Source organism: Streptosporangium sp. NPDC002544, from assembly GCF_040295965.1.
Classification (GTDB): Bacteria; Actinomycetota; Actinomycetes; order Streptosporangiales; family Streptosporangiaceae; genus Streptosporangium.
The window spans coordinates 55731-112467 of record NZ_JBEOWJ010000030.1 but is presented as its reverse complement, the minus strand read 5'-3'; the positions used below and the strand labels follow the sequence as shown (position 1 = coordinate 112467).

General features: G+C 69.7%; 51 protein-coding genes and 5 pseudogenes (2 of these 56 only partly in view). 21 read left to right on the top strand and 35 right to left on the bottom strand.

The genetic code is table 11. From position 1 onward, the window contains the following. Positions 1-92, top strand: the end of a protein-coding gene (locus ABT061_RS35605) for a zinc ribbon domain-containing protein (protein ID WP_350926367.1). The gene continues 373 nt to the left of window position 1, outside the view; only the last 92 of its 465 coding nucleotides appear in the window; its start codon lies off the left edge, out of view; it ends in the stop codon at positions 90-92. Between the two features lie 136 nt (positions 93-228). Here ABT061_RS35605 and ABT061_RS35600 read toward each other — a convergent pair whose 3' ends face one another. The 3 genes and pseudogenes from ABT061_RS35600 to ABT061_RS35590 form a co-directional block, all read right to left on the bottom strand. Further along, the gene (locus ABT061_RS35600) at positions 229-972 is read right to left on the bottom strand and encodes a S1 family peptidase (protein ID WP_350926365.1); all 744 of its coding nucleotides are present in this window, start codon (positions 970-972) and stop codon (positions 229-231) included. Positions 973-1164: 192 nt separating this feature from the next. Further along, the gene (locus ABT061_RS35595; RefSeq protein WP_350926363.1) at positions 1165-1413 is read right to left on the bottom strand and encodes a transposase family protein; all 249 of its coding nucleotides are present in this window, start codon (positions 1411-1413) and stop codon (positions 1165-1167) included. Continuing rightward, positions 1413-1541 (bottom strand): annotated as a pseudogene (locus ABT061_RS35590) (IS5/IS1182 family transposase); the annotation flags it as partial. The pseudogene ABT061_RS35590 and the gene ABT061_RS35595, both read right to left, overlap by 1 nt. Positions 1542-1857: 316 nt before the next feature. Between ABT061_RS35590 and ABT061_RS35585 the strand changes: the two are divergent. Continuing rightward, complete coding sequence (locus ABT061_RS35585) at positions 1858-2070, top strand: hypothetical protein (RefSeq protein ID WP_350926361.1); 213 nt, start codon at positions 1858-1860, stop codon at positions 2068-2070. A 44-nt stretch (positions 2071-2114) separates the two neighbouring features. On the opposite strand, the gene ABT061_RS35580 is transcribed toward ABT061_RS35585, so the two are convergent. From ABT061_RS35580 to ABT061_RS35530, 11 genes are all read right to left on the bottom strand, one after another. Beyond that, the gene (locus tag ABT061_RS35580; RefSeq protein ID WP_350926359.1) at positions 2115-2918 is read right to left on the bottom strand and encodes an SDR family NAD(P)-dependent oxidoreductase; all 804 of its coding nucleotides are present in this window, start codon (positions 2916-2918) and stop codon (positions 2115-2117) included. Between the two features lie 24 nt (positions 2919-2942). Beyond that, positions 2943-3887, bottom strand: a complete 945-nt coding sequence (locus ABT061_RS35575; RefSeq protein ID WP_350926357.1) for a carbohydrate ABC transporter permease — start codon at positions 3885-3887, stop codon at positions 2943-2945. Beyond that, complete coding sequence (locus ABT061_RS35570) at positions 3871-4749, bottom strand: carbohydrate ABC transporter permease (protein ID WP_350926355.1); 879 nt, start codon at positions 4747-4749, stop codon at positions 3871-3873. The genes ABT061_RS35575 and ABT061_RS35570 overlap by 17 nt, the downstream gene beginning before the upstream one ends. Positions 4750-4826: 77 nt before the next feature. Then, positions 4827-6185 carry an ABC transporter substrate-binding protein gene (locus ABT061_RS35565; protein WP_350926354.1) on the bottom strand — a complete coding sequence of 453 codons (1359 nt, stop codon included), beginning with the start codon at positions 6183-6185 and terminating at the stop codon, positions 4827-4829. 46 nt (positions 6186-6231) lie between these two features. Then, positions 6232-7242, bottom strand: a complete 1011-nt coding sequence (locus ABT061_RS35560) for a dihydrodipicolinate synthase family protein (protein WP_350926352.1) — start codon at positions 7240-7242, stop codon at positions 6232-6234. 118 nt (positions 7243-7360) lie between these two features. Beyond that, complete coding sequence (locus ABT061_RS35555; RefSeq protein WP_350926350.1) at positions 7361-8104, bottom strand: amidohydrolase family protein; 744 nt, start codon at positions 8102-8104, stop codon at positions 7361-7363. Then, positions 8094-8981: an amidohydrolase family protein gene (locus tag ABT061_RS35550; protein WP_350926348.1), complete on the bottom strand. Its 888-nt coding sequence runs from the start codon at positions 8979-8981 to the stop codon at positions 8094-8096. Before ABT061_RS35550 ends, ABT061_RS35555 begins: the two co-directional genes overlap by 11 nt. Further along, positions 8978-10084 carry a mandelate racemase/muconate lactonizing enzyme family protein gene (locus tag ABT061_RS35545; protein ID WP_350926346.1) on the bottom strand — a complete coding sequence of 369 codons (1107 nt, stop codon included), beginning with the start codon at positions 10082-10084 and terminating at the stop codon, positions 8978-8980. Before ABT061_RS35545 ends, ABT061_RS35550 begins: the two co-directional genes overlap by 4 nt. Continuing rightward, complete coding sequence (locus ABT061_RS35540) at positions 10081-10839, bottom strand: amidohydrolase family protein (RefSeq protein WP_350926344.1); 759 nt, start codon at positions 10837-10839, stop codon at positions 10081-10083. Before ABT061_RS35540 ends, ABT061_RS35545 begins: the two co-directional genes overlap by 4 nt. Then, positions 10836-11570, bottom strand: a complete 735-nt coding sequence (locus ABT061_RS35535; protein WP_350926342.1) for a creatininase family protein — start codon at positions 11568-11570, stop codon at positions 10836-10838. The genes ABT061_RS35540 and ABT061_RS35535 overlap by 4 nt, the downstream gene beginning before the upstream one ends. 47 nt (positions 11571-11617) lie before the next feature. Beyond that, positions 11618-12439, bottom strand: coding sequence for an IclR family transcriptional regulator (locus ABT061_RS35530; protein ID WP_350926340.1), 822 nt, complete (start codon positions 12437-12439; stop codon positions 11618-11620). 130 nt (positions 12440-12569) lie between these two features. On the opposite strand from ABT061_RS35530, the gene ABT061_RS35525 reads away from it, so the two are divergent. The 6 genes from ABT061_RS35525 to ABT061_RS35500 all read left to right on the top strand — a co-directional run bounded on the left by ABT061_RS35525 (position 12570) and on the right by ABT061_RS35500 (position 20725). Next, positions 12570-13223 carry a bifunctional 4-hydroxy-2-oxoglutarate aldolase/2-dehydro-3-deoxy-phosphogluconate aldolase gene (locus tag ABT061_RS35525; protein ID WP_350926338.1) on the top strand — a complete coding sequence of 218 codons (654 nt, stop codon included), beginning with the start codon at positions 12570-12572 and terminating at the stop codon, positions 13221-13223. Beyond that, positions 13216-14163: a sugar kinase gene (locus ABT061_RS35520; RefSeq protein WP_350926336.1), complete on the top strand. Its 948-nt coding sequence runs from the start codon at positions 13216-13218 to the stop codon at positions 14161-14163. The genes ABT061_RS35525 and ABT061_RS35520 overlap by 8 nt, the downstream gene beginning before the upstream one ends. A 354-nt stretch (positions 14164-14517) precedes the next feature. Further along, a complete protein-coding gene (locus ABT061_RS35515) occupies positions 14518-16980 on the top strand; it encodes a hypothetical protein (protein WP_350926334.1) in 2463 nt (820 codons plus the stop codon). Next, a complete protein-coding gene (locus ABT061_RS35510; RefSeq protein ID WP_350926332.1) occupies positions 16980-18863 on the top strand; it encodes an FG-GAP repeat domain-containing protein in 1884 nt (627 codons plus the stop codon). The genes ABT061_RS35515 and ABT061_RS35510 overlap by 1 nt, the downstream gene beginning before the upstream one ends. A 102-nt stretch (positions 18864-18965) precedes the next feature. Beyond that, positions 18966-19370 (top strand): RidA family protein, encoded by a 405-nt coding sequence (locus ABT061_RS35505; RefSeq protein ID WP_350926329.1) that lies wholly within the window; start codon positions 18966-18968, stop codon positions 19368-19370. A 524-nt stretch (positions 19371-19894) separates the two neighbouring features. Next, positions 19895-20725, top strand: a complete 831-nt coding sequence (locus ABT061_RS35500) for an HPP family protein (RefSeq protein ID WP_350926327.1) — start codon at positions 19895-19897, stop codon at positions 20723-20725. 319 nt (positions 20726-21044) lie between these two features. On the opposite strand, the gene ABT061_RS35495 is transcribed toward ABT061_RS35500, so the two are convergent. Beyond that, on the bottom strand, positions 21045-22889 hold the full coding sequence (locus tag ABT061_RS35495) for an FAD-binding oxidoreductase (RefSeq protein ID WP_350926325.1): 1845 nt from the start codon (positions 22887-22889) through the stop codon (positions 21045-21047). A gap of 1 nt (position 22890) precedes the next feature. After that, positions 22891-24481 (bottom strand): annotated as a pseudogene (locus tag ABT061_RS48440) (MFS transporter). A 179-nt stretch (positions 24482-24660) separates the two neighbouring features. Between ABT061_RS48440 and ABT061_RS35480 the strand changes: the two are divergent. Continuing rightward, positions 24661-25119, top strand: coding sequence for a MarR family winged helix-turn-helix transcriptional regulator (locus tag ABT061_RS35480; protein WP_350926324.1), 459 nt, complete (start codon positions 24661-24663; stop codon positions 25117-25119). A gap of 158 nt (positions 25120-25277) precedes the next feature. Here the strand turns inward: ABT061_RS35480 and ABT061_RS35475 are convergent, their stop codons facing one another. From ABT061_RS35475 to ligA, 4 genes and pseudogenes are all read right to left on the bottom strand, one after another. Beyond that, a complete protein-coding gene (locus ABT061_RS35475; RefSeq protein ID WP_350926427.1) occupies positions 25278-25499 on the bottom strand; it encodes a helix-turn-helix domain-containing protein in 222 nt (73 codons plus the stop codon). Further along, positions 25476-25640: pseudogene (locus ABT061_RS35470) on the bottom strand (recombinase family protein); the annotation flags it as partial. The pseudogene ABT061_RS35470 and the gene ABT061_RS35475, both read right to left, overlap by 24 nt. A 25-nt stretch (positions 25641-25665) precedes the next feature. Beyond that, positions 25666-25776 (bottom strand): annotated as a pseudogene (locus ABT061_RS35465) (recombinase family protein); the annotation flags it as partial. A gap of 296 nt (positions 25777-26072) precedes the next feature. Beyond that, complete coding sequence (gene ligA, locus ABT061_RS35460; RefSeq protein ID WP_350926322.1) at positions 26073-28175, bottom strand: NAD-dependent DNA ligase LigA; 2103 nt, start codon at positions 28173-28175, stop codon at positions 26073-26075. A 666-nt stretch (positions 28176-28841) separates the two neighbouring features. Here ligA and ABT061_RS35450 point away from each other — a divergent pair. Beyond that, positions 28842-29312 carry a hypothetical protein gene (locus tag ABT061_RS35450; RefSeq protein WP_350926320.1) on the top strand — a complete coding sequence of 157 codons (471 nt, stop codon included), beginning with the start codon at positions 28842-28844 and terminating at the stop codon, positions 29310-29312. A 305-nt stretch (positions 29313-29617) separates the two neighbouring features. On the opposite strand, the gene ABT061_RS35445 is transcribed toward ABT061_RS35450, so the two are convergent. Beyond that, positions 29618-30958 carry a hypothetical protein gene (locus ABT061_RS35445; protein WP_350926318.1) on the bottom strand — a complete coding sequence of 447 codons (1341 nt, stop codon included), beginning with the start codon at positions 30956-30958 and terminating at the stop codon, positions 29618-29620. 196 nt (positions 30959-31154) lie between these two features. Here ABT061_RS35445 and ABT061_RS35440 point away from each other — a divergent pair, with 196 nt between their 5' ends. The 3 genes from ABT061_RS35440 (at position 31155) to ABT061_RS35430 (ending at position 32443) form a co-directional block, all read left to right on the top strand. After that, positions 31155-31901 carry a helix-hairpin-helix domain-containing protein gene (locus ABT061_RS35440; RefSeq protein ID WP_350926316.1) on the top strand — a complete coding sequence of 249 codons (747 nt, stop codon included), beginning with the start codon at positions 31155-31157 and terminating at the stop codon, positions 31899-31901. Next, positions 31874-32107 (top strand): BRCT domain-containing protein, encoded by a 234-nt coding sequence (locus ABT061_RS35435; protein WP_350926314.1) that lies wholly within the window; start codon positions 31874-31876, stop codon positions 32105-32107. The genes ABT061_RS35440 and ABT061_RS35435 overlap by 28 nt, the downstream gene beginning before the upstream one ends. A 129-nt stretch (positions 32108-32236) precedes the next feature. Next, positions 32237-32443 carry a hypothetical protein gene (locus ABT061_RS35430; protein ID WP_350926312.1) on the top strand — a complete coding sequence of 69 codons (207 nt, stop codon included), beginning with the start codon at positions 32237-32239 and terminating at the stop codon, positions 32441-32443. 56 nt (positions 32444-32499) lie between these two features. Here the strand turns inward: ABT061_RS35430 and ABT061_RS35425 are convergent, their stop codons facing one another. Both ABT061_RS35425 and ABT061_RS35420 read right to left on the bottom strand, forming a co-directional pair. Continuing rightward, entirely contained in the window at positions 32500-33396 is an 897-nt protein-coding gene (locus ABT061_RS35425) for an alpha/beta hydrolase (RefSeq protein WP_350926310.1), read from the bottom strand. 167 nt (positions 33397-33563) lie between these two features. Further along, entirely contained in the window at positions 33564-33995 is a 432-nt protein-coding gene (locus ABT061_RS35420) for a nitroreductase family deazaflavin-dependent oxidoreductase (protein WP_350926308.1), read from the bottom strand. Positions 33996-34400: 405 nt separating this feature from the next. Between ABT061_RS35420 and ABT061_RS35415 the strand changes: the two genes are divergently transcribed. Next, entirely contained in the window at positions 34401-35231 is an 831-nt protein-coding gene (locus ABT061_RS35415; protein ID WP_350926306.1) for a PhzF family phenazine biosynthesis protein, read from the top strand. A gap of 104 nt (positions 35232-35335) precedes the next feature. Here the strand turns inward: ABT061_RS35415 and ABT061_RS35410 are convergent, their stop codons facing one another. Then, a complete protein-coding gene (locus ABT061_RS35410) occupies positions 35336-35818 on the bottom strand; it encodes an NUDIX domain-containing protein (RefSeq protein ID WP_350926304.1) in 483 nt (160 codons plus the stop codon). Between the two features lie 263 nt (positions 35819-36081). Between ABT061_RS35410 and cpt the strand changes: the two genes are divergently transcribed. After that, positions 36082-36603, top strand: a complete 522-nt coding sequence (gene cpt / locus ABT061_RS35405; protein WP_350926302.1) for a chloramphenicol phosphotransferase CPT — start codon at positions 36082-36084, stop codon at positions 36601-36603. Between the two features lie 19 nt (positions 36604-36622). Here cpt and ABT061_RS35400 read toward each other — a convergent pair. From ABT061_RS35400 to ABT061_RS35370, 7 genes and pseudogenes are all read right to left on the bottom strand, one after another. Further along, positions 36623-36859, bottom strand: a pseudogene (locus tag ABT061_RS35400) (helix-turn-helix domain-containing protein); the annotation flags it as partial. An 11-nt stretch (positions 36860-36870) separates the two neighbouring features. Then, positions 36871-37050: a hypothetical protein gene (locus ABT061_RS35395; protein WP_350926300.1), complete on the bottom strand. Its 180-nt coding sequence runs from the start codon at positions 37048-37050 to the stop codon at positions 36871-36873. A gap of 275 nt (positions 37051-37325) precedes the next feature. Beyond that, the gene (locus ABT061_RS35390) at positions 37326-38765 is read right to left on the bottom strand and encodes an amidohydrolase family protein (protein ID WP_350926298.1); all 1440 of its coding nucleotides are present in this window, start codon (positions 38763-38765) and stop codon (positions 37326-37328) included. Next, entirely contained in the window at positions 38762-39997 is a 1236-nt protein-coding gene (locus ABT061_RS35385; protein ID WP_350926296.1) for a CoA transferase, read from the bottom strand. The genes ABT061_RS35390 and ABT061_RS35385 overlap by 4 nt, the downstream gene beginning before the upstream one ends. 189 nt (positions 39998-40186) lie before the next feature. After that, entirely contained in the window at positions 40187-41200 is a 1014-nt protein-coding gene (locus ABT061_RS35380) for a zinc-dependent alcohol dehydrogenase (RefSeq protein WP_350926294.1), read from the bottom strand. A 45-nt stretch (positions 41201-41245) separates the two neighbouring features. Continuing rightward, positions 41246-41413 carry a hypothetical protein gene (locus ABT061_RS35375; RefSeq protein ID WP_350926292.1) on the bottom strand — a complete coding sequence of 56 codons (168 nt, stop codon included), beginning with the start codon at positions 41411-41413 and terminating at the stop codon, positions 41246-41248. A gap of 54 nt (positions 41414-41467) precedes the next feature. Then, entirely contained in the window at positions 41468-42319 is an 852-nt protein-coding gene (locus tag ABT061_RS35370; RefSeq protein ID WP_350926290.1) for an oxidoreductase, read from the bottom strand. A gap of 82 nt (positions 42320-42401) precedes the next feature. On the opposite strand from ABT061_RS35370, the gene ABT061_RS35365 reads away from it, so the two are divergent. Continuing rightward, positions 42402-43043, top strand: a complete 642-nt coding sequence (locus tag ABT061_RS35365; protein ID WP_350926288.1) for a DNA-binding response regulator — start codon at positions 42402-42404, stop codon at positions 43041-43043. A 184-nt stretch (positions 43044-43227) separates the two neighbouring features. Here the strand turns inward: ABT061_RS35365 and ABT061_RS35360 are convergent, their stop codons facing one another. Next, the gene (locus ABT061_RS35360; RefSeq protein ID WP_350926286.1) at positions 43228-44718 is read right to left on the bottom strand and encodes a rhamnulokinase; all 1491 of its coding nucleotides are present in this window, start codon (positions 44716-44718) and stop codon (positions 43228-43230) included. Between the two features lie 461 nt (positions 44719-45179). On the opposite strand from ABT061_RS35360, the gene ABT061_RS35355 reads away from it, so the two are divergent. From ABT061_RS35355 to ABT061_RS35340, 4 genes are all read left to right on the top strand, one after another. Further along, the gene (locus ABT061_RS35355) at positions 45180-45497 is read left to right on the top strand and encodes an L-rhamnose mutarotase (RefSeq protein WP_350926284.1); all 318 of its coding nucleotides are present in this window, start codon (positions 45180-45182) and stop codon (positions 45495-45497) included. Between the two features lie 981 nt (positions 45498-46478). Then, the gene (locus ABT061_RS35350; protein ID WP_350926282.1) at positions 46479-49238 is read left to right on the top strand and encodes a helix-turn-helix transcriptional regulator; all 2760 of its coding nucleotides are present in this window, start codon (positions 46479-46481) and stop codon (positions 49236-49238) included. Between the two features lie 163 nt (positions 49239-49401). After that, the gene (locus tag ABT061_RS35345; RefSeq protein WP_350926280.1) at positions 49402-49542 is read left to right on the top strand and encodes a hypothetical protein; all 141 of its coding nucleotides are present in this window, start codon (positions 49402-49404) and stop codon (positions 49540-49542) included. Positions 49543-49755: 213 nt separating this feature from the next. Next, entirely contained in the window at positions 49756-51159 is a 1404-nt protein-coding gene (locus ABT061_RS35340) for a hypothetical protein (RefSeq protein WP_350926278.1), read from the top strand. A 201-nt stretch (positions 51160-51360) separates the two neighbouring features. Here the strand turns inward: ABT061_RS35340 and ABT061_RS35335 are convergent, their stop codons facing one another. From ABT061_RS35335 to ABT061_RS35325, 3 genes are all read right to left on the bottom strand, one after another. Beyond that, a complete protein-coding gene (locus tag ABT061_RS35335) occupies positions 51361-52059 on the bottom strand; it encodes a neutral zinc metallopeptidase (RefSeq protein WP_350926276.1) in 699 nt (232 codons plus the stop codon). Between the two features lie 275 nt (positions 52060-52334). Next, positions 52335-53348 (bottom strand): LacI family DNA-binding transcriptional regulator, encoded by a 1014-nt coding sequence (locus ABT061_RS35330; RefSeq protein WP_350926274.1) that lies wholly within the window; start codon positions 53346-53348, stop codon positions 52335-52337. A gap of 511 nt (positions 53349-53859) precedes the next feature. Continuing rightward, a complete protein-coding gene (locus tag ABT061_RS35325) occupies positions 53860-54942 on the bottom strand; it encodes a cellulose binding domain-containing protein (RefSeq protein ID WP_350926272.1) in 1083 nt (360 codons plus the stop codon). A gap of 395 nt (positions 54943-55337) precedes the next feature. On the opposite strand from ABT061_RS35325, the gene ABT061_RS35320 reads away from it, so the two are divergent. Continuing rightward, on the top strand, positions 55338-56737 hold the 5' portion of the coding sequence (locus ABT061_RS35320) for an ABC transporter substrate-binding protein (protein WP_350926270.1). The gene runs 415 nt beyond the window's last position; 1400 of the gene's 1815 nt are visible here — the first part of the coding sequence; the start codon lies at positions 55338-55340; its stop codon lies beyond the right edge, outside the window.

Here is a 56737-nt window from a genome sequence, read left to right as displayed (position 1 = left end):
TTTCGTGCGGACTCGTCGGCCCGGTGGATTACTTCGCGGCGATCAATATCGGTCGCCGGGCAGTGCGTCACGCCGCCGACGACGCGGCCTGAACCGTACCTGCCAGGTACGGCGAGAAGCTGACAATGTCGGAGTCACACCGCCGTCATCCTGCGTCATGTGACTCACCGTCACCACCGATTTCACGCCAGAGCTGTTTACCGGTCAGGCCCGGTCCGCCTCACCCGTTCAGGGAAGCGTGACGAACTTTCCGAGGAAAGCCCGGGCCGAAGGGGTGTCCAGGCGGTAGTTGTAGTTGGTCTCCCTGCACGCCTCGTCGTCTCCGCTGATCGTCGTGGCCACGAGCAGGTCCGAGGTGGACCCTCCCAGGAAGTTCGGGCCGCCCGAGTCGCCGAAACAGGTTCCGCCGTCGCCTTTGGAGGGGTTCGGTGACAGTTCAAGCCATCTGCGGGTGAGGTTCTCAAAGGAGATGGATGTCTGGTTGCGGGTGTCGGTGTAGGTCAGCCGCATCCCGTGCTTCCCCTTGGTCGAGGCCAGGGCGCCGTACCCGACCGGGGTGAATCGCGTCGCCTTCAGGTCGCTGCCGGCTTCGAGGCGGTTGAGCAGACCCTCGGTGGGCAGCCTGGCGGGCTTGATGTCCGGGACGGCCGTGTCGAAGACGACGACGGCCAGGTCATGAAGGGCGGACTCGTCTTTGTATCGCGAGTCGAGGACGTAGCGGCCGGTGTAGACCTTGTCCCCGGGCCGGTAGTGGCTGGAGAACGAGACCCGAGCGGTCTTCTGCCCCGGTTCCGCGCAGTGGGCGGCGGTGAGGAAGACGGTCGGCGAGATGAGCGTGCCGGTGCAGTAGGACCACGTGCCATCGTCGTTCGGTTTGTCGTCGATGACGGCTCCCACCTGCGGGTGGGCTGTCAAGTCGGGCGAGCCGTTCGTGATGGCCCACGCGGGGGACATGGCGGTCGCGATCAGCATGACAGGAATCATGACAAAAGGTATAAAACGCACAGGGGAACTGTAGCCACTCGAAGGTTATACTTGACACAAAGCGCGAAGAGATCTACTCGGCGCTTGCCGAGCCGCCGTCGGCGGAGCCGTCCCGGTGCTGCTGGACGGGGGTGTCCGGCGCGGCCTGGGTGATCTTTCCGATACGCCAGGGATCGAGGCTCACCCGGCGTAGGGCCTTGAATGTGACGGTGAGCAGGGCGTTCGCCCGTTCGCCCGTTCGCCGACTCCTCGCAGGCCGCGGAGCAGCTTGTTGTAGGTGTGCTGGTCATGGTCGAGTTTGGGCCGGCCGGCCTTCTTCTTGATCGGAACGCGGATGACGTCGGCGGCCCTTTCATAGCCCGGGTCGGCCAGGGATGGCAGGCCGGTTTGGACGGCGGCGAGAGTGGTGACGACGTCCAGACATTCCACAGGTCGGGGGCATGTGCAGCGAGGATGTCAATGCCCTCGTGCAGGTAGCGGTAGGCGGTCATGCCGCCGATTCCGTGATCGGTCGCGAGTTGCGTGATCCGGGTGTTGTCGGTGAACCATCGCAGGAGGGCGCACCTGAATGATCACAATGGTGGTCGTCTGTCGTGGTTGTGGCTCTATCTCCATAGATTCACATGTGCGCGAACCGCTCAATTTTACGATCTATGGCTGGAGTATCAGACACTCCCAAACCGCCTTGACCAGCAGTGGAACACCCCGCATTACCTCACTCAAGGGCGTGAATGTTTACCTCACGTTCGGTCGGGCGCGTATTTTTACGTGGTTGAGCCGCTCCTTTAGGTTGACAGTGGGGGAAGTGCTCAACCGGGCACCTGAAACAGAGAAGAGGGCCCAACAATGAGAACACAATGGGCAGCAAAGGGAATGGCCGCGGTCGCCATTGCGGCGACCGGCCTGTTCTTCGTAACCGCGCCGTCCTACGCGAGCACCGTCACGGCAGGCGACCTCGAAGAACGGGGATACAAATGCAACCGTGCCGGATCGGGTGGCTGGCTGTGCGTGAAGCTCGGCGACCGGTGGCTCTGCCCGAACCGTCAGGTCCCCTGCATCGACCTGCCCGACATCGCCCGCCTGTAGCGTGGTCCGGTCAGGTTCCTCCTCGTGAACGAGGCGTTCTCGTGTTATCCGGCGTCGACGACGGCCGCGCCGATGTCCACGGCCATGGCCCGGCTTCCGGCCAGGAGACCGCCGTCCACGGGCAGGTCGATCCCGTTGATCCACGATGCGCGGTCGCCCGCCAGGAACGCGACGGCCTCGGCGACGTCGTCCACGGTGCCGACCCGTCCCATCGGATACCACGAGGCAGCCTTGTCCAGGGCGTGCGGATCGGTCGCGAGCCGCTCCTCCCAGATCGGGGTGGCGATCGTGCCCGGCGACACCGAGTTGACGCGCACGCCGTACGGTCCGTACTGGGCGGCCAGGCCGCGGGTGAGGTTGAGCAGCCCGGCCTTGGCCGCGCTGTAGGTGTCGTTGCCGAAGTAGCGATGGCCGTTGACCGAGGCCACGTTGACCACGGCTCCCCGCCGGGCCTCGCGCATGCCGGGCAGGACCGCCTGGCACAGGCGGATCGCCCCGCCGAGGACGACGTCCACGTCGACCGACCAGACCGGTTCGGGCACGGACTCGAACCCGAGGTTGCTGCAGACGGCGGCGTTGTTGACCAGGACGTCCACCGGGCCGTGGCGCGAGGTGATCGAGCCGATCGCCGAGCGGACGGACTTCTCCGAGCGCACGTCGAGGTGGACCGGCTCGGCGCCCTCGATGGTGTCCGCGATCGCGCGCGCCGCGTCCAGGTCGACGTCGGTGACGATCACCGTGGCGCCGCCGGTGTGCAGGACCCGCGCGATCGCCGCCCCGATCCCCCCGCCGGCGCCGGTGATCAGCGCGCGGCGCGGTGAAGTCGTGTCCCGAGGACCAGATGACATGGATCTTCCTTTCTCCGCTGTGGCTCAGCCCTTGAGCGCGCCGGCCGTCAGCCCCTTGGTGATCTGCTTCTGCAGTACGGCGAATCCCAACAGTACGGGGGTGACCGTGATCATCATCCCGGCGAACAGGGTGGCCCAGTTGGTGCCGTAGTCGGCGGCCTGGCCCAGCTGGAACAGCCCGAGCGGCAGGGGCATCTTCTCCGGCGAGTGGATCAGCAGCAAGGCGTAGAAGAACTCGTTCCAGTTCTGCAGGAAGCTGATGATGGCGACCGACGCCAGTCCGGGCCCCATGAGGGGGAGGATCACCGAGATGAACGTGCGGGCCGGGCCGGCCCCGTCCATCGCCGCCGCCTCCTCCAGGTCGTACGGCAGGGTCTTCATGAAGCCGACCAGGACGAAGACGTTGAACGGCAGGTTGTAAGTGGCGTAGACGAGAATGAGCCCGAGCCGGCTGTCGAGGAGACCGAGATCCTGCATGATCAGGTAGAGCGGCGCGAAGGTGACCATCCACGGGATCATCAGCCCGAGCAGGAACGTGCTGAGCACCACGCCGCTGAACCTGAAGGTGATCCGGGCCAGCGGGTAGGCGGCGAACACGGCCAGCACGACGCCGATCGCGGTGGAGGCGACGCTGATGACCACGCTGTTGCCGAAGAACAGGCCGATGTTGGCCTGGTTCCAGGCGTTGACGTAGTTGTCCCAGCGCCAGGCGTCGGCGATCTGCCAGGGGGGTGAGGAGATGAACTCGCGGTTGGTCTTCATCGACACGTTGAAGACCCAGGCATAGGCACTGATCGAGGACAGCGCGACCCCGCCGAGCAGCAGGTAGAAGAAGAGGTGGTGCGGGCGGAAAGGGGCGCGGGGCCGGGATGGGCCACCCCTGCGCCTCGGGGTGGGGACGGGTGGGTGGGGCGTGGCCGCGGGGCCGGCCGGGGTGGGGCGCTCGGTCAGATCAGTACTGGAGGTCATCGCGCTTCATCACCTTGTTGAGGAGCTTGGCCACCGTCAGCATGACCACCACGAGTACGACGCCGATGGCCGCGGCATAGCCGAAGTCGGCCCGGTCGAAGGCGACGCGGTACATCAGGGTGCCGACGGTGTCGGTCGAGCCGAAGGGACCGCCTCCGGTCATGATGTAGACGAAGGCGAACGTCTGCAGGCTCTGAACCACCCACAAGATGGCGAGCATGCGCATGAGGTCGAGCATCATCGGCAGCATGATGCTCCAGAACACCCGCCACTCGCCCGCCCCGTCGATGCGCGCGGCCTGCAGGACGTCGGTGGGCAGTCGTTCGAAGCCGGCGCACAGCAGGACGATCCAGATGCCGATGCCGTGCCACACGGACACGAACGTCACGGCGGCCAGCGCGGTGGAGGGGTCGCCGAGCCAGATCTTGGCCAGGGCGCCCAGTCCCATGGACTCCAGTGTGGGGTTGATCAGGCCGAGGGTGGGGTGGTAGAGGAACTTCCACATCAGTGAGACGACGGCGACCGACAGGACCACCGGGGCGAACACCACGAACCTGAAGAAGCGCTCGCCGTGGATTCGCTGTGACAGGGCCCAGGCGATCGCCATGGCGGGCGGGAACAACATGCCGCTGCCGATGAGGGTGAGCAGGAACGTGTTCTTGAGCGAGTTGAAGAAGGCGGGATCACCTGTCAGCAGGCGATACTGGTCGATCCCGACGAATCGCATCGTCCCCGTGCGGGAGAACTCGTTCAGCGACAGGTCCACCGTTTTGATCAACGGGTAGAGGAAGAAGACCCCCAGTAGCGCGAGCGCGGGTATCAGAAAGGGGATGATGATGCGTCGCTGGGCCGCCTTGAGCATGTGACCTCCGGGGTTCACATCCGCCGCGGGCTCCGCCGCGGGAGCGGAGCCCGGGAGGCGGGTTCGGTTGACGGGGTTCAGTTGCCGTGGACCCGGCGCAGTCCCTTGTCGAGGTTGTCGAGAGCCTGCTGGGCGTCCTGCTTACCGAAGAGCAGCTTGGCGATCTCGGGATAGACGATGTCCTTGGCCTTGGACTCCATCAGGCCGTAGTAGCTCGCCTGGAGCCGGTCGGCCTTGGCCACGACGTCGGAGATGCCCGGCAGGCCGGGAGGGCTCGCCACCCCCTTGACCCCGGAGACCTCGCCGATCTCGTTGGCCCTGCGGGTCTGGGTCTCCACGCTGGTGACCCGGCGGATCCACTCCAGTGAGAGCGGGATGTTCTCGCTCTTCGCGGATACCGACATCAGCTGGGCGGCGGCGAGCATGCTCGCCTGGTCGCCGGTCCCGCCGGCCACGGTCGGGAACTGCAGGACGCCCAGCTCGAAGTCCTTGGGGATCACGTCGGCCATCTCGCTGACGAGCCAGCTGCCCATGAGGATCATGCCGGCCTTGCCCTGGAAGAACTGGGCCTGGGCGGCGGTGAAGTCGGTGCCCTCGAACCCCTTGAGGAAACCCTTCCTGTCACGCAGGTCCTGGAGCATCTGCAGTCCCTTGAGGAATCCCGGGTCGTCGGTGATGTTCCCTTTGCCCTCGGTGAGGATGTCGTGGGCCTTGTCATAGCCGACGGTGCGCAGCCAGATGTTGTCGCTCCACATGCCCATATAGGGCTCGAACAGGCCGGTGACCGCGATCGGGTCCACGCCGGCGGCCTTGAGCCCGTCAGCGGCCTTGGTCAGGTCGTCCCAGGTGGCGGGCGGGGTGATGTTGTGCTTTTTGAAGAGCCCCGCGTTGTAGAACAGCACCTGCAGGGACAGCTCGGAGGGGACGCCGTAGATCTTCTTGCTCGTCGGGTGCTCCATGAACTGCATGACCGCCGGGCTGAACTGGTCCAGCCAGGGCTTGCCGGTGGTTGTGTCGACCTGGTCCAGGTAGGGCTTGAGGTCGAGCAGGGCGCCGCTGTCGGCCCACTCCAGCAGCGCCGGGTTGGTGCCGTCGAACATCGTGTAATCGACGTCCAGCCCGTCGCCCGCGCGCCACCTCTGCTCCAAGGCCGGGCGCGCCTTGGTGTTGGCGAAGGTCGGCTTCAGGTCGGCGCCGGCATGGTCCTTCTCGATCCCGGCGGCGATGTCCTCCAGAAACTTCAGGGAGGGGGTGCCGACGGCCGGGAGTACGCCGACCTCGATCGAGCCGCCCTTGATGTCCTGCTGCCAGCTCTTGGCGTCGGGAGCCTGCTGGGTGGCCTGGTTCGCGCCGGTCGCGCCGCCTGTGCCGCACGCGGTCAGAACCAGGCAGGGAACAACGATAAAACCGACCAGTACCTTACGTGCTACTTTCACCGCGAAACCTCCATTCCTAGTGATATCTGGTTTAGTGTCGTTGTTTCTAGATTTCTGTCTCATTTGCTGGGTCTCGTCCGGATAGATCGGGCAGCAGGTCCGCGAACTCCTGGAGAAAGACCTCGATCCGGCGCAGTTCCTCGGTGTCGAGCAGGTGGGCGGGCCCGCGGCAGTGGGCGCTGTCGATGAGGCCCCGGCGGAACGAGATCTGCTTCTCGGCGGCGATGATGAGTTCGGTGTCGAGCATCCAGTACGAGATGTAGGGCAGCAGTCGCCGGTGCAGGTCCTCGCCGCCGGCCTCGTCGCCCGAGGTGAGCCGACGCCAGATCTCGACGTAGATCTCGGTGAACGAGCATCCGGGCTGGCTGCCCACCGCGCCGCGCCGCCAGGCGTCGGGGAGTTGCACTCCGGCGTAGCCCTCAAGCGAGGTCACCGGCGGGTCGAGGGCGGCCAGTTCGCCGATGAGCCGCCCGGGTGGGTTGGACTCCACTTTGATCAGCCGGAGGTTCGGGTGAGTGCGCACCAGGGCGGCGATGGTGGCCGCGTCCAGGCTGGTTCCCGTCTCGTTCGGGGCGTACTGCAGCACCACCGGGGTCGGGGCGACCGCGTCCAGGACCGCCGTCACGTGCTCGATCTGGGAGCGGCGTGAGGGGCTGAGGAAGTGCGGTGCCAGCAGGTTGATCAGGTCGGCCCCGGCGGCCACGACCTCGCGGGCCCGTGCCACGGCCATCCGGGTGGTGTGGTCCTGCACCGCGACGATCGCGGCGAGGTCATCCCGGTGGGCGGTTCGCCGCAGCAGGAGCGCGGTCAGCTCGCGGCGCTCGTCCTCGGTGAGCTTGTAGTACTCCGAGGCGAACCCGGGAAACATCACGCTCGTCACGCCGGTACTCAGGACGTGATCGACGACCCGGCCGAATCCCTCGAAGTCGACGTCTCCGGCGTGGGTGAACGGAACCGCGAGAACGGGCGAGATCCCCCGAACCAGGTCCGAGGCGTCGCCGTGGCCGTGGCCGTTGAGGGAGGCCGCCGCGGGAGAGGCACTCGTCTGGATGTTCATTCGCCCTCCTACCTTGATGGGACTTAGTATTCGAAATACCGAAAACATTTTCTTAAATAGGAACGATAGACGCCCAAGTCCTCCCACGACAAGGGGTCGTGGGAGGAAGAGGCGGATGTCAGCCGAGAGAGGGGCCCAGAAGGCGCATGATGGTGCCGCCGAGTACGTCGCGTCGCGCGTCGCCGTCGATCGGCCAGTCCAGCACCCGGCCCAGCTCGGAGCGCGGCACCGCGTAGGGCGCGTCGGTGGAGAAGACCAGCCGCGACGGGCCGATCTCCGGATCCCGGCCCAGCTCGACCAGGACGGTGTCCCACGGCGCGTAGCTGGTGTCGCCGTAGAGGTTCGGCGCGTAGCGCAGCGCCGGTGCCGCGTCGATCCAGAAGTCGGTGGCGCCGCTGCGGCCCATCACGAAAGGCGTCTCCGGCCGGCGTCTGGCCAGGCTGGCCAGGGGCAGTGGCAGCGCGCTCGGGGGAGTGCCGGTGCGGACGTAGACGGGCCACCCCGCCTCGGCCGCGAAGTCCAGCAGCGGATCGAGGAGCCCGTCGAGAAGGTCGAATCCCTGAAGCACGCTGTCCACGTTGAGGGCGCGGGCCCCGGCGTCCCTGGCACGTTCCAGCTCGTCGACGGCAGCTGGTCCACGCCACGGATTGGCGACCGCGTACGGGATCAGCCGCCCCCCCGACGCGGCCGCCGCCGCGGCGACATGCTCGTTGCCGGCCCGGTTGTCGTAGGCGATGCAGCGTTCGTCCGGTGCCACCAGGGCCACGTCGATGCCCAGTGAGTCCATCGTCGCGATCAGCTGATCGGCCTCCAGACCGGCCTCACGTCCCTGCCCCAGCCGTACATGCGCGTCAACGATCAACGGGTTCTCCCACGGTCAGGCCGAGGGCGGAGAGCGCGTCGGCGTGGATGATCTGCTCGATGAGTTCGGCCGGCACGCGCGGCAGCGCGGTACCCTCCAGGATCCTGTTGACGCCGCGCAGCCCCGCCATCGCCTCGCCGGTGTTGGCGATCGGGTAGTCCGAACCGAGCAGGAGCTTGTGCGTGCACCCCCATTCGACCGCGGCCAGCAGCGACTCGTAACAGACCCACGGCCGCAGGTAGATCGAGGAGACGTCGGCGTAGACATGGGGGTGCTTGCGGATCGTCGCCACGGTCTCCTTACCCCAGGGATGGCCCATGTGGGCCATGACGATGCGCAGCTCGGGGAAGCGCAGCGCGACCTCGTCGGTCACCAGCGGGTAGGTGTAGCGCAGCGGCGCCGCGCGGATCGGCGACGCCCCCTGATGGAAGAGGATGGGCAGCGCGTTCCGCTCGCAGTAGGCGTAGAACGCCAGCGCGGGCTCCCCGAGCGGATCGAAGTTCTGGTAGTTCGGGCCGAGCTTGACGCCGACGAGCCCCATCTCACGACATCGCTCGGCCTCCTCCAGGCAGTCGGCGGACGTGGGGTCGACGGACATGAACCCGATGCGGCGGGCGGGATCGTTGGCCACGAACTCCGCGGTCGCGTCGTTGGTACGTTCCGGAGCGTGCGGTATACCGGTCGCGGCGGCCGGGTCGGCCACCGCGATGTTGAACACGATCGCGACGTCCGCCGCGGACATGGCGCTGTCGAAGTCGGCCCAGCTGTTCGTGGTGACGACGGGACGATCGGTGCGCCAGGAGGTGAAGACGCACACCTCCTCGGCCGGCACCGTGTCGCGGTGGGTGGGAGTATGGGCATGAACATCGACGATCATCGAAATTCCTTCATCAGGTCCGCTCGTGGCCGGACCCCCAGTCCGGGGGAGTCGCCGAGCCTGACGCGACGGCCGTCGCTGTCCAGCGGCTCGGCGAGGATGTCCTCGGTGTAGTAGTGCGCGCCGATGATGTCGGAGGGGAACTCCCGCGACAACACCGGCAGCGCGCAGGCGACATGGAGTTGCGCGGCGGCACCGATCCCCAGCTCGCCGTTGGAGCCGATGAGCGTGTCGACCCCGAAGGAGGAGGCGAGCAGGCCCATCGCCACGGCGCGCCCGGGCCCGCCGCTCTTGCCCACGTAGAGGCTGACGCAGTCGGCGGCCTCCGCCCGCACCAGCGCGGTCAGGTCGGCCAGGCCGAAGACGGACTCGTCGGCGATCACCGGCAGGCCAAGGTTCCGCAGCTGCCGCATGCCGTCCAGATCGGCCGGCGCGACCGGTTGCTCGACGAACGCGACACCCTGTTCGGCCAGCGCGGGGATCGCCCGGACCGCCTGGCTGCGCGTCCATCCTCCGTTGGCGTCGGCCCCCAGGAAGGCCGCGGGACCGGCGAGCTCCCGGGCCCGGGACACCCGGGCGACGTCACCGGTGACGCCGAGCCCGACCTTGACCTTGAACGCCTGGAATCCGGCCCCGGTCGCCGCACGGAAGACCGAGTCCAGCGCCGTGGCGTCACCGGACAGGGAGAGCTTGATCGGGACCTCGTCGCGGTACGGGCCGCCGAGCGCCACGGCGAGCGGGACGTCGAGAGTCCGGGCGAACGCGTCCCACAGCGCGATGGACACGCCCGCCTTGGTAAACGGGTTGCCCGCGAGCAGTCGGTCCATCAGGAGCTCCAGGCCGCCGACCGGCGCGAGCGGCCGGCCCACCAGGGCGGGGGCCAGGATCTCGCGGATGAAGTGGGCGGCGCTGACGCCGTCCTCGCCGCTCCACAGCGGTGTCGCGCTGACCTCGCCGTACCCTTCGACGCCGGTGCTGGTCACCACGCGAACCAGCAGGAAGTCCGAACGGGCGTGGGTTCCCCTGGCGCCGGTGACGACCAGGCCCGGGTGTACCTGGAGGCTGATCGCCGCAGTGTGGACCGCGACGACGGTCGGTCTCACCGCCCCGCCAGCAGTGCGCGGGGGTTGTCGACCAGCATCGCCCGGCGCTGCTCGTCGGTGATCCCCCACCCGTCGATCTCGGCCACCCGGGCCACCGCGTAGTCCTGGCTCTTGCGATCCGACAGCCCGGCGTCGGTGCCGAACAGGACCTTGTGGGAGGGCGCCCGGGAGAGGATCTCGCGCGCCGCGTAGGGCGGCGTGCCGCAGATGCAGATGTAGAGGTTGGGGGTCTCGATGGTGAGGGCGAGCGACTCCCGCCAGGTGTCGTGCAGCCCGGCGTGCCCCAGGACGACCGGCAGGGAGGGGTGCCGCCGGGCCAGGGCCGCGATCTGACCTCCGGTGGAGTAGGGCGGTGTCCCGTCATGGCTGAGCAGGATGCCGCCGCTCTGGGCGAGGACGTCACAGATCGGGTCGAGCGCCGACTCGTGCATGCTGAAGCCCTGCAGCCACGGATGCAGCTTGAGGCCGCGCAGCCCGAGCTCGTTGAGCATTCGGTCGACCTCTCCGGGGGCGTCCGCGCGACGCGGGTGCACGGTCCCGAAGCCGGCGAGCCGCTGCGGGTACTCCCCGACGAAGGCGGCGAGGTCGTCGTTGCTCTCGGGAGTGGCGTCGAAGAGGCCATCGTGGCTGAGGACCACCGCCTGGTCGATGCCGGCCGAGTCCATGAAGGCGACGAACTCGTCCGCGCCGAACGTGACGCCGCCCAGCCAGCTGGTGGTGCGCCAGGTGGGGGTGTGGGTGTGGAAGTCGATCACAGGACGCCCGCCAGCTCGACCAGGCGGTCCGCCGCCCGGCCGACGAGGTCTTCCAGCCGCCGTTTACCCTCGTCGGCCTGGGCCAGTTCGGGCCGGTCGGTGAAGCCGTCGATCCGGCGCCACACGGTACCGGAGTGCAGGTCCACTCCCTGGACGGTCACGACCTCGGGCACCTGGGGCCGGGGGACGCGCGGGCCGACCAGGTCGGGCCGGAGGGCCAGGACCATCGAGGTCTCGAACTCCCCGGCATGTCCCGGCACCGGCGGCTCGCCTTCGGTGTCGGCGAGCCGCCAGTAGTCCAGGTGCGCGACGGACAGGTCGAACCGGGTCGAGCCCGCGGCGGCCGCGGCGTGGCAGACCCCGACGTTGCCGCCGTGCCCGTTGAGCAGGACCACCCGCCGCCCGCCCTGCGCCGCGATCGAGCGCAACAGGTCGCAGATCACGGCCAGCAGCGTCTCCGGTGACAGGGAGAGCGTCCCGCCGTAGGGCAGGTGGTGATCCGAGGCACCCCAGTCGATCGCGGGGGCGACGATCAACGGCCTGTCGCTACGACCGGCCGCCGCCGTCGCCGCACCGTCGGCGACCGCGGCGGCGATGAGGGCGTCCGTCGAGGTCGGCAGGTGCGGCCCGTGTTGCTCGGTCGCACCGACCGGGATGATGACGACGGCCTCGGGCAGGTGCCGCCTTAGCCGGTCACGATCTGTTTCGGACCATCGCAGAGCTATCGACACATCAAACATCCTTCGATATATCGTATTTATTTCCGATACATCGAATCTTAGGAGCCGACGAACTCGGATGGCAATGACCCGCTCCGACATCCGAGCCGCCGGGAGATCACGATGCCGAGATGGACGACGCCCGCCGCGGCGGCGTCGCGCCGGTCGCCGACGAAGTCACGGGCGAAACCGGTCACCCCGACTGCCCCGGTGATCCGGCCCTCGGCATCGAAGAACGGCGCCGCCAGGCAGGAGATCTCGGCCTGCTCCTCCTCCTCCTCGATGGCGTAGCCGTCGGCGCGCACCCTCTCCAGCAGTTCCATGAACGCCTTCGAGCTGGACTCCCGGGCCCGCGGTCCCTGCCCGGCCGCCAGTCGCGGCAGCAGGACGGCGAGTTCGTCGGCGGGCAGGTGGGCCGCGATGGCCCGGCCCAGCGCGGTCAGGTCGAAGGGTGCGACCTTGCCCGGATAGGTGTCGAACTGGATGAAACCCGGGGTCGCGGCCTTGGCCACGTAGACCACCGATGCGCCGTCCAGGACCCCGATGTGGACGGGCATCCCCAGCTCCTCGGCGAGCGCGCGCATCTCGGCGGTCGCGATCTGCGACAGGTCGACCTTGCGCACCAGCTGGCTGGCCAGACTGTAGAGCCGCAGCGTGGGACGCCAGAAGTGACTGCGCCCGACCACCCGGCGGGTGGCGTACCCGCGATGCTCCAGGGTGTAGACGATGCTCGCGCAGGTCGCCAGCGGGATACGGGTCACCTTGGCCAGCGCCGTCAGCGTGAGATCCTCGTCGGCCGTCACCAGCTGCTCAAGAACGGTCAGCGTGCGGTCCACACCCGGAGACGCCGGGCGCTCCGCCCCGCTGCCACCATCAGACATCGATCGGTCCTACCTTTCGGCTCGTCGTTCCCGTGCTTCACGGCGCCGGCGTCGGTGGCTGCCCTTCGGAACGGGGTTCGATATTCTGGCATTCCGATAATAGTTTCATTATATCGAAAGTATGGGATTCATGGGCGCCGAACACACGAACCCGGGACCAGCCGTTTCCGGTGTCGTAGCCATCATCCGCCTGCGTGAGGGTGAACCCGACGACGCCATCGCGACCGCCCTGCTGGATGGCGGGGTGGACGTCATGGAGGTGACCCTGCCCACCCCCGGGGCCCTCGCCGCCATCCGCCGCTGGAACACGCACCCCGATATTCTCGTCGGGGCCGGAACCGTGCGCACCGCCTGCGACGCCGACGCCGCGATCGCCGCGGGCGCCCGCTTCCTGGTCACCCCCACCACCATGCCGGACGTCCTGGCCGTCGCCCACGCCGCCGGCATACCGGTGGCGTGCGGTGCGCTCACCCCGACCGAGATCGACCTGGCCTGGCGGCACGGCGCCGCCGCGGTCAAGGTCTTCCCCGTCTCCGCCCTCGGTGGCGTCGGCTACCTGCGGGCCGTGCGCGAACCGCTCGACGACGTTCCCCTGCTGCCGACCGGCGGGGTGAGGCTGGAAGACCTCGTCCCCTATGCCCGGATGGGGTGTGTCGGTGTCGGCGTCGGCGGCGCGCTCGTCTCGGCGGACCTCGTTGCGGACCGCCGTTGGGGGACGATGACCGAACGCGCAGGCGCCTTCGCCGCGGCGTGGCACGAAGGGCTGGTACGACGAGATGCCTGACGTCCTGACACTCGGCGAGGTCATGGCCTGCCTGCGGGCCGACGGCCAGGTCCGGCTCGGGGGAACCGCCCGCATCAGCGTCGCCGGCGCCGAGGCCAACGTCGCCATCGGCCTGACCCGGCTCGGGCACGACGTCGTGTTCGTCGGCGCCGTCGGACCCGACCAGCTCGGTGAACTCGTACGGCGCACCCTGCGCGCCGAGGGGGTCGGCATCGCCACGATCCGGACCGACCCGGCGCAGACCGGCATCGTGGTCTTCGAGCAGCGCGTCGCCGGGCTGACGCGGGTGGACTACCACCGGCACGGCTCGGCCGGCGCGAGACTCTCCGTCTCCGACGTGGAAGAGGCGTTCGCGGCGATCCCGGCCCCACCGCGAATCCTGCACATCACCGGGGTGACCCCGGCCCTCGGTGAGGGCCCGGAGCGGGCCGTGCGCGCCGCGGTGCGCCTGGCCAGGGCCGCCGGTGCGAGAGTCTGCCTGGACGTCAACCACCGCAACCGGCTCTGGTCCGAGACCCTGGCCCGCCAGGTGCTGACCGAACTGGCCGCCGAGGCCGACATCGTCATCGCCTCCGACGACGAGCTCACGCTCGCCACGGCCGGCGACGACGAGGCGAGCAGGGTGCGGACGCTGCTCGCCGGGGGAGTGGCCGAGGTCGTCGTCAAGCGCGGGCCGGCCGGCGCCACGGTGTTCACCACCGACCAGACGCTCACCCTTCCGGCCAGGCCCGTCACCGCCGTCGATGTGATCGGCGCCGGTGACGCCTTCGTCGCCGGGTACCTCTCCGGGCTGCTGGACGGCCTGCCACCGGCCGGCCGGTTGGCGCGGGCGATCACCACGGGAGCCTTCGCGGTCGCCGCCCACGGCGACTGGGAGGGAGCGCCGACCCGCGCGGAGCTGTCCATGCTCGACCTGCCGGACGGCACGGCGGTCCGATGAGGGTACGCCACACGGCGTAAAGCACGCCGTGGCGCCCGGCGGTCGCGGGCAGGCGGGCCCACAGCACCGGCGAGCCCGGACTCCGGCGGCGTGGCGCGCCTCAAGCCCGCCGGGGAGTGCCGCCGGATCCTGACACCGCCAAGTGCGAGTTTCATGCCGTTCGTCTGACAAATCCCACCACGGGCGAATTGCCACTTCCCGTGATGCACCCCCTTGCCTTTCCTGGATGCCGGTGTCACAGTTTCCAATTATCGATACTCCGAATATGTCTTCGGAATATCGAAAAATCCTTCCCCCTCTGTCGTCACGTCCGGCACCGACGCTGTGCGAGTGCTGTTCGAGGAGGCTGTCCAAGTGAAAGAACCATCCAGGCGCCGCATGCTCCTGATGACCGGTGGAGCCGTCGCCGGCGGAGCGCTGGCCGCCACCACCCCCCTGGCCGGGCAGTCGAGCGCGTACGCCGACACATTCGTGCCGACGCCACTGGCGGCGTCCGATCCCGAACCCAACATCGAACGCTCCAAGCACTGGTGGCTCCCGCAGCGCAACGTGTGGACGCCCATCGGCTGGAAGGGCCACCTCTTCCGGTTCAACGTCGTCTACAACGGCGCGCTCATCTGCGACCCCAGCTGGGTCTTGGCGGCCAAGCCCAACACCCAGCCCTGGCACGGGAAGAACTTTCAGACGACCGTCGTCATGCCCATGCGCGGCGGCGGCTTCCGCGACTTCCCGTCGACCGTGCGCGAGGTCTGGGACGACGACCTCGGCTACGGGCAGCAGGGCTGGGAGGAGGACAGCGACGCCCCCGTCCTGTGGACCGAGCACCGCCGCCAGGAGGGCCTGGTCGTCAAGCAGTCGGTGTTCGCGCACGTCCCGGGCGAGCAGATCGTCCAGACGGCGACCGAGCCGATGTACTCCTGGACCCGCTTCGAGGTCGTCCACGTCGACCCGGTCAGCGCGGTCAAGGACTTCGTGTTCCAGCTCTGGCTCAGCGGGTCGTACATGAAGCCCGCGGGGCCGTACCAGGACGAGGACGGCGTGCCGCTCACCGTTTTCCCCGAGACGGCGCCGATCCTCACCGGCCTGACGATGGGGCGGGTGTGGAACCCGACCGGCAAGCCCATCACGGTGCCCATCACCGACTCCGAGGGCAACGTCAAGGTCATGGTGACCACCGCCGACAAGGGCTCGATCGCCATGACCGAGAACGCCAAGGTCAAGGGCGTCTACGACCTGAGGCTCGGCCTCCCGGCGACCGTCGGGGCCTACGTCGACGTGCTCATCCCGATGATTCCGCAGCCGCTCGCCGACGCCAAGGCCGAGGCCGCGTTCGGCCGCGACGGGGCACTCGCCAAATGCCAGGCGTTCTGGAAGGAGAGCGCGCCGACGATCGCCGTGATCGAAACCCCGGAAAACTACATCAACCAGGTCATGCGCCGTGGTCCGCAGCTCGCTCAGGTGGTCGCGGAGAAGAGCCCCGACACCGGGCTGTTCACCTTCCTGTCCGGCTCATACGCCTACGACGTGCTGTGGAGCACGCCGACCTCCATGGTCAGCCACATGTTCATGGACCGGCTCGGTTATCACGACGTCGTCGAGAACCACATCGAGATCTACAAGGCCACCCAGGGGACGCGGACCCCGCCCGGTGCGGTCTTCGCCGGCGGATCGTACCCGGGGTACCTGTCGACCCCCAAGACGTTGCAGGCCGTCGACTGGATCAGCGACCATGGCGCGATCCTGGAGATCCTGTCGGTGCACGCGCTGCTGACCGACCGTCCGGCGTTCATCACCAAGTGGACCGACGTCATCGTCAAAGCCTGCGAATACATCGTCCAGGCCTGCGCGCTCACCAACCACGGCGGCGTCAAGGGCCTGATGCCCCCCGGCTACTCCACCGACGAAGGCGTCGAGACCCAGGGCTTCATCAGCCAGTGCTTCACCTACAAGGGACTCGCCTCCGCCGTCGAATTCCTGCAGCGGATCAAGCACCCCCGCGCCGGCGAGTTCGCCACCTTCGCCGACACCTTCCGCGCGACGTTCGTCCAGGCCGTCCGCGACCTCGCCGGCCGGTCGGCGAAATGGACCGACGACAAGGGCAGGCAGTGGCCGGTCTTCCGGCCACAGTTCGCGGGCGAGGGGGTCTGGGACGCCTTCACCATGCTCGACACCGGCGCGCTGATGTCGGTGTGGGCCGGGCTGATGCCGGCCTCCGACCCGATGATGACGTCGTTCGTCGAGTTCTTCCGGGTGGGCCCCAACACCAAGCTGTTCGACCCGGTGCACCACAACGCGCTCGACCGCGCCATCCTCGACCACGAGCAGTCCTCGGCCGAGCCCTGCTACAGCTGGAACATGTTCCACACCTGGCAGCTGGGGGACCGGGCGCACTTCCTTGAAGGGTTGTACGGCCTGCTCACCGGGGGCCTCTCCCAGGACACCTACGTCTCCAGCGAGCACCGCAACGCGATCTACGGCAACCTTTTCTCGCACCCCATCATCACCTGGTCGCTCATTCACTCGGTCATCGACGACAGCCTTGTCCGGAACCAGCTGCAACTGCTGCGGCTCTGCCCGCTGGAGTGGCTGTCGGACAAGAAGCAGACCCGCTTCGAAAAGATCCCCACCAAGTTCGGCCCGGTCACGCTGCGCTTCAAGGTGGAGGGCCAGCACGACGACACCCTCAAGGTGGACTACCACGGCGACTGGCACCACAAACCGGGGCGCGTGGTGATCGAGACACCACCCCTGCCCGGGTTGAAGTGGATCATTGCGAACGGACGTAGGTACCGTGCCGGACGAAGGATTGAACTCTGATGACGACGTCGATTCGCACGACCGCGGTCGCCGCGGCCCTCGCCCTCGCGATCCTCACCGTCGCCCCGGCCGCGCACGCGGCACCCGGCGACGACCGCAAGCGGCCTGCCCCCGGCCCCACCGAGCCCTACCACTCCGGCAAATCCGGTAAGCCCAGCAAGCCTGGCAAAACCAAGAAGTGGGATGTCAGCGGCATTCGCGCCAGAACTCTGGCCGCGGCCCCCGAGCCGACCGCCCGCTCGGGCCCGTCCCGCACCGCCGCGACCCCGTCGCCGGCGGCGAACGACGTCACCGGCGACGGCCGGGCCGACCTGGTCGCCCAACTGTCCGGCCCCGACGCCGGAGCGCTGCGCGTCTACACCGGCAACGGGGCCACCACCTCCAATCCGTGGGAGACGACCTACACCGCGACGCCGCCGCAGTGGGAGTTCGCCGACACCCTGATCGTCGCCGACGTCACCGGCGACAACCGCGCCGACGTCGTCGTGCGCGACCCTTCGGCGAACAACGGCACGCTGTACATCTACCCCAACGACGGCTCCGGCTCGGCGAACCCGTGGCCCAGCCGTTTCGCCGCCGGCACCGGATGGAACATCGTCGACCGGATCCTCGTCGGCGACGTCACCGGTGACGGCAAACCCGATCTGCTGGCGCGCAACCCCACCGAAAGCAGCGGAACCCTCTACGTTTACCCGAACAACGGCTCGGTCACCTCCAACCCATGGACCCAGTCTCCGATCTGGTCGGGCAACGGGTGGAACCTCGCCCAGATGATGATGCTCGACGACGTCACCGGCGACGGCAAACCCGAAATCGTCGCCCGCGACACCACCGGAGCCCTCCTGGTCTACCCGCACAACGGGTCGACCGCGTCGAACTTCTGGACCTCGATCGTGTACGGGAGCACCGGCGGCTGGAGCAGCGCCGACCGGCTGTCCATGGACGACGTCACCGGCGACGGGCATCCGGACGTGATCTCGCGGGACCCCTCCGGCGCCCTGTGGATTCACCCCTGGCAGAGCGCCACGGCGGGCTCGATGTGGTCGCCGACGACCCGCTTCGCCGCGGGCACCGGCTTCGAGTACGCGCTCGACGTCGTGACCGGCGACGTGACCGGCGACGGCAAGCCCGACCTGGTCGCCCATGTCGCCCGCAGTGGCGACCTCTGGCTCCTGCCGAACACCAAGGCGGCCACCGGCAATCCCTGGCCCGACAGGGTCAGTGCCGGCACCGACTGGGGCTTCGCCTCGCAGATCCTCCTCGCAGACGTCAACGGCGACCGCCTTCAGGACGTGCTCGCGGTCGACAAACGCCTGTCCAACGGCACCCTGTGGATCTACCTCAACAACGGGTCCACGACCGGCCTGCGCTGGACCAACCGCTACTTCGGCGGAACCGGCTGGAACATCTTCAACCACCTGATGGCCGGGGACGTCACCGGTGACGGACGTGCCGACCTCGTCGGACGCGACAACACCGGCGACATGTACGCCTACCCCGGCAACGGATCCACCACCGCCTTCCCGTGGACGCCGCGCGCGTGGGTCGGCAGCAACTGGCAGACGGCCACCCGGCTCGCCCTGGGTGACGTGGACCGCGACGGCATCGCCGATCTCGTCGACCTGGAGAACGACGGGTCCCTGTGGGTCTTCCCGACCGGCGCGTCAACCGATCCGATCGTGGTGCCGGGCAACTGGACCGGAACGCGGTCGCTCGGCCTGGGCCACGTGACCGGGGGCTCCGGGCCGGACCTGGTGGTCGGCGACGCCTCCGGCGGACTGTCGATCTACGCCAACAACGGCGCCACCTCGGGCAACCGCTGGTCCAGCACCCCCAGATCGGGCGGCACCGGTTTCCAGGGCGCGCTCTCCCTGGTGCTTTAGGGACCCGTGATACGACGCTTGCCGGGAAAACCGGTCCGGTCACCCGGCGGCGATACCAGGTCGACCTTCGGAGCCGGCACCGGCCATCGAGAGGAATCAGGCATGACAGATCATATGAAGGTGGGTATCCACACCGACCAGGCTCCGCCCCCGCGAGGCGCCTACTCCCAGGCGGTCGTCGTCGGAGATCTCGTCCACACCGCGGGCTTCGGGCCGGTCGACCCGGTGACCCGGACGATCGTCGGTGACGACGTCGCCGAGCAGACCCGCCAGACGCTGCGCAACGTCGCGGCCGCGCTGCAGGCCGCGGGCTCGGACCTGCAGGACGTCGTCAAGGTGACCGCGCACCTGGCCGACATCGACAACGACTGGGACGGCTTCGACACGGCCTACCGCGAGTTCTTCGACGAACCGCGCCCGGCCCGCACGACCGCCGGATCCAGCCTCGGCGGAATCCTCGTGGAGATCGACGTCGTCGCGGTCAAGGGCAGCCGCCGACGGTCCTGATCCTCACGACGCGCGCGCCGAGCCGGCCTCGGGGCCATCGGCGCGCGCGGTGAGAAGGGCCAGGCGGACACGCTCGACTCGGTCCAGCGTGTCCGGCCAGGTCCGCGACCCTCGAAGTCTCCGCACACCACCTCGGCCTCGTCCGTCGGACACGCGGCCCATGGATCGCGGGTCACGGCCCGCCGGTCACCGCCGCCGTCGTGGGACAGACGGCCGTCGGGCGCTCACCTCCGCCGGCGAGTCGTCCCGGCCACCCGGGTCCATCGTCCAGGCCGGGGCCGTCATGCCGAAGGACGCCGCGACCTGAGGGGAGACTCCCCAGCCCGGGTACGGCGCCCGAAAGCACCTGATCTGGACCGGACCTCTGGCCGACAGCGGGGACGTCCTGGCCGTGCGCCTCGTCGACCAGTGCCGTATCAGGCAACGTTCGCCCGGTGGGCAGGCGCTTGCGCTGACCTCCAAGTAAGGCACAAGTACCTTCTGCGATCTTTGGCGACCGATGCCGAGATCGTAGGAGATTTTCCATGGGGGTTCGCAACTTCTTCCCGGCCGGCCGGATGCGCAGGTGGACGACACCGTTCCCGCCGCAGGCGTCCGGACCGGAAGAGGTCCTGGCGACCGCGCGGCTCGATCCGCAGGCCGTCGGGGACCCGAAGGAGATCTCGCGGGAAGAGAGGGGCCACCTGAAGGGGCCCATCGAGGCCACACCGGATCCGGAGAACCGGGGGGAGCCGTCGCGGCCCTGGCGGACCGCCCATGTGGCGTACCCGGTTGCCTTCGGCAAGGACGACGAGAAGGCGATCTTCGTCTCGCCGACGAGCGGGAAAGCCGGGATGTCCGACGAGATCATCGCGACGGACGCCTGGCGGGGCCTCAGGAGCCGCGCACCCGCCCGGCCGAAGATGGCGGCCATCGCCGTCTTCACCGCGGGCGCCACGATCGCCCTGGTCACCCTGGTCGCGTTCGGCACCGTGCTGGACCAGGTCTGGCTGATACCCCCGCTCGTCGCCAGCGCCGCCCTGGTCTTCGGCGCGCCGACCCTGCCGCTGGCGCAGCCGCGAAGCGTGATCGGCGGTCAGCTGCTGGCGGCGCTCACCGGATTCGCCGTACTGGCCGTCGCCGGCTCTTCCGTCTGGGCCGCCGCCGTCGCCGGCGGTCTGGCCCTCGGGGTCACGGCCCTGACTCGTACGCCGCACTCGCCCGCCGCCGCCACCGCGACGGTCGTGGTCGCCCAGCAGCAGCCCCTGGTGCCGTTCCTGCCGATACTCGTCGCCGCGACCGTCGTCCTGGTGCTCGTCGGCATGCTCATCGGACGCAGCGGGGTGACACCGCGCTACCCCACCTACTGGTGGTGACGACCACCGGCTCTGCCGTTTCGCCCAGGAGGCCACGGTGACCGGTTGCCATGCCCTGTGCTCGCGTTCACTCCGTCGGGACGCGACAGACAGCAGCAGCACGGCAGCCGCACCGCCCTTGCTCATGATGTCTCCCAGTGTCTTTCGGTGGTGGAGGTTGTTGTTGCGGTGAGTGTCAGCGCGGGGTCAGTTCCGAGCTCGGCGATCAGCGGGACGGTCTCAAGACGTGTGGGCGTCCGGGCCCGTCGCCGTCCGGGTCCGTTTAGCCCACACGTGTTGACATTCCGCCTGCGCCCGGCGAGTTGGCGACTTGGCTCGATCAATCGACGCTGACGTCTTCGTCGAGGAGAAGGCCGATTGACCTCATGTCCTGCGCCGTGCTCGATCGGGTGTGCTCCCCGTTACTGAGCGGCGGGATGGTGTGGTTGATGCGGAAAAGGTGGTTCGGGTCGTAGGTCGCCTTCAGCGCGGCCAGACGCCGGTAGGCCGCCTCGGTGTAGGCCCGCCTGACCCGCTCGGGAGCCGAGTCGTGGTCGAACAGGAACCCCGGAAGCATGGCGCCGGTGTCCCACCGCCGGAGCCGCTCCAACACCTCGTCGGATGTCTTGCGCACCGCGTCGGCCTGCCCGGCCGGAGCCGGCATCCGCAGCCACAGGTGGAAGGCCGCGCCCTGGGTGCTGACCGCGTGCGGCCGTCCGGGCGTCCGGTTCAGCGCCCCGCCCAGGTGACGCAGTTCGATGCCGGGGAACGGGCCCCCGGGCGCCGCCGGGTCGATGAAGGAGACCAGCTCCTTCACGGCCTCGTCATCCAGTTCGTGCAGCAACGCGCCGCGCAGGTGCGTTGAGACCGGGTGCTTGGGGTCCTGGTAGATCTCGGTGATCTCCGTGTACGGCATGGCGCGGCAGGTGTCCTTCTCCGGGCCGAGCGCGCGCAACGGCTTTACTAGCCGCGCGCCCTGCTCCTCGTCCCCCATGTGGACCACCCGGACCTGCACGAACGAACGGCCGCGGAGCTCCTCAGGCAGTTGCGGCAGGTTAGGGAAGCGCAGCAGCGACACCGAGGACGACATCTCCTCCGGCTGGTCCTTGGCCCAGGCCAGGTAGGAGCCGAGCACGTGGGCGGCGTGCCCGGGGTTCTCGCCCGGGTAGTAGAGCTCACCGCCGTAGACGGTGCGCAGTGGCAGCAACTCGATCTCGGCCGCGACCACGACGCCGAAGTTGCTCTTGCCACCCCGCGCCGCCCAGAACAGGTCGGGCTCCTGGCCGGGTGAGACGGTGCGGAGCAGGCCGTCGGCGGTGACGATGTCGAGCGAGCGGACGTGATCGGCGGCGAAGCCGTAGGTGCGGCAGGCCAGCGGGAGCCCGCCGCCGGTCAGGTAGCCCATCACCCCGACCTGGCTGGAGGAGCCGCACAGCGGCACGAGGCCGTGCTCGGCCGTCGCGGTGAGCACCTCGCCCCACTGCAGCCCGGCTCCGATCCTCGCGGTGCCGGCGCGCGGGTCCACCGACAACTCGCGCAGCTCACCGGTGTTGATGAACACGGCTCCGTCCGCGGGCACGGACTTGCCGTGCCCGGTCGACTGCACCGCGACCGGGAGCCCCGCCTCGGCCGCGAACCGGACGGCGGCGGCCACGTCGTCGGCGTCGGCGGCGACCACGACCACCGCGGGCCGGTGCTCGACCGTCAGCAGCCAGCCGGTGCAGGCCTCCTCGAAGCCTTCGTCGCCGGGGTAGAGCGTGCGCCCTCGAATCGGCGCGCCCAGGCTCACCACGTCGTGCCAGGCCGCCCGCCCGCCGGTGAGGCGGTCGGCGGTGAACGTCGCCGACATGGCGGTGTGCGCCGGTACGCCGTCGGGGGTGTAGACGCTGACGGTGCCGATCCCGCGAAATACGGCCCCATCCAGGTGAGCCTCGACGTGGATCTGCACGCGACCTGAATGATCGGAGGCCGGAGTGGCGACCTCGGTGAGCTCGTAGGAGAAGAGACCAGGCCGGCCCGCGCGCCAGACCCCGGTGCCGACGCTGACGGGAGTGCGCAGCGCGACCGTGCCGTCGGGCGCGAACGAGAGGGTGAAGGAATCGGTCTCGTCGTCGCGGTGCGCCAGACCGGTCCACACCCCCACGGGAGTCTGGGCCGCGTCGGTCGCGGAGTTCGTATCCAGCATGTCAGTTATCCACTTTCTTCAAAGACTTCGCCGCGTCGCCGGCCTGCGCGGGCGGCGGGGAGCCCGGCATCCGGGCGCTGCGTAGCAGGGTCGCGGACACCAGGGCCAGCAGCGCGGCGAGCACCGCTCCGATGATCGCGGTCGCCTGCAGGCCGTGCACAAAGGACTCACGGGCCGCCGCCAGCAGCCCGGCGCCGTCGGCGGCCGGTAGCTCGCGGGCGACGTTGACCGCGGCGGCCAGGGTGTCCTTGGCCGTTTCGACCACGGAGGTGGGCAGCCCCTCGGGGAGCCTGTCGGCCAGGTTCGCCCGGTACACCGCGAAGCCGATGCTGCCGATCACCGCGACGCCCAGCGCGCTGCCGAGCTCGGTGCCGGTCGAGGCCATCGCGGACGCGGCGCCGGCCCGCTCGGGCGGGGCGGCTCCCACGATGAGTCCGGTGCCCAGCGAGATCATCGGCCCGAGCCCGAGTCCGATGACGGCCGCTCCTGTCACCGCGACGTACAGGTCGGCCGGACCACTGACCTGGGTCAGCACCACCATGCCGGCCGCGGCGACCACCAGGCCGCCGGCGAGCAGCGTGCGCAGTTTCATGCGGCCGGCCAGGGCCGGGGCCGCCATGGCGCCGATCATGATCGCGATGGTGGTGGGCAGCGACCAGAGCCCTGCCTGCAGCGGGGGGTAGCCCGTGCACCAGCTGCAGATATTGCATGACGAAGAACTGCGATCCCGCGGACAGCAGGGTTGCCAGCACGAGCATGCCCAGGGCGGTGCCGAACAGGCCGTGGTGGAATAGCGACAGGTCGACCAGCGGCTGCTGGAGCCGGCGCTGACGAGCGATGAAGAGCACCGCCAGCGCCAGGCCCGCGATGATGGCAATGCCCGGCTCGGGGCGCAGGCCGTCCTCCGCCATCCGCTTGAGACCGTAGATCAGGGCCAGGATCCCGGCGACGGACATGATCGCGCTGATGAAGTCCGGTCGGGAAACCGACTCCTGCCGGTACTCCGGCAGCACGAGCGGGCCGACCACGATCAGCAGCAGCATGACCGGGACTCCGAGCAGGAAGACCGAGCCCCACCAGAACAGCTCCAGGAACGTGCCGCCGACCAGCGGCCCGATCACCGTGCCGAGGCCGAAGAAGCCGGTCCAGGCCCCGATCGCCGCGCCCTGCTGCTTGGGGTCGCGGAACATGACCCGGATCAACGAGAGGGTGGAAGGCATCAGGGTGGAGCCCGCGATGCCCAGCAGCGCGCGGGCGGCGATGAGCATCGCCGCGTTGACCGCGAACGCCGACAGCACCGAGGCCACCCCGAACGCGACCGCGCCGATCAGCAGCAGCCGCCGGCGGCCGATCCTGTCCCCGATCGCGCCCATGGTGATGAGGAAGCCGGCGATGAGGAATCCATAGATGTCCACGATCCACAGCAACTGGGTGTTGCCCGGCCTGAGGTCGGCGGTGAGCGCGGGCAGCGCCAGGTGCAGCACGGTCAGGTCCATGGCGATGAGCATGGTGGGAAGCGCGAGGACGGCCAGCCCGAGCCATTCTCTTCGGGTTGCCCGTGGTGCGGCCGCCGCACCGACGTCGGTACTCAACGCAATCTCCTTGTGTTGTGTGGTTGAAGGTCGAGCTCTGGCCGGTACACGTGCTGCGCACCATCCGGCGGCATGAGAGGTCACACCTCTACTCACAGATTTGTTGGATAAGCCAACGTTGGCCCGGCCAACATTAAACACAATCGTGGGCGCGGCCAACAATTTGCTAGATTGTCCCCGTGGACACCGCAGAGGGACCGCCGCCGCAGCGGCTGCGCACGCTGCCGAGCAGGTTGACCAACCACGCGGCGCTGATCGCCAACCGGATCGTGGATCAAGCGCTCGCCCAAGCCGGCGTTCGGCGCTACCACTACTCTCTGCTCGCCGCGCTGGAGGAGTACGGCCCGGACAGTCAGGCCGCCCTCGGTCGCCGCACCGGCATCGACCGCAGCGACATGGTGGCGACCGTCAACGACCTCGCCGAACGGCACCTCCTCGAGCGCGCACCCGACCCGGAAGACCGTCGGCGCAACATCGTCACCATCACCGCGGCGGGCCAGAAGCAACTCGCCCACCTCGACCGGCTCCTCGCCGCCGCCCAGGACGAGTACCTCGCCCCGCTGCCCGCGGCCGACCGGCGGAACCTGATCGACCTGCTCACCCGCCTCGTCGATCAGCACGGCGGCAAGCACCACTGATGTGTCCTCTGGGTGAGTCCCCGGGTCCGGAGCCGAGTGCGGTGCCGCCGCCGAGTCCTACGCCGACCAGATCAGCGCGGCCTCCCAAGGGCCGAAGGGCGCCGTCGAGGTGCTGGAGGAACTGGCCGCCAAGGCCAAGGCATACGAGGCGTTCACGGCTACGCCCTGTCCAGGGTCTTCTTTGGCTGGCGGGGCACAGTGTCACCCTTCAGGTGCCCGTACACCGTTGAGCGCGGTACCCCGAACAAGTCCGCGATCTGCTGGACGGTCTTGTCCCGCGTGTTGTATAACTCCTGGGCGAGGGCGGCCTGGTCGGCGGTGAGCCTGGGCCGGCGTCCGCCGACCCGGCCGCGGGCACGGGCAGAGGTCAGGCCGTCCATCGTGTTGGCCACGATCAGCTCGCGCTGCAGCCCGGCCAGGACCGACAACATGCCGAACATCGCCCGGCCCTCCATCGTGTCGGTGTCGATGCCCTGCTCGATCACATGCAGGCCCACCTTGCGTTCGCGCAGGTCCGCCCCGAGGGTGCACCAAGTGCAGGACTGAGCGCGACAGCCGGTCCAGCCGGGTGACCTTCAGCGTGTCGCCCTCGCGCAGCAGCTTGAGAACCAGGTCGAGGCCGGGCCGGGAGGCCTTGGCGCCACTGGCCTTGTCCAGAGTTTCGTGGAGATGATGATGTACCCCGAGTTCGATAGAGTCGCCCGCGATGCGGGCCGCCTCACCCGGCTAAGGGCACGGGCACGATCACCTCGGTGGCAACCTGAACGGGGGAGAAGCGGGCGCCGCTCAGCCGAGCGCAGCAGCCTGAGAACGGCGGCCCCCGGCGCGGCAGGCAGGCCACAATGTCATCACTGTGAGCAAACGCCCCCCATGAGTAAGCTGAACGACCTGCGGTTGACGGTTATGGCCGCCGATCTGCTCTCCAGTCCCCGCTTCTATAGCTCCGGCCCCGATTAGAGGAGTTCGCCGACGAGGTCGGCGAACTCCTCGGGGCCGACGATCCGCACGTCCAGGCTCTCGGCCTTGGCGCGCTTGGAGCCCGCGTTCTCCCCGGCCACCAGCAGGCTGGTCTTCTTCGAGACGCTGGAGGAGGATTTGCCTCCAGCGCGTTCTATCAGCTCGTTCATCTGGTTGCGGGTCAGCGCCTCCAGCGCACCGCTCATTGATCCGGTGACCACGACGGACATCCCGGCCAGCGGCAGCTCGGACGTGCCGCCCGCCTCCGGGGCCGTCTGCGCATCGGGGTCGACGTCGATGCCAGGGACGGCGGGTGGCCTCCAGCCGGGCTCGGTCATGGTGACCCCGGCCGCCACCAGCTTGTCGATCAGCGGTGCCAGCTCGACCAGCTCGGCCACCACCACCGGCGCCTTCTCCGGGCCGATGCCTTCGACCGCTTGGATCGCCTCAGCGTCGGCCGCGCGAATGGCGTCCATGCTGCCGAAGTGCCGGGCGATGCGCCGACTCATGGAACGGCCCGTGCCGCGCACGCCCAACGCGCAGAACACCCTGCTCAGCGGCTGGGCCTTGGTCCGCTCGATGGCAGCCAGCAAGTTGTTGGTACTGGTCTCGCCCATCCGCTCCAGGCCCAGCACCTGCTCGCGGGTCAGATAGAACAGGTCGGCGAAATCGGAGATAAGCCCGGCGTCCAGCATCTGCTCGATACGGCTCGTGGCCAGCCCTTCAATGTCGAGCTGGTCGCGACCGGTGGCGTAGGTGATGGAGGCGATGGCCCGGCAGGAGCGCCCGCGCACGCACCGCCACCGCTCCTGCGAACTATCGATGCCGTCACCGCAGGACGGGCAGACCTGAGGAATCTCGATCGGCCGCTCATCTCCGGTGCGCAGGTGCACGACCGGGGCTTCAACGCGGGGAATCACGTCACCGGCCTTGTACACGGTCACGCTGTCGCCCAGCATCAAGCCACGACGCGCGATGTCGGAGGCATTGTGAAGCGTTGCGTAGGTGACGATGCTGCCGTCGAGCTCGACCGGCTCCAGCACGGCGCGCGGGGCGATGATGCCGGTGCGGCCGGTGTTCCACTCGACGCCGATCAGCTTGGTGATCTTCTCAGTGGCGGGCAGCTTGTAGGCGATCGCCCACCGGGGCGCGCGCGAGCCGAAACCGGCCTGCGATTGGTCGGCGGCCAGATCGCATTTAATCACTATCCCGTCGATGTTGAAGGGCAGCTCCGGCCGCACCGTGGCGATCTGCTCGATGCGCTCTTGTACCTGCACCAGCGTCTCGGCGACGATCCCGGCCACTGGGGTGGCGGCGGTGGTCTGCACGCCTTGCGCAGCGACCCACGTCATGATCTCGCTGTGCGGCAGCTCGCGCAGCGAAGCGGCCTGCTCGGAGGCGTCGTCGGGGTACGGCAGTGCGCCGTAGCCGAAGAACGTCAGCTCACACACGTACGGCCGGTCCTGGGCGCGCAGCGTGCCGGCGGCGGCGCTGCGCGGGTTGGCGAACGTGGTGCCGTCGTGCGCCTGGCGCTTGAGGCACGCCACCTCGAACTGCTCGGTCGTCATGAGCACTTCGCCACGCAATTCAATGGTGACCGGCTCGGCCAGCCTGGCGGGCAGCCCCACGATGGTGCCGATCGCGTGGGAGACGTCCTCACCGGCAGTACCGTCGCCGCGGGTTACGAGCTGTGTCAGGCGGCCGTGACGATAGCGGGCCGAGATAGCCAAGCCGTCGAGTTTGGGCTCGACGCTCCACGCCGCGACCGGGCGTCCGAGCCTGCGCTCCAACGAGGTGGCCCAGTCGGCCAGTTGCTCGGCGCCGAAGACATTGTCCAGGCTGAGCATCGGCACGGTGTGCGGCACGTCGCCAACCACGGCGCCACCGGCGACCTTGCCCGTGGGTGAGGTCGCTAGCACCGCCTCGGGGTGGGCTTCCTCGTACGCCTGGATCCCGCGCGCGAGCCTGTCGTAGGCATCGTCGTCGAGCGTGGAGGTGCCGTCGGCGTAGTACGCGGCGGCGGAGTCAACAGCCAGTTGAACGGCTTCGGCGTAGGCCGTGTCGTCGGTCAGGACAGCGATCGGGGGCTCCTCGGTCATGGTTCGATCATGCTTGATGGCACCGACAATTCCGTTCGGCCGTCCGAGGCCTGCGCGCTGTGAGGCTGTGGTCAATAGATAACGTTCGTGATCGATGACCGCATGCCGGGAGAGGCAACACAAGTGGGATCCTTGGTCGCCGCGAAGGCCACTTCTGTCTGTCGCGGCGGCATGTACACCATGCTGGGCAGCTGCTGAAGATCCCGGCCGACCCGGGAGATGCGAGCCTGACCTCCGCGCCCTCGATGAGCTCGCCCGGGCGATAGATATGAGCGTGCTTGTCCTGTAACCATCTCGGTGGACAGGCATGCTCATGGCAATGGTGCTGACGGCCTTGATGTCGGACCTGCCGCACGGCAACCCTCAGGCCCGAGGGAGACGCTCAAGCATCTTTCGGCGGTTTCGGTCTCCAGCAGGATGACGATGCCGTCATCATCGCGCCGGCCGAACACCTCCGGCGCGATCAGCACGCATTGGCCGAGGCCACAGCACTTGTCTGAGGTGAGAGCAGCTGATGAACAGTCGTGTCGGACGGCGGACTCAACTTCCGTTCCTCCGAACCCTGGCGCCGACCAGACCTAAGGCCCTGCTGTCGACTCACTGCCCACGGGCGGCGCCGTCTCCGGACCTACTGGCCTACGGGCCACCTCCCCACGAGGAGTCTTCATGATCACACTCACGTCGGATGAGCAGGCGATCCACCGTGCACTGCTAGACCGGAGTCGGGCTGCCGACCCGGCGCAACCCCTGGCTGCCTGTCTGAGCTACAAGGCGCTCGGCTTCCTGATTGACCCGGACGGGATCAACACCGGGATGAGCCGACCACCCTTCCGGGCTATGTTCCCGGCCCTCGGCCACGTCAGCATGTATGAGGTCGAGCATGGCCGGCCGATGCTCTCGGCGCTGGTTGTCTCCGAGAGCTCACATGCGCCAGGCTCGGGCTTTGCCGACCTCGCCCGGCACCTCAAACTAAAGGTTGAGGACGACGCCACCTTTTGGCGGGAGGAGTTGGAGCGAACGCTCCGGTTCTGGTCAGCCCAGGACCCGGTCCTCGTCCTGGATGCTGCGGTGGATCGCCTGATGGGTGAACTCCAGACGATCAAGAACTCCCTGCGGAAACTCCAGCAGTCCGCGTAGCAGCTGGCAAGATCAGCGAGGTCAGACCTTCACCTGCCTCGCTGATTGTCGGATGACACTGACAGAGCCGATCAGCCGCCACTAGTCCCGGCCACCCAAGGCGGTGTCGAACGCATCTGCTGTGGCGAGCAACCGCTCCTGGCCATTGTCGAGCAGCGCTTGGGCCCGCTCCACAATGGCATCGGCGACCGGGTTGCCGGCCCCACCGGCCCAACTTCCACTGCGCTGTCAGTTGGGCGGGCTGAGGGGGACGCCGTCCAGCTCCAGGTGCCGGCTCATGTCAAGCTCAAAGCGCCCGTACAAGTTCAGAACGTCCGCAGCCATCGGCGGAAGCGGTCGATGGTGTGACGCGGTTGCAGCGGAGGGAGGGCGCGGCGCAGTTCCTCCTCGGTGACCGGGCGGGCGTTCAGGGTGGCCTGCCGCAGTGGCGTCTTGCCGATCCGCAGGCCGCCCAGCACCCGCACGTTCACCTCACCGCGCCGCATCACGTACCCGTGCGTGTCCTCGTGGCGGACGTGCGTGAGGCCGGCGCCATCCGGTGTGCACTCAGTGGTGCGGAAGCATATGTCTTCCCCGTCCGCGTAGGTCACGTACAACTGGATCGCGACGCTCTGCGCTCCGATGCCGGTGCGGTCCAACGGCAGGTAGATCATGCCCGGAGGGATCCCGGTAGGCTGCCCGGCGTATCCGGGGATCCTCGCCGCGTAGTAGTCGCCGGTCTGCTCGTGGACGGCGCCCAGTTCGCGGGCGGTGGCCAGGTGCAGGCTCAGCGCCGCGGCCCGCAGCAGGTCATGGTCGACCGATGGGGTTCCCACCACCGTCACGTGCCGGCGGCCGACCGGCACCTGGTAGCCGTGCTCGATCTCGTTGTGCCGGTACACCAGGCCGCCCGACTCGACGGTGCAGGAGCCCCATGTCAGGCGGGAGTCCTGGGCGGTGGGTTGCCCGCACATCTTTTCGCCCACCATGAGCCGGTCGTACGCGATGATCGTGATGTGCCGATCGGGCGGGATCGCGTCCGGGTTTTCGGGGAGGAAGCCGGCGTCGCCCAGCCCGTGGCCGTAGTCGCGGCCGCCGTTGGACCGGTAGCCGGGGATGGCGACCACGTACGTGGTCTCCCTACGTACGCCGGCAGCCGCCAGCCGTGCCTCGAACTCCTCTGGCGACTCCTGGCGCAGCACCACCACGCCGGCACCGATCAGCACCACGCTCAGCCCCAGCGCGGTAAGGCTGAGCCGCCATCCACGCAGCAACATCCCGGCCGCCAGGACGAACGGAATCCCTCCGAGAAGGGACGACAACAGCCCGCTGCGACTCACCCCGGGCCCGGCGACGTCGGTCGCCGCCCAGCCCAGCGCCCATCCGGCGGTCCCCGCGCCTAGGACCAGCAGCGCCCAGAGCACCCGGCCGATGACCGTCGCGCCGAGGGCCGACGCCCTGCGGGTGGCCGTGATCACTACGATCAGGTAGGCCAGGACGAGCAGTGCGCCCAGGAGGGCGACGAGGACGACCCCGCTTTCTCCACCCCCGAACGCCGCGACCGGTAGGAACCGCCACACCAGTGGCAGCGCGATCGCCCCCACTGCCCAGGTCGCACCGAGTTGGGCCGCGATGATCGCCGGCTTCGACGCCCTCAGTTCAAGCACCGCTCAAGAATGCCGTGAAAAACCGGCGCCGATCACCATGGTCCAACCGTTCGAGCAGGATCTGGTGGGTGAGGTCGTCGGCCGGTCGGGTCCGCCCGGCGACGGTGAACTGGCGGTTACCCACTCCGACTGGGCTGTCGTTGTGCGCCGGGGGCCGGCAACCCCCGCCCTGCAAGAGTTACGAGGCCCTGAACAGATGAACTTGACAGGGAACATCACCTCACCGCGCAATTCCACCGTGACCGGCTCGGCCAGCCCCCGGGTCGAGGCCCCGGTCGTGCACCTGCGCACCGGAGCCGAACAGCCGATCGCGATCCCGCAGGTCTGCCCGTCCTGCGGCGACGCGATCGATGCCTCCCAGGAGCGGTGGCGGTGCGTACGCGGGCGTGCCTGCCGGGCGATCGCCTCCATCGGCTACGCCGCCGGCCGCGACCAGCTCGACATCGAGGGCCTGGCCGAGAACCGCATCCAGCAACTACTGGACGCCGGGCTGATCGCCGACTTCGCCGACCTGTTCTATCTGACCCGTGAGCAGGTGCTGGGCCTGGAGCGGATGGGCGCCACCAGCACCGACAACCTGCTGGCCGCCATCGAGCGGGCCAAGGCGCAGCCGCTGAGCAGGGTGTTCTGCGCGCTGGGCGTGCGCGGCACCGGCCGTTCCATGAGCCGCCGCATCGCCCGGCACTTCGGCAGCATGGACGCCGTCCGCGCGGCCGACGCAGAGGCGATCCAGGCGGTGGAGGGCATCGGTGAGGAGAAGTCACCGGTGGTGGTGGCCGAGCTGGTCGAGCTCGCCGACCTCATCGACAAGCTGGTCAAGGCCGGGGTCACCATGACCGAGCCGGGCTGGAGCCACCCGCCGAGCCCGGCGCCGACCCCGAGGCGAGCGGCACGTCCGAGCTGCCGCTGGCCGGGATGTCCGTCATGGTCACCGGCTCGATGAGCGGGGCGCTGGAGGCGCTGACCCGCAACCAGATGAACGAGCTGATCGAACGCGCCGGAGGCAAATCCTCCTCCAGCGTCTCGGCCAAGACCAGCCTGCTGGTGGCCGGGGAGAACGCGGGCTCCAAACGGGCCAAGGCCGAGAGCCTGGGCGTGCGGATCGTCGACCCGGAGGAGTTTGCCGACCTCATCGGCCCGTTCATCTGATCGACGAGCTCGGAGCAACTGCTTAGCATTCTCTTCGTATAGGCCTACGCGGGAAGAGAGTCATCATCACGTACTCGTCGATCATGGGGAACGAGCCGGTCACTGTGAAGTCGCAATGATGGAGACGGCGTGATCTCGGTCTGGCGCACGATCTTCCTGGTCGGCTGCGTCCTGAACACGGTCGCCACGGGCATGTCGTGGATGGCGTTGCCCCAGCGGGCGCCGGGCGCTTTTCCGATCTTCGTGATCGGTGTGGTCTTCACGATCGTCGGCGCGCTCAGGCAGCTCATCGCCAAGAAGGAAGGCGAGAACGATCACGGGCGCGACGTGGACTGAACCGGACGATGACGGCGGTGGCCGGCTCGGTGAGACCATTCGGAGTCCTGGGATGATCATCGTGATCGGTCCTGTCGGCCGATCCACTCCGCGATGCGGTGCAGCAGGATGGTGGCGATGGGAAGCGGGGTCGCCGACAGTACGGTGGCGTGGAAGGCGTGGGGCATGCCGTCGTAGATGTCGAGACAGACGTTTCCTCCGGCGGCGGAGACGGCTTCGGCGAAGCGCCGCGCGTCGTCGAGCATCACCTCTTTCGAGCCCACCGCGAGCAGCAGCGGCGGCAGCCCGTCGAGCTCGCCGTGGAGGGGAGACTGAGGTGCTCGGTCCGGCTGTGCCCCGGCCAGATACCGGGTGCGGACATGGTCGAGTACGGCCCGGTTGACGAAGTCCTGGCCGTCGTTTGCGTCGATGGACGGGCTGGACAGGGTGAGGTCGGTCTGCGGGGAAATGGCCACCGCCGCCGCGGGGAGGGGATCGCCCGCCTGCTTGAGCACGAGCAGCGCCGACAGCAGCAACGTGCCCCCGGCGGACTCACCCGCCAGGATGATCCGTGAGGCGGGCACGTCCTGGTCCAGCAGGCTTCGATAGGCGGCCACCATGTCGTCGAGCGCGGCCGGATACGGGTGGGCGGGGGCGAGACGGTAGTCCACCGCCAGGACGGGGCGGCCGGTCGCTCGGGACAAGCGATAAGCCATGACCTGTTCCAGGTGAGGGTTTTTGTATTCGAATCCGCCCCCGTGGACGTAGATCGTGACCCCCGCCTCGATCGCCGTCTGGCCTGCCGGGCGGCGGGGAGCGGTGACCCATTCACCGGGAATGCCGCCGGTGTGCGGCAGGGCGGGCGTGCGGTCGGCGTCGGCGGGCAGGACGGGGGGACGGGACTGCAGAGTCCTGAGCTCGGCCAGAGCCGCGGCGCTGTCGTCGGGCGTGGTGGGGATGTGTGTGACGTTCAAAACGTGATCCTTCCGCTGTGCGGGTGACGGGGTATGGACCGCCATCTGCCCGGTGTGGCTGAAGCTCGTTGAGTGGGACAGGCCTGGTGATGAGAGCGGTCACCAGCCGGCGCGCGGCACGTGCGGCCGGTCGGCCCGGGTGAAGGCACTGATGGCAAGGGAGTCCCCTACGGTCCGGCGGGCGGCCCGCCGTCGACGGGGTTCAGGGCGATGACGGGAATGACCCGCCTCGTCCTGGCCTGGTAGTCGGCCCATCCGGGGTCCGACTCCACCGCACGGGCGAAGAGGCGGTCCCGTTCCTCGCCTTCCAGGACGACCGCCTGCGCCTGGTAGGTGAAGACCCCGTCCTCCACGGTGACGCGCGGGTCGGCGAGGAGGTTGTGGTACCAGGCCGGATGGCTCGGCGCGCCCCCGGCGGAGGCGATGATCAGCTTGCGCGCGCCGTCCGGCAGGTAGCCGACCGGGGTGGTACGGCGCGCGCCGGTCCTGGCCCCGGTCGTCGTCAGAAGGAGTAACCGGCCTCCTTCGAAGGGGCCGCCGACCCGGCCGGCGTTGGCACGAAACTCTTCGATGATCCGCTGATTGAAGTCGTTGGGCATGCTCTGCCTACTCCAGGCGTGGGTGAAGCGCGAGGGTGCGCGGTGGAGATGAATGATGCGGTACGGGGGGTACGAAGCCGCCGCGCGCCGACTCGGCCGCGGGCATGGAGCCTCGATGAGTACGCGGGGCAGTGGGCCGCCGGCCGGTCACCGGCCCGTCGGATTCGAGAAGAGCTCACCTGCGAAAGCGGTGCTCAGCACCACCGAATGCGGGAACGGCGCGCGGGCGCGATGCGGTTAGGCGCAGCCTGTGAAGTGAGAGGTCACGACATCATCCCTTGTTACGGCGCCTCCATGCCACCGCCGTCCTCCAGGTCGGCGACACGCGACGTGGATCATTACAAGCCCTCACGGTGAACGCTGTCAAGGCGTGGATTCGAGGCCCGGGGTGGCATACTCGGCGGCATGCCGCGTCCCTTCCAGCAGGTCGACGTCTTCACCACCACTCCATACCGGGGTAATCCGGTCGCCGTCGTGCTCGACGCGAGAGGGCTGACCACCGAGGAGATGCTGGAGTTCGCGCGCTGGACGAACCTGTCGGAGACCACCTTCGTGCTGCCGCCGAGCGCGCCCGGCGCGGACTACCGGGTGCGGATCTTCACTCCGGGCTCGGAGCTGCCCTTCGCCGGGCACCCGACGCTGGGCACCTGCCACGCCTGGCTGGCGGCGGGCGGGACGCCGGGCGGGGCCGACGTGATCGTCCAGCAGTGCGGGGCGGGGCTGGTGCCGGTGCGCCGGACCGGATACGGGCTGGCCTTCGCCGCGCCGCCGCTGCTCCGCTCGGGGCCGGTCGAGGAGCCGGTGGTGGAGCGCGTCGCGCGGATGCTGGGCATCGGCCGCGCCGAGATCCTGGACGCCGAGTGGGCGGCCAACGGGCCCGGCTGGGTGGCCGTCCTGCTGGCCGGCGCGGACGAGGTGCTCGCGCTGCGGCCAGGGCTCGTGGATCTCGACGTGGGTGTGGTCGGCCCGTATCCCGAGGGGTCGCCGGAGGCGTTCGAGGTGCGGGCGTTCTTCCCCAAGGACGGTGCCACGGCCGAGGACCCGGTGACCGGGAGCCTGAACGCCTCGCTCGCGCAGTGGCTGCTCCGCACCGGCCGCGCCGAGGCACCGTATGTGGCGAGTCAGGGGACGGTCCTCGGGCGTGCCGGGCGCGCCCACATCTCCCGGGACGCCGACAGGACGATCTGGGTCGGCGGCGGCACGATCACCTGCGTCACAGGCGAGGTCGAGTTGTAGACGTGCTGTGCCTGATCGCCTGCGAAGGCGCCCGCCGTACGAGAACCACGGGGTCGCTGCGGGGGCGAGGGTCGTGCGGCGCCTGCCTGCCTCTCGGCGGCCGCTCAGCCGAAGTACTTCGCCACGATCCTGGTGTGCAGCGGGAACGCCAGCTCCCTCGGCCCGTCGATCAGCAGCCACTCCGTCGTCTCGGCCGTGGGCGTGACCGGCGGGAGGGCGGCCGAGCGGGTCCTCGGCCCCAGAGCGAAGATCAGCACAGTGCCGTCGGGGGCGCTGAGCACGTCGAGGAGGCGCACCTCGTCCGCGTCGACGACGATCCCCGTCTCCTCCCGGAGCTCCCGGACGGCCGCCTGCTGCCAGGACTCGCCCATGTCGACGAAGCCGCCGGGCAGGGCGAGCTCATCCCGGTGCGGTTCGATGTCACGGCGGATCACCAGCAGGCCGTCGTCGACCGGCAGCACCATCACCGCGACCGGCAGCGGGTTGAGGTAGGAGGTGTTCCGGCAGCCGGCGCAGGTGCGCGGCCAATCCTGTCCGGGGGCGAATGCCGCACCGCAGAAGGAGCAGTGCGAGTTCCTGATCGTCACGATCGTGAGACTAGACCAGCACCCCGTACGGGGGCGATGGCCGGTAACGGTGACCAGACGCGGCAGAGGCCGTCGATGGCGGCGCGGAGGCGGCCATGGCACGGCGGGTTCGTGACCGGGGAGAGCCGGTGGTGCGCGGCTTACGCGCCCCAGGAACGCGTGTCCCTGGTGCTGTGACCAGGAACGTTCACCGGGGTGTGGTCTGCCGAAATCCGTTTTGTGCCGTATGGGAGAGGCCCTACTGTGGCGGGGTGGCGACTCGGATGATCATTATCAATGGTGGTTCCAGCTCGGGGAAGTCCGGGATCGTACGGTGCCTGCAGGCCGTTCTTCCAGATCCGTGGCTGGCGTTCGGCGTCGATTCATTCGTCGACGCGATGCCCGCGAGGATGCAGGCGTCGGACGCGGGGATCGAGATCGCGGCGGACGGCGGGGTGAGCATCGGGGCGGACTTCCGGTCGCTGGAGGCAGCCTGGATGGAGGGTGTCGTGGCCATGGCCCGTGCCGGCGCCAGGGTCATCGTCGATGACTTCTTTCTCGGCGGAGCCTCGTCCCAGCAGCGGTGGCAGAAGGCTCTGAGCGAGCTGGACGTGCTGTGGGTTGGCGTGAGGTGTGAGAGTACGGTCGCCGCAGGCCGCGAGGTCGCACGTGGAGATCGGGTCCAGGGTATGGCCGCGTCGCAAGCGGATGTGGTTCACGACGGTGTGATTTATGACCTGGAGGTGGACACGACGCATACCGAGTCCCTGGTGTGCGCGCGGACCATCGCCGCCCGTGTCAGCTGATCGACGGATCAACTCCCGGCCGTCCGGTGTTCGGCAACGGGCAGCTCAGGCTGCGGCGGTGCTGGGCGGCTTTACGGAGCGACCAGCGGGTGAAAGGCTTGCCGGGCTTGGTCGGGCGGGTGGTGGCCGTCTCCACGACGAATTCCTTCTCGCCAGGCTTCAGCAGGCGGGGACGACCTCCCGCCCACTGAGGGTCCAGGCAGGCCGGCCGGATCTCGTTGAACCGGTGGATGACCTCACGGACGGTGAACCTATCCGGTCACAGCACTAGACGGCGCGGGCGACGGCGATCGTCGACCGGCTCCGCTGGCCGGCCTCGTAGAACATGTACTCCACGCCGCCGTCGGTGCCGAAGGAGGGCGCGGCAGGTTCGGCACCTTCTACCGGGTCGCGCTGCCGCTGGCCCGTCCCGCGCTCGGCGCTGTCGCGATCTTCACCTTCCTGCACAGCTGGAACCTCTATCTCGAACCCATCGTGTACCTCTCCTCGCCGGAGAGGTTCACCCTGCCGCAGGCACTGACCCAGTTCGTCGACGCCTACGGCGGGCCGATGTGGAACGTCCAGCTCGCCGCCGCCTCGATGACACGCTACCGGTGCTTGTGGTGTTCGTCCTCGCGCAGCGGCAGTTCATCGAGGGCCTGGCCCACACCGGCCTGAAGGGCTGACCTCGACGCGCGCGCGGGTCGGCCGTCCGTGAGGAGTCGGGCGGTGGCGTACGGCGTCTACCCGCCGGCGGCCCCCGCGCCGAGCCCGTCCCGGACGAGGTGGCCTCCCACCAGCACCGCCCGGACGGGCTCCGGGTCGGCGGGCGCGTCGTCGAGACGAGTGCGCAGGACGACGAGGTCCGCGGGTGTGCCGCGACGGACGCGCCTGGCCGGACCGCCCGGATCGCCGGGCGGGGCGAGGTAGGCGTCGAGGGCCTGGGAGAAGGTGAGCCGCTCACCCGGACCGGCGACCCGCCCGGCCGGGGTGTGCCGCCGGATCGCCGCGCCGATGACGGCCCAGGGGTCGAGCGGGCCGTAGGGGGCGTCGCTGGACAGCGCGACGGGTACGCCCGCCCGGAAGAAGGTGGCACAGCGGTACAGGTCCTGGTGGTCCTGGGTGGGGAGGTCCCGCAGGAAGTCGTCGCCCCGGTGCGCGAGGAAGCCGGGTTGGGTGACGACGCGCAGGCCGAGGCGGGCCATCTCCGGGGCGAGTTCGGCCGGTACGAGTGCGGCGTGCTCGACCCGGTCACCGGGCAGGGAACCGGCGTCGTCCAGCGCGACCAGCAGCAGGACCAGCGCCTCGCGGGTGACGCAGTGCGCGGCGACCGCGCGCCCGGCGGCGTGCGCGGCCCGGATCCGGCCGGTGAGCTCGTCGAGTGTGGGCAGCCCGGAATCGGCGATCACGATCTTGTATGGCCCGACGGCCGGGTACGGTGACCCCGCGGGGTCACCGTACCCGGCCGGGGTGTCCAGCGGGGCGCCGAGCAGCTGGACGCGCTGAGGCAGTGCCCCGCCCCGCATGGCCTCGGTGATCGCCGCGACGGCGCCGGCGTCGAGATCGGGGGTGGCGTCGGTGACGGCGGTGATGCCGAAGCGGGTGAGGGCGGCGCCCACCGGGGCGAGATCGGGCGGTCCGGCGGGCGGCAGCCGGGAGCGCAGCCAGCCGTCGGCGCGCCAGAGCCGCCCGGTGGGAAAGCCGCGGTCGTCCCGTTCGACGCCAGGGTGGTCGGCCCCGGCCAGACCGGTCGCGGCCATGGCCGCGGTGTTGAGGGTCCACAGCGCGCCGCTGCGATGCTGGACGCGGACCGGGCGGTCGGGACGGAGGCGGTCCAGCGCGCCGGCGTCGAGGTCACCGGCGACCGTCTCCGCGTACCCGACGCCACGGATCCACCCGTGCTCGTCGGGGACGGCCGCGGCCAGTGCGGCGGCCAGCGCGGCGGGCCCGGTCACCTCGGGAGGGCCGCAACGCACCGAGGTGCCCCAGGCGGCGAGCGCGTGCAGGTGCAGGTGGTGGTCGCAGAGCCCGGGCAGCAGCGCGCCGCCCCGGCAGTCGTACCAGGCCTCTCCCGGCCGGCGGCCGAGGGCGGTGCCCACCTCGACGACGTGGCCGTCTTCGACGCGGACGTCGACCCCGGTGCGCCCGTCGAGTTCGGCGCCGCGCAGCAGCAGACCGGTCACCGGGACACGACGCCCAGCTCGCGCAGCACCTCGGCGGTGTGCTCCCCGCTCCGGGGTGCCCTCCCGGACACCAGCCGCCGCAGCGGGACGGCGACGTCGACCGGGCCGGAGGAGGCGTCGACGACCCAGCCACCGTTCCGCGACCGGGCGGCCACCGAGCTCGGGGGCGTTTCCGCGACGGGATCCAGCGTGGCGGCGACCACGTCGGACATGGAGACGTCCCACAGCGCGCCCGTGCCGTCCGGCGGCGCCGTCGCGGCGAGGACGGCGGCGGTCAGGCCGGTGAGCGGGTCGGCGATCGCGTCGCCGCAGAACAACGGGGTCCCGTCGGCGTCATGGGCGACCAGGCCGCTCGCCGCGGCGACGTCGTCACCGAATCCGACCCGGTCGCTCCCGCGCCCGTAGGCGGTGATCGAGATCCAGACGGTGCCGGCGGCGACCGCGGCCTCGGCGTCGAGCCCGAAACCGGCCAGCGCGCGGGGCCTGGACGCCTCGATGACGATGTCGGCGGCGTCGACCAGGGCGGCCATGGCGTGCCGCCCGGAGGGGGTGCGGGGGTCGAGCACGACCGAGCGGTGCCCGGCGTGCAGCAGCCGGTAGAACGCGGCGTTCCCTCCCCGGGCGCCGTCCGGCCGCCACGGCGTCTCCACCTTGACGACCCGGGCACCGGCCAGGCCGAGCAGGTGGGCGCAGAGCGGGCCCGCCCACAGCGCGCTGAAGTCCACGACCAGCAGACCGTCCGGTGGCCGGGGCGTCACCGGCGCGGGCGGGATGAGCGGGACGGGCGGAACGGCCCGGTGCCGGACCGGGCCCGCGGCGACGCCGAGGAGCGCCGCCCGCTCGGCGAGCTCGGCACCGGTGTGCTCGCGCAGCCAGCCGGTGACCGCCGGCCACGGGTCGTCGCCCACCTCCGCGCAGACCAGCGCTCCCAGTAACGCCGGGTCATCGGGGCGGGCGCAGGAGACCGCCGCCCAGCCGTCGGCGGTGCGCAGCAGCCGGCACGCGCCTCCGGCCGACACGGCTCCACCTCGCCGGTGGCCGGTGAAGGCGGCACGCTCCGCCAGCAACCGGGCACCGTCCACCCGCACCCCGGTGAACTCGGTGAAGCGGCCGGCCAGCTCCCGCGCCACGGTGGCGGCACGGCCCGGTGGCACCAGCGGAGGGCCGCTCTCGCGGCCGGTCAGCGTGACGACGCCGCTGCGCGCCCAGTCGGCCGGCGGATCGGGGGTCATCACACCCTCTGGTCGGACAAGAGGGCTGTAGCGGGCATAAAACGACAATACACTTCCAGGCTATTAAAGATCATATTTTGTCCGCACGGGTCTGACGGAAGGCTTCGGTGACGGGCCCGCGGCGTGGTTCCGGCGCCGGCCCAGCGGACGGCTCCGCGGGCACGCCGCCGCCCGATCGGAACGGCCAGGTCAGGCTCGCGGGTCGACGTGGATCTTGGGGCCGGGGCCGGAGCCCGCGGGGCGGGAGCCGGCGAGAACCGCACCCACCTCCTCGAGACCGACGACGGCCGCCACGAGCGGCCGGGGATCCACCGAGCCCGAGGCGTACTGCTCGATCGCCCCGGCCAGGCCGGGGGAGGCGCTCAGGATCCCGACGGCCGTGACATCCTTGAGCACCAGCGCGCGGGTGTCGACGGCGCTGAGTCTCGGCGCTATCCCTATGTAGACCACCCGCTTGCCCGGCTCCACCAGGTCGACGGCCAGGGCGGGCAGGCCGGGAGCGTTAGAGGCGTCGATGACTGCGTCGAACGGGAGCCGGGGAAGCCTGTCGGAGGTCCACGCCCCGTGCACGCCGAGACCTCGGGCGAACTCCAGTGACGGCTCCGACAGGCCCATGATGTGGACCTCCGCGCCGCGCGCCAGGGCGAACCGGGCGGCGAGCAGGCCGATCGTCCCCGGCCCCAGCACCAGCAGCCGGTCACCCGGCGCGAGGGCCGCGGCCTCGACGGCCCGCAGCGCGTTGCCGCCGGGCTCGACCATGGCCCCGGCCGCCGCGTCGACCGCGTCCGGCAGCGCGTGCAGCGCCGTGACCGGCACCGGCAGCTGCTCGGCCAGGGCGCCGGGCCACCCGCCGCGGATGCCGATCTCGAAGCGGTCCTCGCACACGTGTTGCAGCCCGCCCAGGCAGCGGCGGCACCGTCCGCAGCCGAGCATGGTGTCCCCGGTGACCCGGGTGCCGATCCAGCCGTCTTCGACGCCCTCGCCGACCGAGGAGACCCTCCCGCACCACTCGTGGCCGAGTCGGATGGGATAGCGGGCGTGATCCTCGTTGAGGTAGGCCATCTCCCCGCTGAAGAACTCCATGTCGGTGCCGCATACCCCGGCCCGCTCCACGTCGACGACGACCTGCCCGGGGCCGGGGACCGGTGGCTCGACGTCCCACACGGAGAAGCGGCGAGGCCCGGTCACGACGAACGCTCTCACGGAGGAAACCTTAGCGGTCGGCTCCGGAAGTCCTTCGGGGGTCGCTCATACTGCCAGTGCGACGGAGGATTCCTCCTGGTGATCGGCGGTGTGCCGGTAGAGCCTGGCCGGCAGATCGTCCAGGTCGGAGGTGGTGAACTTCCACTGGAACGGCTGTGCTGTGGCGTTGTAACGGTCTTCGAAGGCTCGGAGCCGATCCCCGACCTGGGCCAAGCCGGGGAAGTCGCGGGGATGTCGGGCGGTCGGCGGCAACGGGCACGAGATCGGTTAGCCTCGCAGGTCAGACAGGTCCTCGTCACCGAGGCTGAGATCGTGCGCCGCGAGGTTCTCCTCCAGGTGATCGAGAGAACCGGTGCCCGGAATCGCAAGCACCGACGGCGACTTCGCCAGCAGCGATGCGATCTGGACCTGCGCTGTGGTCGCGCCCAGGCGTGCTGCGACCTTGCCGAGCCGGTCGGCGTCGAGCGGGCCGCCACCGCCGCCGAGGGGGAAGTACGGCACGTACGCGATGCCCGCTTCCTCGCATTCCGCCAGCAGTCCCATGTCACCGGTGTGCCGGTTCTGCACCGCCGCGACGGGCGCGATCGCCCGGGCCTCGGCGAGCTGCGCGGCGTCGACGTTGCTGACGCCCAGGTGCCGGATCAGCCCCTCCGCGCGGAGCTCGGCCAGCACCGCGAACCGTTCGGCGATCGATTCGCCCCCCGGTCCGGTCACCCCACCGACCCGTAGATAAACCAGGTCGAGCCGGTCCAGGCCGAGAGAGCGCAGATCCGCCTCGACCAGGCCGCGCAACTGATCAGGCGTCGCCTGCTCGTTCGGCACACCGTTTGGTCCGGGCAGTGGCCCGACCTTCGTGGCGATCACCAGATCGTCACGGTAGGGGGTCAATGCCGTACGGATCAATTCGTTGGCCCGCACCGCTCCCCTGCCGTAGAAGCCCGCCGTGTCGATGTGGTTCACGCCCAGCTCCACGGCGCGCCGGAGCACGGCGATGCCACCCTCAGGAGCTCGCGGCGGGCCGTCGAAGGTGCCCATCGCCAGGCGCATCGCGCCGAAGCCGAGCCGGTTGATGGTCAGATCTCCGCCGAGGGAGAAGGTCTCGATCGTCACGAGGCTCATCGTGTCCGCCGCCACGACGCCCAGCGAGCTCGTGGCAGCTTGCTGCCAGACTGGCGGGATGCGGAACGAACAGGTGTTTTCAGTGCGAGGGGACGCAGAGTTGATCGCGCGTGCCGGTCATCTCTTCGAGTCCGCGCAGACCGAGTTCCTCTGCGCCGCCCGGGACCTCAAGACCTGGTCGCAGCCGGAGGCCAGGGCCGCGATCCGGAACCGGATGGGTACTGCGGATGCCTCGGGCTTCACCGCTCGAAAGCTGCTCGGCCCGGTCGCGCTCGCCGACGAGGAGGCCCGGGCGCACCTGCGGCTGGTGCAGAGCAAGGGCGCTCTCGTTCGGATAGGCGGCTCCCAACTGCCGCACGAGACCATCCTCATCGACCGGCGGGTGATGATCCTTGCCGGCCGGGAGACACCCACCGGCCGCGAGTACACCGTGACGACGTCGCAGATCCTGGTCGACGGCGTCCACTCGCTGTTCCGGGCGATCTGGGACACCGCCGTCGATCTCGACACCTATCTGCGCAGCGACATCCCCCACCTCGATGCCGACAGCCGCATGATCCTCGAAGCCCTCGGTTCGGGACTCACCGACGAATCGGCGGCCAAACGGCTCGGCGTCTCGCTACGCACCTATCGGCGGCGCGTGGCCGAGCTGATGGCCAAGCTCGAGGCCGGCTCCCGCTTCCAGGCCGGGCTGCGGGCGGGCAAGCTGGGACTATCCCGCTAAGACCGTAGTGATCGCATCCCTTCAGCGGTCTGCACACCTGAGTACCTCGGGCCACGCAACCACCCGTCACGCCAACCCCCGAAGGACTTCCGGAGCCGACTACTTAGGTACGCGGGTGTCGGGGCAGGTAGGTTACCGCTCGCCGGACGGGGGTGAGAAACCGCTGGGATCGGCTGCTCCCGGGTCAGTGCTCGGTGCCGACGCTCAGCCCGGGTTCCGCGTCGACGTGGAATCTGTCTATCCCGGTGAGCTGCCGGTATCGGGAGTAGGCAATCTCGTACGGCTCCCGTTCGCGGCCGGGTGGGAACGGCCGGGGCCGGAACGAGCGGCGGACCACCTCGCGTAGCTCGGTGAGGGAGCCGATGCGGCCGTCGGCCATGGCCTGGATGAGCAGGTTTCCCACGGCGGTCGCCTCCACGGGACCGGCCAGCACGGGCCGTCCGGCGAAGTCGGCGACGAGCCGGCACAGTGTCTCGCTGGAGGCCCCGGCCCCCACGAGGTGCACGGCCTCCACCCGCCGGTCGCTGAGGAACTCGGCCTGCTCCAGGGCCCAACGGTAGGAGCAGGCGAGACTCTCCAGGACGCAGCGCACCGTCTCCGCGCGGCCGGCGGGCGGCGCCTGCCCGGTCGAGTGGCAGTAGGCCGCGATCCTCGCCGGCATGTCGCCGGGTTCGAGGAACCACGGGTGGCCGGGGTCGATCAGCGGCCCAAAGGCGGGCGTGGCGGCGGCCTCGGCGACCAGGTCCGCGTACGAGGTGCGCACGCCCCAGGATCTGCGGCACTCCTGGAGCAGCAGCAGGCCGTTGAGGGCGCGGGTGAATCGCACGGTCCCCATGACGCCGCCCTCGTTGCTGAAGCCCGCGAGCCTGGCCGCCCGGCTCGTGACCGGGGCATCGAGCTCCAGTCCCGCCAGCGAGCGGGTGCCGCAGGAGACGTAGCCGACAGAGCCGGACGAGACGGGCAGCGCCACCGCGGCGGAGGCGGAGTCATGGCCGGCCACCGCGACGACCACGACTCCACCCGGGCCGTCCCCGCCCTTCTCCCGCAGTGGCCCCGCGACCGTGCCCGGCTCGGTGAGCCGGTGGGCGAACAGGTGGCGGGGCAGGCCCAGGCGGGTGACAAGGCTGCTCGCCCAGCGGCCGGTCCTGACGTCCAGCAGCTGGCTGGTGCTCGCGATCGTCCGCTCGGTGACCATCTCACCGCTCAGCCAGAGGGTGAACAGGTCCGGCACCATCGCCAGGTGGTCGGCCGCCTCCAGAAGCGGCGATCCGGCGTGCGCCAGCAACTGGCAGGCCGTGGTGCCGGGCCCGGGGCGGATGCCGGTCAGCTCGTAGTGGTCCTGCCAGGAGACGAGGCTCGCCAGGCCGGAGGTGTAGGGATCGAGGTGGTGGCGGGGGTTGGCCAGCAGCCGCCCATCACGGTCGAGGAGGGCGAAGTCGCCACCCCAGGCGTCCACGCCCACGCTGGTGACACGACCGCGGGCGGCGGCCAGCGCGATGCCTCCGCGCGTCTGTGCGAGCAGTCCGAGCACGTCCCAGTACAGGCCGTCGAGGACGCGGACCGGCCGGTTGGCGAAGCGGTGCACCTCCCGCACCGCGAGCCGTTCACCATCGAATTCGCCGGTCAGCACCCGGCCGCTCTCAGCTCCGAGATCCACGGCCACGTAGACGGGCACGGTCCAAGCGTAGCCGGAAAGCCCTTCCTGATATGGGTGATATGTCAGAGATGGAAGGTGAAGCAGCTCATGGAGTCGTCTTCCTCCCCGAACCAGACGGAGCCCCTTCTACCTGGCGACCGGTCGCGGGTATCGGAACGCGTCCGCCCGCCGGGGGCCGTGATCACCCACACCTCCTGACCCGCGCTCGCGGGGTGGTCGGCACTGTCCCGGAGCTCGCGCGAGGTATTGAAATGTTTAAAACGTGGCAACAGATGGCGGCCAGCTGCTCGGCGGTGGAGGGCGGTGGGTCCTCGGAGACGCGGGGCCGGGCGGGACGCATGCCGTGTAACGCTAAGGGCACAGCGTGTTCATGTGCCATTGACACCCCCGGGAGCTTGGTTCTACTGTCCAGCCCAGTTTGTTAAATCGTTTTTCAGCAGGAGCCTGCCTGCCGCCGACTTCCCGAGAAGGGCAATCCCATGCAGCGTGTCTGCTTCCTGCTGAAGGTGAGGCCGGAGCGCCTCCAGGAGTACCGCGAGCGCCATCGTGCCGTCTGGCCCGAAATGCTCGACGCCCTGAGCGCCACCGGCTGGCACAACTACTCGCTCTTCCTGCGCGAGGACGGGCTGCTGGTCGGCTATCTGGAGACCGAGGACTTCGAGGCGGCCCGCGAGGCCATGGCCGCGACAGAGGTCAACGCCCGATGGCAGGCCGAGATGGCGCCGTTCTTCGAGAGCCTCGACGGCCGCCCGGACGAGGGAATGGTCTCGCTCGAGGAGGTCTTCCACCTCAACTGATCGGGGAAGGTTTCCCCCCGGGCGCAGGTGATCGAGACCTCTTCGTGGGCGTACGACGATCCGAAGACGCGGTTCAAGCTGTTCGTACGAGGGGCCCCGGGACCCGTTACCGCGCTGCTGATCGACCTGCGATAGACCGGGGCGGGCGTGGGTAAGACCGGGACCTGTTCCGGCACCGAGCGAAGAAGCAGTAACCCACCCGAAGTCGCGTACGACGTGGCAGGCGGGGATCTCCGTCCGTTAGGGCGGAGAGGATGTCAACTTGTCACGCTGACCACCGGCATGAACGAAGACCGTTCCGACTGCCTGGTCTTCGACGCGGCCAAAGGGGCGACGGTCCGCTGGCCGGGGTGAGGCCTCCCGGGCGCATCTCCAGCGGCACGCACGCAGGCCGGGCGGCGGGCGATTCGATCCCGGGCCGGTGTGACGCCGAGTCGCCTCCCGCGGCGGCGGCGAGCGGGACCTTGACCACCGAGTTGTGGCCGGGAAATCGCACGTGGTCTCCGCGGTGTGCGCTCCCGCGTAATGGTGCGGGGTATCGGGCACTTCGCGTCATCGCATACTTACTGAGCGCCGAAGTCGCCGGTCGTGGAAAATCCATACCATGTGTGTGGGAATTAAGGATGGCGGCCGTTTTGTGGTCGACCGTATTCGTGAATCACTCCCCCTTCCCGAGTGCGGATCGTTCCCCGTGCGGGAAATCGGCCGGTGGGATCGAGAAAAGAGCAGGTGGGAGTCTGTGGGAACGGGCGTAGCGGATCTCCCGCGGGCCGGCTCCCGGCAGTCCGTGCGATCGCTGCCCGCTTTCCGGCCTGCCCTCGCGTTCGTGCCCGCGGTGGAATCCGCACCGTACGCCGACGATGTGAAATTTGTTCGGATTCACTCCGCGAAGAATCTTCAGGTGAAATCAGTGCCGATAGGTTGATCTCTGACCCATAATCACCGTCAAGAACATGCGAAACGTGAAAAGGGAGCGCTGCGTTGCACGGCAGAACCTCTCCGCTGTTCATCGGCCGGAAGCGGGAGCTCGACTTCCTCGGGGAGGCGTGGGGGGCGGCCAGACGCCGCGACGCACGGATCGTGGGTGTCCGTGGGACGGCGGGAATCGGCAAGACCGAGCTGGTCGAGCGCTTCCTGCGGACCGTCCCCGGGGTGCGGACCGTGCGAGCCTTCGGCGACGAGGACGCGCTCGCCCATCCCTGGGGGGTGCTGGAACAGATCGCTGAGCAACTGCCGACCCCGACGCTCGCCCGGACGCTGGCCGGGCAGGCCGAGGCCGCCTTCGTCGGCCAGGCCCTCGCGGCGGAGTTCGCCGCCGCGGACGCTCTGATCGTGGTCGTCGACGACGCGCACTGCGGCGACCGGCAGTCGATGACCGCGCTCCGCCTGGCGGCCCGGCGCCTGCGCAACGCTCAGGTCATGCTCCTGGTCGTCCACCAGGCTCCCGGGTACGCGCCGGGAGCGGCTCCGGACGCGCCACCCCTGGAACTCCACGAGGGCTGGGAGCGCATCTTCGACTCGCCGCAGGGGCGCCTGCTCCAGGTCGGGGGGCTCTCTGCCGAGGATCTCGTACGGCTCGCCGTCGCGACAGGCCACGACGGGCTCACCCCCTCAGGGGCCAGGAGACTGCACGAGCACACCGACGGCAACGCGCAGCATTCGATCCTCCTGCTGGACCAGGTGGAGATGCGCTCGATCAACTTCGGCAACGGCCCGCTGCCCGCCCCTCGCGGTATGACGCAGGCCGTCGTGGCGCGGCTGGCGTCGTGTGCCCGCCGCACCCGCGAGGTCGTGGGCGCGGCGGCGGTGCTCGGCCGCCGCTTCCGCCTGGCCGACCTGCGTGCGCTCTCCGGCGTCGCCGACGTCACCGTTCCCCTCACGGAGGCCGTCGGTGCCGGATTGGTCAAGGAGATCCCGGGAACGGCGGGGCAGGAGTTCGCCTTCACCACCCTGCTCGTCTGGGACCGCATCTACTACGACTCCAGCGTCGAGCGCCGCCGTGCCCTGCACCGTAACGCCGCCCTGCTGGGAGGTCCGGGCGCGCTCTGGCACGGGATCGCCGCCTCCGGTGGCGGTACGGACGGTGAGCTCGCCGCGCTGGCCCAGGGCGAGGCCCAGGCCCAGCTGTCTCGGGGCAGGCTGCCGCTGGCGGCCGTCTACGCCCGTCATGCCGCGGAACTGACCCCGCCGGGACCCGACCGGGTCGCCCGCGTGCTGACCGCCGCCGAGACCCTGCTGGTCTGCGGTGACGCCACCGTCGCCAGGCGCTACGAGAGCGAGATCCTCGCCGCGCCGGCAGGCCCCTGGCGCGACTACGTCGCCGGTTACCAGGCCCTGATCTCCGGACGCGTCGCGGAGGCCAGGCTGCTGCTGGTCAAGGCACTGGGCGCGGCCGGGCACGACGGGGCGGAGAGCCCGCAAGCGCCCGCGGACCTGCGGGCGCGCATCGCGGCCCAGCTGGCGATCATCGGCGTGGTCGAGATCTCCTACCCCGAGATGGTCGAGTACGGCACGGCGGCCGTCGCGGCGGGCAGCCGCGAGCCGTGGGTGCGGGCGTTCGCCTGGTTCGCCCAATCCCTGGGCTGGACCCTGGCCGGACGGGCCGAGGAGGCACTGTGGTCCCTGGCGGACGCCGACCTGCCAGGTTCGGCGGCCGGGCTGGACGGTCTGGTGGCCCGCGGCATGATCCGGCTGTGGACCGACGACCTCGACGGAGCCTCCGGCGACCTGCGTGACAGCGTCGCGCGGGCCACGCGCGGCGAGGCGCTGCGGGTGGGCCAGGCGCTCGGCTTCCTGGGTGAGGTCGAGTACCGGCGGGGCAGGCTCGACGACGCCGTCAGGTTCACCCGGCTCGCCGTCGGTGACGCCGAGGAGAACGAGCGGGTCTGGGACTACGCCCTCCTGCACTCCCTGGCGTGCTACCCCCGCGCGGCCAGGGGAGAGTGGGACCTGGCGCGCGAGCACGCCCGCCAGGCCGCGGAATGGGCGCCGATCGTTGAGAGCAGGGTGAGTCTCGCCTACGCGGCCGGCGCGCGGGCGGCGATCGCCCAGGCCAGGGGCGACGCCCGGCGGCTGCTCGGCGCGGCCGAGGCCATCGAGCTCCACTATGACTCGCTGGAGCCCGGTACCCACCTGTTCGGCCCGGTCGGTGCCGACGCGCTCTCCCTGCTCGGCCGGCTCGACGAGGCGGACGTCGCCCTGGGCGCCTTCGCCGACAGGGCCGCCTCCAGCGGGCGCCGCTCCACGCTGATGTCCATCGCCAGGGTGCGGGCCCAGATCGCCGCCGCCCGCGGTGACCACGCGCGTGCCGTACGGGACTGTGAGGAGGCCTTCGCCTTGGCCGGAGAGGTGGGTCTGCCGATCGAGGCCGGCCGGATCGACCTGGTGACGACGCGCTCCCTGCACACCCGGGGTCGTCATGCCGAGGCGGAGCGGTCGCTGCGGCGGGCGCTGGCCACCTTCAACCGCACCGGTGCCGCCGCCTACGCCGACCTCGCCCTGAAGACGGCGGGGGAGCTCAGGCTGTCGGTGGACGGCCCCAGCGCGGCCTTCGGCAGCCTCACCGGGGCCGAGCGCGAGGTCGTGGCGATGGTCTGCGAGGGCATGACCACCCGTCAGATCGCACAGCGGCGCTCGGTGACGATCAGCACCGTGGAGACACAGCTGAACCGCGTCTACGCCAAGCTGAACGTCACCAGCAGGATCGAGCTCCGCGCCGTCCTGTCCGACCCCGGCGAGTAACCGGGAAGAGGCCTCCCCAGGCCGGCGTACGGAGAAGCAGGGCGTGTCGAAGCCCGCCGGGTGATCCGTAGGGGTGCCACCCGGATGCCTTCCGCGTCTCCCGCGACTACCGTGAGCGCCTGCCAGAGCGCCAGGAGAGCGGCGCCGCCGACGGGAGGCCGGAATGCGGTTGACCATAGACGTCCAGAGGACCGCTACCGGTCACATCGCCGGGACCATCGAGGCCGAGGGGGCCGAGCCGCCTCTCCCCTTCCACGGGGTCATCGAACTGGTCACCCTCCTGGAGAACCATCTGGACGGGTGACCGCGCGGGTGGTCGCCATCGCACACCCTCCGCTGCCGGAGAGAGCCGTTCACGGAACGTCATGCCAAGGGGAGAGCATCAGATGGGTTCCATGTACAACCCCGGGAGGGATCGCCGGCGGCTTGGCCGGCCGGCGACGGGCCGCGCGGGCCACCGGCCGTGGGGCGCACCGGTCGCACTGGCCGTGCAGGCCGGGCCGGTTGGGACGGCCGGGTGAACGCCACCCTGACGGCCTTCGTACCGCCGACCGAGAGCGGCCGTGACCTGCTGGACAACTGGGTACGGCCGATCTGTGCGAGGCTGGGGATCGGTCTGGTGGTCGCGCCTCCCGGCATCGGCGGGGCCGTCGCGCTCGCGGCGCGGCGGACGTCGACCTTCGTCGTGTGGGACTGCTCGGTCGAGGGTTCCGAGGACGTCTACGCGGCCTTCGACACGCGCGCCAAGCTCGACCCCGGCAGCATCGTCCTCAGCCGCAGCCCGTTGCCCCGCAACGTACTGACCCGTGCCAGCCACGCTCCCGTCCACGGCGAGACCCTGGAGAACCCGGCGCTGGGCGAGTGGCTGGAGCGGCACCTGCGCCGCGCGCTGGGGGCGGACCGGGCGCCGTCGCCGCGCTCACCGGGGCACTACTGGATGTTCGACAACCCGGCCGACTACTTTCTCAGCTTCCACGACAGCGGGCGCAGGGAGGCGGAGGAGTGGCGTGCCACCTTCGAGAAGGCCCACGCGGTCACCGTGCGGATGGTGCCGCCCCGCGAGTACTCCTACCCGGCCGAGGTGGTCACGCGGCAGCAGATGTGGGAAGGCGTGGCACGGCTGATGTACGAGATCATCGCGACCGGCAGAGCCATCGTCCATCCCGCTCCCGACTACTTCACGTCGTTCTGGACGGTGAGCGAACTGCTGGCCACGCTGTGGCTGCTGCCACGCGGCTCCACGCCACCCATGATCACCTCTGCGCACGTCGCCCGGCCCTCGGGCGCCATCCGGCGACTGGAACACCTGACCGCCCGTACCGTCCTGGGCGTCCCCCGCCTGGGTGACGCCCAGGCGGATCGCTTCGCCAGGCTCATCAACAACTCCGATCCGATCACCACCGCTCCGGAGGTCCGCGGGCGAACGGCGGGCGGAGGGAGGATCGTCGCCGGAACGGTCAGGCACGTCGGCAGGCACGATCCGGAACTCGCCGGCCCGCGGTTCTGGGAGGAGATGCGGGTGCCCTGCCCGGTCTGCGCCCCGAGGAGCGGAGCCGGCGCGGAGGTCGACTGGGATCGGCACATGGATCTGGCGTGGGACGAGCGGGGGGTGGACCACTACGGCTACTTCACCGCCCGGCGTGAGGACCTCGGCACCGGAAGGATCCGCTGCCCGGGGTGCCGAACCCCCCTGCGGCTCGTCAACGAGCATGGCGTCCGCACGCTCTGGACGCCGATCTCGGAGACGGAGCCGGACCGGAACCGGCCGGTCATCCGGCGTGATCCCATCTGGCAGGTGCTGCCGGACGACCGGCGGGGCGCCGAGTCGCTCTCCAGGAAGAGGGCCGACCCCCTCCGCGGCCTCAGGGGCGGAGGATTCCCGGCCGAAGCAAGGTGGGTCCCGGCGTACAGCTCCGCCTAGCGGCAGAGAGATCCTGAACCCGTGGTGCTCGGCTGGTCCGGCGCGGACCCGCCGCGGAGTGACCACGAGCCCATGACGAGGGGCGACGTCCTGCGCGGGACCGGGCCCGCGCGCGGGGCGGGTGGCTCACGCGCGGGCCGGGGAGCGGATACGAACGGGCGGATTCGCGAGGGCGGCCGAGGTCTCGGGGAGAGCCCCTCGTCAGGTGAAGCATCCCCGCACGCCCTGGCGCGCGCCCCGGTTGAAGGCGCTCAGGCGCTGGGAGGCGCTGCCGTGGTCGCTCACATCGGTCCAGGGGGTGTCGTCGGCGTGCTGCCGCAGGGCCGCCGCGATCTCCTGGGTGTCGCCGGTCTCGAAGAACAGGATGCCGTCCTCGGCGGCTCCGAAAAGGGTGGCCCCGGCGAGGCAGTCGGCCTGGAGTTCGAGTCGCCGTGACAGCAGCTTCCGTGGAATGCGGGCCTGGACGGCGTGGCCCCACTCGTGCGCGATGATCAGGTAGACCCAGGCGTCCCCCTGCCGGTATCCCATTCGCATCAGGTCGACGTCCCACGCGATGAAGTCGTAGGGCGGCCAGCAGTACAGGGCGTTGTCATCGGGGAGGGGGGATCCCTGGCATCTCGGCACGTTGCTCCGCGCGCCGTCGTACCCGCCGAGAACGCGCGGGGGTGAATACCAGCCGGGGAAGAATTCGGACCAGTGGGTTGCCCAGAAACGATTGACGACGTACTGGGCGCTGCGAATGTCCTGGTTGATGTCGTCGAGGTTTCTCGCGGTGGAGGCGCTCAGCGGGGCGTGCCCACTCGCGGTGGCGGTCGCGGTCCCGGTGAGGCCCGCGATCAGAACGCCGGTGAGCAACGGGACGAGTGCGAGACGAGTGATTCTCCATCGTGAAGCGGCCATGGCTCCTCCCCCTGTCACTGGTGGCCACATACCGGATTTAAGGGTTTATTATTCGAAGGCTTTTCGCGGCAGAGTCACCATATGAGACAAGGTAATAGGAGAGAAGTGTTATCGCGAGATCGCATGAAATATCGGGGTAATTCGCCATAGGAGTTGGCGGGATTAGAGGCGTGTCGTAATCGATGTGAAGCAGGAGCGACGGCATGGTGCCCCCGTGGCGACGCTCCGGAGGCGGCCACGGCGGGCCGCCGGTGAAGCTCGGTGAGATTCGCGCGCTAGCCCGCCGGGGGAGCGGAGCTCTCCCGGACGACGAGGTCGGTGGAGAGTTCGACCCGGCGGGGTTCGGGGGCCTCGCCGCGGGAGATGCCCAGCGCCATGCGGGTGGCGAGGAAGGCCATCTCCTCCAGGGGCTGGCGGACCGTGGTGAGCGGTGGCCAGGCGGACCTGGAAAGGGGCAGGTCGTCGAAGCCGACGACGCTCAGGTCGTCGGGGACGCGCAGTCCACGCTGCCTGGCGGCCTCGAAGACACCAAAGGCCTGCAGATCGCTGCCGGCGAAGATGGCGGTCGGGCGGTCGGGCAGCGAGAGCAGGGCGTGACCGTGGTCGTGGCCGGAGCCGACGAGGAAGTCGCCGTGCAGGATCAGCGCGGGATCGACCTCGACGCCCGCGGTCTCCAGCGCGGCACGGTAGCCGTCTATGCGGGCGCGGCTGCACAGCACGTCGGGTGGACCGCCGATCATGCCGATCCGACGGTGGCCCAGTTCCAGCAGGTGCCGGGTCGCGTTCAGGCCGCCCTGCCAGTTGGTCGCGCCCACCGACGCCACGCCGGGGGCCGGCTCGCCCTCGGGGTCGACGACCACGAAGGGGATCGAGCGGGTGTTGAGCTGGCCGTACTGCTGAGCCGAGAGCCGGGAGCCAATGATGATCACGCCGTCGGTACGGCGGGCCGCCAGCCGGTCGAGCCAGTCGCGACCGGGGCCGGCATGGGTGTGCAGGACGGAGATCACGATGCTGGCCTCGGCCTCCGCGGCCGCGCTCTCGGCCCCGCGGATGAGCTCCATCGCCCACGGGCTCTCCAACTCGGCGAAGATCAGGTCTACCAGGCCGACGGGGCCGTCGGCGCCGGTGGCGCGGCGGACGTAGCCGTGCTTGTGAAGGAGCCGTTCGACTCGCCTGCGGGTCTCCGGCGACACCTCGGACCTGCCGTTGATCACCTTGGAGACGGTGGGCGCGGAGACCCCGGCCTCCTGGGCGATGCGGGCGATCGTCACCCGAGGCTTACCTGACATGCTTGGCAGCATATCCGAAACCTTTCGGAGTGTCGCTCCACGCCTGAGGAGTGCTGGTAGTCCTTTTGTTCGAGCTTCTTCTGGGTACGTCGCACGCGTTTTGATATTCCGTACCCGGTTTGAGCATGGAAAATTTTTGTGATCGGCAGAAATGTTCATGGCCGCTGCGTCCAGGCATGACGCGGAAGGCGGCGGGAGACTTCACAAGCGGCACTACTACACCGCCTTCGGCATTCACGCGGGGGTGGTGGCGGCGGATTCCCGGCGCGTTGAACAGCCAGGACTGAGCGGCGGTTCGGCAGGATCGGCCGCCGCGCGAGCCGGTGCGGTGATGGGCGGTGCCGGATGGCCGGCCCGCACGTGGCGCTCCGCGGCGGCGCGCCACGCCCGTGTCGCGCTCACACGCCCGCGGCGCCGCACAGGTGTGCGGCGCCGCGGGGGCCCCGGGTGTGCGGGACGCCGTACGGCCGGATGTGCGCGTCGGAACCCGGCCGTACAGCGATCGGACCGGTCAGCCGGTCGTGCAGGACACCGCGGGAGCCGGGGAGCCCGTCCCCGAGGCGATGAAGCCGAAGGTCGCGGTCGCGCCCGCGGTCAGGGAGCCGTTCCAGGCGGCGTTCCGTGCCGAGACCGAGGCTCCCGACTGGGTGACCGTCGCGTTCCAGGCCTGGCTGATCTGCCGGCCGGTGAACGTCCAGTTCGCCGTCCAGCCGGTGATGGCCGCCGCACCGGTGTTCTTGACGGTCACCTCGCCCTGGAAGCCGCCCGGCCACTGGTTGGTGGTCTGGTAGGTGGCCGTGCAGCCGCCGCTCGGCGGGGGCGTGATGGTCGGCGTCGGGGTGGGGGTGATCGTCGGGGACGGTCCCGAGCCGAGCAGGGCGGCCAGCGCGGGGAACCACCGGTCCGACATCTTCTGGTCTCCCGAGGCGTTGGGGTGCACGCCGTCGTAGGTGTCGGTCGCGGTGCTGAAGCCCGTCCACTGGTCGACCACGACTATCGGTGACTGAGCGGTGGTCTTGCCCGCGGCCCAGCCGGGAATCGCCGCGTTGAGCGCGGAGACCCGCTGCGCGCACTCACCGCACGTGCTCGGGTTCATCGGGATGATCTGGGCGACGAGGATCTTCATGTTGGGGTTGCTCGCCCGCATCTGGTCCACCAGCTTGCCGTACGCGGCCAGGATGGTGGCGGTCGCGCGGTTGCTCCAGGCGTCGTTGGTGCCGAAGTGCATCATCACGATGTCGGGTGTGGTCGCCGAGAGCCAGCCGGGGAGCTGGTTCTGGTCGGCGACGTTGGTGACCAGCGCCCCGCCGTGCCCCTCGTTGTCCCCGTCGTGCGCGACGCCGCAGCCCTGCGGTGGCAGGGTGCCGACGAAGTCGATGTTGGTGTGACCGGCGTTCACGAGCCGGTTCCACAGGAGGGCACGCCAGCATCCGGGGGAACCGGTGATGGAGTCTCCGAGTGCCATGATCCTGGTGGCCGCCGCCTGCGCGGGCATCGCCGTGGCCGTCAGGAGGAGTCCCAGGGTCGCGACCGCGGTCACCGCGGCCGTCAGAACCGCCAGGATCGCGTCGCTTCCGCGCGTCTTTCGTCGCATTTTCCGCTCCTGCCTCGATGGGGCCCGATGCTAGGTGGCCCCGGGCGGGAGCGGGAAGCCGGCCGTCCGTCGAGAGCGCCCTGACCTGCTGCGACGCCTGCGGCGGGAGTGTAATTTTCAGCCGCCGGCCGCCGGCGCCCGGCCCTTCGGCGCTTTCGGGCCTGCGTCGTTCTCGTTCCTCCGCCGGGGGATCAGGCATCCCCGGCGGAGGAGTGATCGTCCGGCTCGCGAGGGCGGCACCGCGGAAGGGTAAACGGGGAATGAAGGAAAGCTACAAAATGTTCCACAGAAGTGGAGTTTATTGACGCAACCGTCAAGGTGAACGTAAGGTCCGGACAACACCTGATACCCCCACATAGATGCCCTGACCTCGGAGAACACCCCACGGAGCGTTCATGAAGCGACTAGTAGCGGTAGCGGCCTCCCTCTGCCTCGCGGCCGTCACCGCGGCCTGCGGCGGCGCGGGCGGCGCCGACAGCTCCGCCTCCGTGGGGAGCGCCGTCTTCACCACGATCGACGCGCTCAAGCCGGGCATCGACGCGAACGCGCCGATCAACCCGTACAACCCCAAGGGCAACGCCTTCCGCGGGTACAACGCCGAGTGGCTCGGGTGGACCAAGAACCACCTGACCGACCCGAACCAGTTCTACCCGGGCGTCGCGAAGAGCTGGCAGATCGCCCCGGACCAGTCCTCGATCACCATCGAACTCCAGCCGGACGGCAGGTGGTCCGACGGCAGGCCGATCACCGCCGAGGACGTGAAGTTCTCCATCGGCCTGGCCTACACCCAGGGCGGAACCGCCTACGCCCTCGACCCCTCCGCGGCCGGGGCGGCCTCCGACATCAAGATTCTGGACGACAGGACGATCAGGATCGCCCAGAAGACGAAGAACCCGAGCTCCACCTTCGTCCGCAGCGTCATGGAGACCGTCATCGTCCCCAAGCACGTCTGGGGCGGCGTGCTGCCCGCCGACTTCTGGCAGAAGCTGAAGGTCGCGCAGAGCGACACCCCCGGGGCCGAGGTGGCACGGGCCGGGATCACCAGCCTCGCGGAGAAGGTCATGACCTTCTCCCCGCCCGAGGACGTCTCCGCCGGGCCGTTCGTCCTGAAACGCGTCAATCCGGGTGAGGCGCTGCTGGTCAAGAACAAGTACTTCCACAACGCGGCCAACGTCGCCGCCGACCAGGTGCGCATCCTCAACTACACCGGCAACGAGCAGGTCTGGAACTACCTGGTCTCCGGCAGGCTGGACAGCGCGCCGTTCACCGCGGTCCCGGCCGCTGTGATGAAGCGCATCACCCAGACCCCGGGCAACGCCGTGGTCAGGGGGTACTCGCCGGTCAGCGAGGCGCTGGCGTTCAACCAGTCCAGGAAGCCCTACGACAACGTGCACGTCCGCCGGGCGCTGGCCTATCTGATCGACCGCGAGCAGGTCACCAAGGTCGCCTCCCCGGAGGGCGGCATCGCCTCTGTCACCACCTCGGGCATGCACCAGGAGGCCGCGAAGGCATGGCTGGGCGACGGTACCGCCGCCCTGGAGCCGTACCGGCACGATCCCGCCAGGGCCGAGCGGGAGCTGCGGGCCGCGGGCATGAAGAAGGTCGACGGCAGGTGGACGATGCCGGACGGCAGCCCCTGGAAGATGACCATCAACGTGCCCGCGTCCTTCTCCGACTGGCTGGCCGGGGCCAAGGCGGTCACCAGCCAGCTCAACGACGCCGGGATCGACGCCGAGGTCGTCACCACCGCCGACTACCCGCTCTACCTGGAGGAGATGGCGGCCGGCAAGTACGA

Bases quoted from the DNA above. Each gene is read 5' to 3' on its own strand.
- ABT061_RS35600 (WP_350926365.1), bottom strand. From the start codon at position 972: ATGCTGATCGCGACCGCCATGTCCCCCGCGTGGGCCATCACGAACGGC.
- ABT061_RS35585 (WP_350926361.1), top strand. From the start codon at position 1,858: ATGGCCGCGGTCGCCATTGCGGCGACCGGCCTGTTCTTCGTAACCGCG.
- ABT061_RS35580 (WP_350926359.1), bottom strand. From the start codon at position 2,918: ATGTCATCTGGTCCTCGGGACACGACTTCACCGCGCCGCGCGCTGATC.
- ABT061_RS35575 (WP_350926357.1), bottom strand. From the start codon at position 3,887: ATGACCTCCAGTACTGATCTGACCGAGCGCCCCACCCCGGCCGGCCCC.
- ABT061_RS35570 (WP_350926355.1), bottom strand. From the start codon at position 4,749: ATGCTCAAGGCGGCCCAGCGACGCATCATCATCCCCTTTCTGATACCC.
- ABT061_RS35560 (WP_350926352.1), bottom strand. From the start codon at position 7,242: ATGAACATCCAGACGAGTGCCTCTCCCGCGGCGGCCTCCCTCAACGGC.
- ABT061_RS35550 (WP_350926348.1), bottom strand. From the start codon at position 8,981: ATGATCGTCGATGTTCATGCCCATACTCCCACCCACCGCGACACGGTG.
- ABT061_RS35530 (WP_350926340.1), bottom strand. From the start codon at position 12,439: ATGTCTGATGGTGGCAGCGGGGCGGAGCGCCCGGCGTCTCCGGGTGTG.
- ABT061_RS35525 (WP_350926338.1), top strand. From the start codon at position 12,570: ATGGGCGCCGAACACACGAACCCGGGACCAGCCGTTTCCGGTGTCGTA.
- ABT061_RS35520 (WP_350926336.1), top strand. From the start codon at position 13,216: ATGCCTGACGTCCTGACACTCGGCGAGGTCATGGCCTGCCTGCGGGCC.
- ABT061_RS35510 (WP_350926332.1), top strand. From the start codon at position 16,980: ATGACGACGTCGATTCGCACGACCGCGGTCGCCGCGGCCCTCGCCCTC.
- ABT061_RS35505 (WP_350926329.1), top strand. From the start codon at position 18,966: ATGACAGATCATATGAAGGTGGGTATCCACACCGACCAGGCTCCGCCC.
- ABT061_RS35500 (WP_350926327.1), top strand. From the start codon at position 19,895: ATGGGGGTTCGCAACTTCTTCCCGGCCGGCCGGATGCGCAGGTGGACG.
- ABT061_RS35495 (WP_350926325.1), bottom strand. From the start codon at position 22,889: ATGCTGGATACGAACTCCGCGACCGACGCGGCCCAGACTCCCGTGGGG.
- ABT061_RS35475 (WP_350926427.1), bottom strand. From the start codon at position 25,499: ATGGACGGCCTGACCTCTGCCCGTGCCCGCGGCCGGGTCGGCGGACGC.
- ligA (WP_350926322.1), bottom strand. From the start codon at position 28,175: ATGACCGAGGAGCCCCCGATCGCTGTCCTGACCGACGACACGGCCTAC.
- ABT061_RS35450 (WP_350926320.1), top strand. From the start codon at position 28,842: ATGATCACACTCACGTCGGATGAGCAGGCGATCCACCGTGCACTGCTA.
- ABT061_RS35440 (WP_350926316.1), top strand. From the start codon at position 31,155: ATGAACTTGACAGGGAACATCACCTCACCGCGCAATTCCACCGTGACC.
- ABT061_RS35435 (WP_350926314.1), top strand. From the start codon at position 31,874: ATGTCCGTCATGGTCACCGGCTCGATGAGCGGGGCGCTGGAGGCGCTG.
- ABT061_RS35420 (WP_350926308.1), bottom strand. From the start codon at position 33,995: ATGCCCAACGACTTCAATCAGCGGATCATCGAAGAGTTTCGTGCCAAC.
- ABT061_RS35415 (WP_350926306.1), top strand. From the start codon at position 34,401: ATGCCGCGTCCCTTCCAGCAGGTCGACGTCTTCACCACCACTCCATAC.
- cpt (WP_350926302.1), top strand. From the start codon at position 36,082: ATGATCATTATCAATGGTGGTTCCAGCTCGGGGAAGTCCGGGATCGTA.
- ABT061_RS35385 (WP_350926296.1), bottom strand. From the start codon at position 39,997: ATGACCCCCGATCCGCCGGCCGACTGGGCGCGCAGCGGCGTCGTCACG.
- ABT061_RS35370 (WP_350926290.1), bottom strand. From the start codon at position 42,319: ATGAGCCTCGTGACGATCGAGACCTTCTCCCTCGGCGGAGATCTGACC.
- ABT061_RS35355 (WP_350926284.1), top strand. From the start codon at position 45,180: ATGCAGCGTGTCTGCTTCCTGCTGAAGGTGAGGCCGGAGCGCCTCCAG.
- ABT061_RS35345 (WP_350926280.1), top strand. From the start codon at position 49,402: ATGCGGTTGACCATAGACGTCCAGAGGACCGCTACCGGTCACATCGCC.
- ABT061_RS35335 (WP_350926276.1), bottom strand. From the start codon at position 52,059: ATGGCCGCTTCACGATGGAGAATCACTCGTCTCGCACTCGTCCCGTTG.
- ABT061_RS35330 (WP_350926274.1), bottom strand. From the start codon at position 53,348: ATGTCAGGTAAGCCTCGGGTGACGATCGCCCGCATCGCCCAGGAGGCC.
- ABT061_RS35325 (WP_350926272.1), bottom strand. From the start codon at position 54,942: ATGCGACGAAAGACGCGCGGAAGCGACGCGATCCTGGCGGTTCTGACG.